The sequence below is a fragment of the Mycolicibacterium sp. CBM1 genome (assembly GCF_054073305.1).
Genome location: NZ_JBSXPP010000001.1, coordinates 1 through 56,278 on the forward strand (window position 1 = coordinate 1; position 56,278 = coordinate 56,278).

51 protein-coding genes, 1 tRNA gene, 1 other RNA gene and 1 pseudogene (1 of these 54 cut by a window edge) are annotated in these 56,278 nt (G+C 67.8%); 27 read left to right on the forward strand and 27 right to left on the reverse strand.

The features are described from left to right. Window positions 1–18: 18 nt before the first annotated feature. On the reverse strand, window positions 19–522 hold the full coding sequence (locus ACXDF8_RS00005; RefSeq protein ID WP_457221202.1) for a hypothetical protein: 504 nt from the start codon (window positions 520–522) through the stop codon (window positions 19–21). A 167-nt stretch (window positions 523–689) separates the two neighbouring features. On the opposite strand from ACXDF8_RS00005, the gene ACXDF8_RS00010 reads away from it, so the two are divergent. Further along, entirely contained in the window at window positions 690–929 is a 240-nt protein-coding gene (locus tag ACXDF8_RS00010) for a hypothetical protein (RefSeq protein WP_457221203.1), read from the forward strand. Here the strand turns inward: ACXDF8_RS00010 and ACXDF8_RS00015 are convergent. From ACXDF8_RS00015 to ACXDF8_RS00025, 3 genes are all read right to left on the reverse strand, one after another. Beyond that, a complete protein-coding gene (locus ACXDF8_RS00015) occupies window positions 893–1,981 on the reverse strand; it encodes a DUF4185 domain-containing protein (RefSeq protein ID WP_457221680.1) in 1,089 nt (362 codons plus the stop codon). The genes ACXDF8_RS00010 and ACXDF8_RS00015 overlap by 37 nt on opposite strands. Window positions 1,982–2,056: 75 nt before the next feature. Next, complete coding sequence (locus ACXDF8_RS00020) at window positions 2,057–3,103, reverse strand: aspartate-semialdehyde dehydrogenase (protein WP_457221204.1); 1,047 nt, start codon at window positions 3,101–3,103, stop codon at window positions 2,057–2,059. A gap of 2 nt (window positions 3,104–3,105) precedes the next feature. Then, complete coding sequence (locus ACXDF8_RS00025; protein ID WP_457221205.1) at window positions 3,106–4,371, reverse strand: aspartate kinase; 1,266 nt, start codon at window positions 4,369–4,371, stop codon at window positions 3,106–3,108. Between the two features lie 94 nt (window positions 4,372–4,465). Here ACXDF8_RS00025 and ACXDF8_RS00030 point away from each other — a divergent pair, with 94 nt between their 5' ends. After that, entirely contained in the window at window positions 4,466–5,101 is a 636-nt protein-coding gene (locus ACXDF8_RS00030; protein WP_457221206.1) for a nitroreductase family protein, read from the forward strand. Here ACXDF8_RS00030 and ACXDF8_RS00035 read toward each other — a convergent pair. Beyond that, window positions 5,042–5,485, reverse strand: coding sequence for a hypothetical protein (locus tag ACXDF8_RS00035; RefSeq protein WP_457221207.1), 444 nt, complete (start codon window positions 5,483–5,485; stop codon window positions 5,042–5,044). The genes ACXDF8_RS00030 and ACXDF8_RS00035 overlap by 60 nt on opposite strands. 131 nt (window positions 5,486–5,616) lie before the next feature. Between ACXDF8_RS00035 and ACXDF8_RS00040 the strand changes: the two genes are divergently transcribed. From ACXDF8_RS00040 to ACXDF8_RS00070, 7 genes are all read left to right on the forward strand, one after another. Next, the gene (locus ACXDF8_RS00040) at window positions 5,617–6,870 is read left to right on the forward strand and encodes an ammonium transporter (RefSeq protein WP_457221208.1); all 1,254 of its coding nucleotides are present in this window, start codon (window positions 5,617–5,619) and stop codon (window positions 6,868–6,870) included. A 99-nt stretch (window positions 6,871–6,969) separates the two neighbouring features. Further along, window positions 6,970–8,286, forward strand: coding sequence for a type III glutamate--ammonia ligase (glnT, locus tag ACXDF8_RS00045; RefSeq protein WP_457221209.1), 1,317 nt, complete (start codon window positions 6,970–6,972; stop codon window positions 8,284–8,286). 23 nt (window positions 8,287–8,309) lie between these two features. Further along, the gene (locus ACXDF8_RS00050) at window positions 8,310–9,206 is read left to right on the forward strand and encodes a class II glutamine amidotransferase domain-containing protein (RefSeq protein WP_457221210.1); all 897 of its coding nucleotides are present in this window, start codon (window positions 8,310–8,312) and stop codon (window positions 9,204–9,206) included. Further along, window positions 9,194–9,883 (forward strand): protein glxC, encoded by a 690-nt coding sequence (locus ACXDF8_RS00055; RefSeq protein ID WP_457221211.1) that lies wholly within the window; start codon window positions 9,194–9,196, stop codon window positions 9,881–9,883. The genes ACXDF8_RS00050 and ACXDF8_RS00055 overlap by 13 nt, the downstream gene beginning before the upstream one ends. Next, the gene (locus ACXDF8_RS00060; protein ID WP_457221212.1) at window positions 9,883–11,220 is read left to right on the forward strand and encodes an FMN-binding glutamate synthase family protein; all 1,338 of its coding nucleotides are present in this window, start codon (window positions 9,883–9,885) and stop codon (window positions 11,218–11,220) included. Before ACXDF8_RS00055 ends, ACXDF8_RS00060 begins: the two co-directional genes overlap by 1 nt. Then, entirely contained in the window at window positions 11,217–12,413 is a 1,197-nt protein-coding gene (locus tag ACXDF8_RS00065; protein ID WP_457221213.1) for an NAD(P)/FAD-dependent oxidoreductase, read from the forward strand. Before ACXDF8_RS00060 ends, ACXDF8_RS00065 begins: the two co-directional genes overlap by 4 nt. Continuing rightward, window positions 12,388–13,062 carry a type II toxin-antitoxin system RelB family anti-toxin gene (locus ACXDF8_RS00070; protein ID WP_457221214.1) on the forward strand — a complete coding sequence of 225 codons (675 nt, stop codon included), beginning with the start codon at window positions 12,388–12,390 and terminating at the stop codon, window positions 13,060–13,062. Before ACXDF8_RS00065 ends, ACXDF8_RS00070 begins: the two co-directional genes overlap by 26 nt. On the opposite strand, the gene ACXDF8_RS00075 is transcribed toward ACXDF8_RS00070, so the two are convergent. Then, a complete protein-coding gene (locus tag ACXDF8_RS00075; protein ID WP_457221215.1) occupies window positions 13,034–13,933 on the reverse strand; it encodes a hypothetical protein in 900 nt (299 codons plus the stop codon). The genes ACXDF8_RS00070 and ACXDF8_RS00075 overlap by 29 nt on opposite strands. A 229-nt stretch (window positions 13,934–14,162) precedes the next feature. On the opposite strand from ACXDF8_RS00075, the gene leuA reads away from it, so the two are divergent. Both leuA and ACXDF8_RS00085 read left to right on the forward strand, forming a co-directional pair. Next, window positions 14,163–16,037, forward strand: coding sequence for a 2-isopropylmalate synthase (gene leuA, locus ACXDF8_RS00080; protein WP_457221216.1), 1,875 nt, complete (start codon window positions 14,163–14,165; stop codon window positions 16,035–16,037). Between the two features lie 44 nt (window positions 16,038–16,081). Continuing rightward, window positions 16,082–16,468, forward strand: a complete 387-nt coding sequence (locus ACXDF8_RS00085) for an SHOCT domain-containing protein (protein WP_457221217.1) — start codon at window positions 16,082–16,084, stop codon at window positions 16,466–16,468. A gap of 13 nt (window positions 16,469–16,481) precedes the next feature. On the opposite strand, the gene ACXDF8_RS00090 is transcribed toward ACXDF8_RS00085, so the two are convergent. The 3 genes from ACXDF8_RS00090 to ACXDF8_RS00100 all read right to left on the reverse strand — a co-directional run bounded on the left by ACXDF8_RS00090 (window position 16,482) and on the right by ACXDF8_RS00100 (window position 20,287). Then, window positions 16,482–16,685, reverse strand: a complete 204-nt coding sequence (locus ACXDF8_RS00090; RefSeq protein ID WP_457221218.1) for a hypothetical protein — start codon at window positions 16,683–16,685, stop codon at window positions 16,482–16,484. A 124-nt stretch (window positions 16,686–16,809) separates the two neighbouring features. Further along, the gene (locus ACXDF8_RS00095) at window positions 16,810–19,128 is read right to left on the reverse strand and encodes a putative bifunctional diguanylate cyclase/phosphodiesterase (RefSeq protein WP_457221219.1); all 2,319 of its coding nucleotides are present in this window, start codon (window positions 19,126–19,128) and stop codon (window positions 16,810–16,812) included. A 169-nt stretch (window positions 19,129–19,297) separates the two neighbouring features. Beyond that, window positions 19,298–20,287: a DEDDh family exonuclease gene (locus ACXDF8_RS00100; RefSeq protein WP_457221220.1), complete on the reverse strand. Its 990-nt coding sequence runs from the start codon at window positions 20,285–20,287 to the stop codon at window positions 19,298–19,300. Between the two features lie 90 nt (window positions 20,288–20,377). Between ACXDF8_RS00100 and ACXDF8_RS00105 the strand changes: the two genes are divergently transcribed. Further along, window positions 20,378–21,619: a MurT ligase domain-containing protein gene (locus tag ACXDF8_RS00105; RefSeq protein ID WP_457221221.1), complete on the forward strand. Its 1,242-nt coding sequence runs from the start codon at window positions 20,378–20,380 to the stop codon at window positions 21,617–21,619. Continuing rightward, window positions 21,612–22,325 (forward strand): type 1 glutamine amidotransferase, encoded by a 714-nt coding sequence (locus ACXDF8_RS00110; RefSeq protein WP_457221222.1) that lies wholly within the window; start codon window positions 21,612–21,614, stop codon window positions 22,323–22,325. Before ACXDF8_RS00105 ends, ACXDF8_RS00110 begins: the two co-directional genes overlap by 8 nt. Window positions 22,326–22,355: 30 nt before the next feature. Here the strand turns inward: ACXDF8_RS00110 and ACXDF8_RS00115 are convergent, their stop codons facing one another. The 3 genes from ACXDF8_RS00115 to ACXDF8_RS00125 form a co-directional block, all read right to left on the reverse strand. Next, on the reverse strand, window positions 22,356–23,237 hold the full coding sequence (locus tag ACXDF8_RS00115; RefSeq protein WP_457221223.1) for a type IV toxin-antitoxin system AbiEi family antitoxin: 882 nt from the start codon (window positions 23,235–23,237) through the stop codon (window positions 22,356–22,358). A 116-nt stretch (window positions 23,238–23,353) separates the two neighbouring features. Then, on the reverse strand, window positions 23,354–23,965 hold the full coding sequence (gene recR, locus ACXDF8_RS00120) for a recombination mediator RecR (protein WP_457221224.1): 612 nt from the start codon (window positions 23,963–23,965) through the stop codon (window positions 23,354–23,356). Between the two features lie 12 nt (window positions 23,966–23,977). After that, window positions 23,978–24,319, reverse strand: a complete 342-nt coding sequence (locus ACXDF8_RS00125; protein WP_457221681.1) for a YbaB/EbfC family nucleoid-associated protein — start codon at window positions 24,317–24,319, stop codon at window positions 23,978–23,980. A 200-nt stretch (window positions 24,320–24,519) separates the two neighbouring features. Here ACXDF8_RS00125 and ACXDF8_RS00130 point away from each other — a divergent pair, with 200 nt between their 5' ends. Further along, window positions 24,520–25,239, forward strand: a complete 720-nt coding sequence (locus ACXDF8_RS00130) for an Rv3717 family N-acetylmuramoyl-L-alanine amidase (RefSeq protein WP_457221682.1) — start codon at window positions 24,520–24,522, stop codon at window positions 25,237–25,239. A gap of 11 nt (window positions 25,240–25,250) precedes the next feature. Here the strand turns inward: ACXDF8_RS00130 and ACXDF8_RS00135 are convergent, their stop codons facing one another. Beyond that, window positions 25,251–25,688, reverse strand: coding sequence for an SRPBCC family protein (locus tag ACXDF8_RS00135; protein ID WP_457221225.1), 438 nt, complete (start codon window positions 25,686–25,688; stop codon window positions 25,251–25,253). Window positions 25,689–25,778: 90 nt separating this feature from the next. Here ACXDF8_RS00135 and ACXDF8_RS00140 point away from each other — a divergent pair, with 90 nt between their 5' ends. Continuing rightward, window positions 25,779–27,197 (forward strand): FAD-binding oxidoreductase, encoded by a 1,419-nt coding sequence (locus ACXDF8_RS00140; protein WP_457221226.1) that lies wholly within the window; start codon window positions 25,779–25,781, stop codon window positions 27,195–27,197. Next, window positions 27,194–28,510 carry a class I SAM-dependent methyltransferase gene (locus ACXDF8_RS00145; RefSeq protein WP_457221227.1) on the forward strand — a complete coding sequence of 439 codons (1,317 nt, stop codon included), beginning with the start codon at window positions 27,194–27,196 and terminating at the stop codon, window positions 28,508–28,510. The genes ACXDF8_RS00140 and ACXDF8_RS00145 overlap by 4 nt, the downstream gene beginning before the upstream one ends. 3 nt (window positions 28,511–28,513) lie before the next feature. Here ACXDF8_RS00145 and ACXDF8_RS00150 read toward each other — a convergent pair whose 3' ends face one another. The 5 genes from ACXDF8_RS00150 to ffs form a co-directional block, all read right to left on the reverse strand. Then, on the reverse strand, window positions 28,514–28,879 hold the full coding sequence (locus ACXDF8_RS00150; RefSeq protein WP_457221228.1) for a heme-binding protein: 366 nt from the start codon (window positions 28,877–28,879) through the stop codon (window positions 28,514–28,516). Window positions 28,880–29,056: 177 nt separating this feature from the next. After that, window positions 29,057–31,012 (reverse strand): DNA polymerase III subunits gamma/tau, encoded by a 1,956-nt coding sequence (locus ACXDF8_RS00155; protein ID WP_457221683.1) that lies wholly within the window; start codon window positions 31,010–31,012, stop codon window positions 29,057–29,059. Window positions 31,013–31,070: 58 nt separating this feature from the next. Continuing rightward, complete coding sequence (locus ACXDF8_RS00160) at window positions 31,071–32,522, reverse strand: aminotransferase class I/II-fold pyridoxal phosphate-dependent enzyme (RefSeq protein WP_457221229.1); 1,452 nt, start codon at window positions 32,520–32,522, stop codon at window positions 31,071–31,073. A gap of 11 nt (window positions 32,523–32,533) precedes the next feature. Next, window positions 32,534–33,805, reverse strand: coding sequence for an aspartate aminotransferase type Ic (locus ACXDF8_RS00165; RefSeq protein WP_457221230.1), 1,272 nt, complete (start codon window positions 33,803–33,805; stop codon window positions 32,534–32,536). Window positions 33,806–33,817: 12 nt separating this feature from the next. Next, window positions 33,818–33,914: signal recognition particle sRNA small type (ffs, locus tag ACXDF8_RS00170), an RNA gene on the reverse strand. 93 nt (window positions 33,915–34,007) lie between these two features. Between ffs and ACXDF8_RS00175 the strand changes: the two genes are divergently transcribed. Together ACXDF8_RS00175 and ACXDF8_RS00180 are read left to right on the forward strand one after the other, a co-directional pair. Beyond that, a tRNA-Ser gene (locus ACXDF8_RS00175) sits at window positions 34,008–34,093 on the forward strand. A 70-nt stretch (window positions 34,094–34,163) separates the two neighbouring features. Further along, the gene (locus ACXDF8_RS00180; RefSeq protein WP_457221231.1) at window positions 34,164–34,961 is read left to right on the forward strand and encodes a lipid uptake coordinator LucA; all 798 of its coding nucleotides are present in this window, start codon (window positions 34,164–34,166) and stop codon (window positions 34,959–34,961) included. 260 nt (window positions 34,962–35,221) lie between these two features. On the opposite strand, the gene ACXDF8_RS00185 is transcribed toward ACXDF8_RS00180, so the two are convergent. Then, window positions 35,222–37,327 (reverse strand): CocE/NonD family hydrolase, encoded by a 2,106-nt coding sequence (locus tag ACXDF8_RS00185; RefSeq protein WP_457221232.1) that lies wholly within the window; start codon window positions 37,325–37,327, stop codon window positions 35,222–35,224. 19 nt (window positions 37,328–37,346) lie between these two features. On the opposite strand from ACXDF8_RS00185, the gene ACXDF8_RS00190 reads away from it, so the two are divergent. Together ACXDF8_RS00190 and ACXDF8_RS00195 are read left to right on the forward strand one after the other, a co-directional pair. After that, complete coding sequence (locus ACXDF8_RS00190; RefSeq protein ID WP_457221233.1) at window positions 37,347–37,568, forward strand: hypothetical protein; 222 nt, start codon at window positions 37,347–37,349, stop codon at window positions 37,566–37,568. Window positions 37,569–37,604: 36 nt separating this feature from the next. Continuing rightward, window positions 37,605–37,871 (forward strand): hypothetical protein, encoded by a 267-nt coding sequence (locus ACXDF8_RS00195; protein WP_457221234.1) that lies wholly within the window; start codon window positions 37,605–37,607, stop codon window positions 37,869–37,871. Window positions 37,872–37,969: 98 nt separating this feature from the next. Here the strand turns inward: ACXDF8_RS00195 and ACXDF8_RS00200 are convergent, their stop codons facing one another. Next, complete coding sequence (locus ACXDF8_RS00200; RefSeq protein ID WP_457221235.1) at window positions 37,970–39,169, reverse strand: PecA family PE domain-processing aspartic protease; 1,200 nt, start codon at window positions 39,167–39,169, stop codon at window positions 37,970–37,972. Window position 39,170: 1 nt separating this feature from the next. Here ACXDF8_RS00200 and ACXDF8_RS00205 point away from each other — a divergent pair, with 1 nt between their 5' ends. Then, window positions 39,171–39,653, forward strand: a complete 483-nt coding sequence (locus ACXDF8_RS00205) for a hypothetical protein (protein WP_457221236.1) — start codon at window positions 39,171–39,173, stop codon at window positions 39,651–39,653. Between the two features lie 289 nt (window positions 39,654–39,942). Here the strand turns inward: ACXDF8_RS00205 and ACXDF8_RS00210 are convergent, their stop codons facing one another. Next, the gene (locus ACXDF8_RS00210) at window positions 39,943–41,046 is read right to left on the reverse strand and encodes a DNA polymerase domain-containing protein (protein ID WP_457221237.1); all 1,104 of its coding nucleotides are present in this window, start codon (window positions 41,044–41,046) and stop codon (window positions 39,943–39,945) included. A gap of 82 nt (window positions 41,047–41,128) precedes the next feature. On the opposite strand from ACXDF8_RS00210, the gene ACXDF8_RS00215 reads away from it, so the two are divergent. The 4 genes and pseudogenes from ACXDF8_RS00215 (at window position 41,129) to ACXDF8_RS00230 (ending at window position 45,009) form a co-directional block, all read left to right on the forward strand. Then, on the forward strand, window positions 41,129–42,196 hold the full coding sequence (locus tag ACXDF8_RS00215; protein WP_457221238.1) for an ATP-dependent DNA ligase: 1,068 nt from the start codon (window positions 41,129–41,131) through the stop codon (window positions 42,194–42,196). Window positions 42,197–42,251: 55 nt separating this feature from the next. Then, a pseudogene (locus ACXDF8_RS00220) lies at window positions 42,252–42,606 on the forward strand (hypothetical protein); the annotation flags it as partial. A 29-nt stretch (window positions 42,607–42,635) separates the two neighbouring features. Next, window positions 42,636–43,517: a tRNA glutamyl-Q(34) synthetase GluQRS gene (gluQRS, locus tag ACXDF8_RS00225; RefSeq protein WP_457221239.1), complete on the forward strand. Its 882-nt coding sequence runs from the start codon at window positions 42,636–42,638 to the stop codon at window positions 43,515–43,517. Window positions 43,518–43,635: 118 nt separating this feature from the next. Further along, on the forward strand, window positions 43,636–45,009 hold the full coding sequence (locus ACXDF8_RS00230; RefSeq protein ID WP_457221240.1) for a flavin monoamine oxidase family protein: 1,374 nt from the start codon (window positions 43,636–43,638) through the stop codon (window positions 45,007–45,009). Window positions 45,010–45,779: 770 nt separating this feature from the next. Here the strand turns inward: ACXDF8_RS00230 and ACXDF8_RS00235 are convergent. From ACXDF8_RS00235 to ACXDF8_RS00255, 5 genes are all read right to left on the reverse strand, one after another. Further along, the gene (locus tag ACXDF8_RS00235) at window positions 45,780–48,482 is read right to left on the reverse strand and encodes a YncE family protein (protein WP_457221241.1); all 2,703 of its coding nucleotides are present in this window, start codon (window positions 48,480–48,482) and stop codon (window positions 45,780–45,782) included. A 20-nt stretch (window positions 48,483–48,502) separates the two neighbouring features. Next, window positions 48,503–50,302, reverse strand: a complete 1,800-nt coding sequence (locus tag ACXDF8_RS00240; RefSeq protein ID WP_457221242.1) for a hypothetical protein — start codon at window positions 50,300–50,302, stop codon at window positions 48,503–48,505. Window positions 50,303–50,435: 133 nt separating this feature from the next. Beyond that, a complete protein-coding gene (locus tag ACXDF8_RS00245; protein WP_457221243.1) occupies window positions 50,436–51,656 on the reverse strand; it encodes a cytochrome P450 in 1,221 nt (406 codons plus the stop codon). 4 nt (window positions 51,657–51,660) lie between these two features. After that, a complete protein-coding gene (tgt, locus tag ACXDF8_RS00250; RefSeq protein WP_457221244.1) occupies window positions 51,661–52,896 on the reverse strand; it encodes a tRNA guanosine(34) transglycosylase Tgt in 1,236 nt (411 codons plus the stop codon). Between the two features lie 31 nt (window positions 52,897–52,927). Then, entirely contained in the window at window positions 52,928–53,830 is a 903-nt protein-coding gene (locus tag ACXDF8_RS00255; RefSeq protein WP_457221245.1) for a haloalkane dehalogenase, read from the reverse strand. Between the two features lie 184 nt (window positions 53,831–54,014). Between ACXDF8_RS00255 and ACXDF8_RS00260 the strand changes: the two genes are divergently transcribed. Beyond that, window positions 54,015–54,530, forward strand: coding sequence for a lipoprotein LpqH (locus tag ACXDF8_RS00260; RefSeq protein ID WP_457221246.1), 516 nt, complete (start codon window positions 54,015–54,017; stop codon window positions 54,528–54,530). A 57-nt stretch (window positions 54,531–54,587) separates the two neighbouring features. Here the strand turns inward: ACXDF8_RS00260 and ACXDF8_RS00265 are convergent, their stop codons facing one another. After that, window positions 54,588–55,949, reverse strand: coding sequence for a WS/DGAT/MGAT family O-acyltransferase (locus ACXDF8_RS00265; RefSeq protein WP_457221247.1), 1,362 nt, complete (start codon window positions 55,947–55,949; stop codon window positions 54,588–54,590). 117 nt (window positions 55,950–56,066) lie between these two features. Between ACXDF8_RS00265 and ACXDF8_RS00270 the strand changes: the two genes are divergently transcribed. Beyond that, window positions 56,067–56,278 carry the beginning of a hypothetical protein gene (locus tag ACXDF8_RS00270; protein WP_457221248.1) on the forward strand. Its footprint extends 346 nt past the window's final position, so the window shows 212 of its 558 coding nt (coding positions 1–212); it begins with the start codon at window positions 56,067–56,069; the stop codon falls past the right edge of the window.

The window sequence follows — 56,278 nt, forward strand, 5'->3', positions numbered from 1 at the left end:
GCTGGGCATTCGGGGTCTTTAGGAGGGGCGCGGTGCCGGGGTTGCCGTGGCGCCCGGTCCCTGACCGCCGGGGCCGCCGGGGCTCATCGGCCCGACGCCTGGCCCCTGTCCGCCGGGGCCGCCGGGGCCGCCCGGGCCACCGGGGCCCAGCGGAATCATCGGACCGAGCTGGCCCCAGGGCCCGTTACCCGGCATCATCGGCGGCATCATCGGCGGGCCGCCCCGGTCGTGAAACTGCCCGGCCCCGGGCCGCCAGCCGCCGTCGTGACCGCTGTGGCGGCCCATGGCAAAGCCGGTGAAGAACACCGCACCAACAATGAAGACGATGCCCGCGACGATCGCCACCCAGGCGGCGACTTGGTAGAGCCGGTTCGGCCGGTCAGCGCGCGGGCCGGGCCCGTAATAGGCAGGGGGCGGAGGCGGCGGCACGGGGGGCACGGGGGCGTCGACACCGTGCGTCGTGGTGACGGGACTGACGGGGCCGGTCGCGGGCTCTTCGGCCCGCTCGGGTGTTTCGGTCATGACTCGATCATGCGAGCCCGCTGCCCAGTGGCGCTTAGGTAGACCCTTTGAAACCGCTGTGAATGCCGGGGGGGTCACCGTCCACATCCGGAGCAGGAAAACGTCGCTGTACACTTACGGCAAACTTTGACCCGATGGCCCAGATATAGCCATCAAGGGAGGGCGCCGTGCTGTTCTACCTCTATGCCACTGGCGTACCTCTGTTCACTTTTGTCGCATGGGCTTTCTCAGATGCCCTGCAAGCTGGCAAAAATGACGAACCTCGAGGCCGTGTTGCACTGAGTCTGCTCTCGGGCGCCCTGTGGCCGGTACTCCTGCTGGGCATTGCCCAGATAGCCATGTTGCGCACCAGAGCTAAGCTGATCGATGCTCAGGGCCACGGCTTGAACGGGTTCACCGCGAACTGAAGCACGCGGTACGGTGCGCGGTCGCGCGGCCCGGTATTCCACTGGCTGATGAACACCCGTACCTCGTCGAGGGTCGACCCCGGCGAGATGTAGCCGCCGTAGGGCTGGGCCAGGCGGTTGTCCTCCGGAGGCGGTAGGGCATCGGCCGGGTCGGGCCAGTCACCCGCACGTACCACGGTGGTCACCGGCGCGACGCCCAGCCCGGTCGGGTCGTAAGCCACCCGCATCTCCATGTTTCCGGTGCTGGCGTTGAAGTAGGACAGCACCGGCTTACCGTCGACCTGCCGCAGGCTCATCTCGCCCACCCGGTCCCCCCACAGCGGCGACGGCACCTTGCCCCAGCCGCCGTCGCTACCAGCCGCCCAGCCCTGCCAGCGGGAGCGGTCGGTGAACGACTGCGGGGTGGCGCGGTAGAGCACCACCGGTCCGGACCGGTCGAAATTGTTGGCGACGATATAGACCCAGCCGGTCTGAGAGTCCGGCGTCGGGATGGGGTCGTAGTAACCGCTGATCTGGGTCTGCCGGCCGCCCGCGAAGCCGGCCGCGCGGACTGATCCCGGTACGGTCGCCCAATTGCCCTGCTGTGCTTGGGCTTTCACCAGACGTGACGCCTGGGGAACCAGGTCCTTGGTCGTGGTCACCAGCAGATAGTTCTGCCGATTGATCTGCACCACACCCGCCGGCAGTTGCGAGGCCCCGGGTGGCGCCGGATCGGCCAGCAGGGGCTTGTCGATGCCGGTCACCCCGGTGTAGCGCACCCCCTGCGGATCGTCGACCGAATCACCGGCCACGTGCAGGGCGACGGGTGAATACCAGCCGCCGAACCCCACGCCCTGGCCGGCGAAGCTGTCGCCGCAGATCTGTAGGAGTTCGGTTGGGAACTCCATGAATTCACACAGATCGGTCGCTCCGACGCCGTAGTCCCGGGTGGGTGTACCCGTGCCCGCTGTGGGGCCGATGAGCACCACTTGGCCCAGCGCCAGCGGCGGCAGGATCGGATCCGGCGCCGGGCTTGGCGGGTCCGCGGCCGCAACGGTAGGTGCCGCCAGCATCGAGATCGACGAAATGACGCAGATTACTCGCAGTTTCACGCCCAAACGTCGGTTTCGGCGCAAGGGGGATCAACCTCAGAGCTCGGCGGCCAGCAGCTCGGCGATCTGAATGGTGTTGAGGGCAGCACCTTTTCGTAGATTGTCACCGGAGAGGAACAGCGCAAGCCCGCGGCCGTCCGGCACACCGGGATCCTGGCGGATCCGCCCGACGAGGGTGTCGTCCACCCCGGCGGCAGCCAACGGAGTGGGCACGTCGACCAGGGTCACACCGGGCGCACCGGCGAGCAGCTCCTGGGCTCGTGCCGGTGAGATTGGCTGGGCGAATTCGGCATTGATCGACAACGAGTGGCCGGTGAACACCGGAACCCGCACACAGGTGCCGCTCACTGCCAGCTCCGGAATGCCGAGGATCTTGCGGCTCTCGTTGCGCAGTTTCTGATCCTCGTCGGTCTCCCCGGAGCCGTCGTCGACCAGCGAACCGGCCAGTGGCACCACGTTGAACGCAATGGGGGCGACGTACTTGTTCGGCGCCGGGAAATCCAGCGCGGAGCCGTCGTGCACGAGTTCCTCGACACCGGCGATGACCGCTCGGGCCTGTCCGGCCAACTCCTCGACGCCGGCCAGTCCGCTGCCCGAAACCGCCTGGTAGGTCGAGGCAATCATCCGCACCAGCTGCGCCTCGTCGTGCAGCACCTTGAGCACCGGCATCGCGGCCATGGTGGTGCAGTTCGGGTTGGCGATAATGCCTTTGGGAAGAGATCGAGCCCGGTTCCCGACGTCTCTTACGAAGTTGACCTCCGACACCACCAGGGGCACCTCGGGGTCCTTGCGCCACGCCGAGGAGTTGTCTATGACGATCGCACCGGCGGCGGCGAATCGCGGCGCCTGCACCCGCGACATCGTCGCGCCGGCCGAAAACAGGGCGATGTCAAGGCCGCTGGGGTCGGCGGTCTCGGCGTCTTCGACCTCGATCTCCTGGCCGCGGAACGGCAGTTTCTTGCCGGCCGAGCGGGCCGAGGCGAAGAACCGCACGCTGGTGACCGGGAAGTCACGCTCTTCGAGCAGGGTGCGCATGACCTGGCCGACCTGTCCGGTCGCCCCCACAACTCCGATATTGACCATGACTAACGCCCCGTCCCGCCGTAGACCACGGCCTCTTCCTCGCCGCCGAGGGCGAACGCCTCGTGCAAAGCGGCGACGGCCTTGTCCAGCTCAGTGTCCTTGACCAGCACCGAGATTCGGATCTCCGAGGTGGAGATCAGCTCGATGTTCACCCCGACGCGGGCCAGCGCCTCGCAGAAGGTGGCCGTCACACCGGGGTGGCTGCGCATCCCGGCGCCGACTAGCGACACCTTGCCGATGTGGTCGTCGTAGAGCACCTTGCTGAAACCGATTTCGCCCTGCAGGGCCGTGAGCTTCTCCACCGCGGTCGGACCGAGGTCACGCGGGCAGGTGAAGGTGATGTCGGTCTTGCCGTCCTCGATCTTCGAGATGTTCTGCAGCACCATGTCGATGTTGACGTCGGCGTCGGCGACGGCGCGGAACACCTTGGCGGCGAAACCGGGTACGTCGGGCAGACCGACAACGGTGACCTTGGCCTCGCTGCGGTCGTGGGCAACTCCGGTCAGGATGGCGTCTTCCATGGGGATGTCCTCGATAGATCCGGTGACGATGGTGCCGGGCTTGTCGGAGTACGACGACCGGACGTGAATCGGAACGTTGTAGCGGCGGGCGTATTCCACGCAGCGGAGCATGAGCACCTTGGCCCCGCAGGCCGCCATCTCGAGCATCTCCTCGAAACTGACGGTGTCCAGGCGACGCGCGTTCGGCACGATGCGCGGGTCGGCGGTGAAGATGCCGTCGACGTCGGTGTAGATCTCGCACACGTCGGCGTGCAGGGCGGCGGCCAGCGCGACGGCGGTGGTGTCCGAGCCACCACGACCCAGGGTGGTGACATCCTTGCTGTCCTGGCTGACGCCCTGGAACCCGGCGACCAGCACAATCTGGCCCTCGTCGAGCGCGGCACGCAGCCGGCCCGGCGTGACGTCGATGATCTTGGCGTTGCCGTGGGTGCCGGTGGTGATCACCCCGGCCTGAGACCCGGTGAACGAGCGGGCCTGCGCGCCGAGGGACTCGATGGCCATCGCGACCAGCGCGTTGGAGATCCGCTCACCGGCGGTCAGCAGCATGTCGAGCTCACGCGGCGGCGGCGCGGGACAAACCTGGCGAGCCAGGTCGAGCAGCTCGTCGGTGGTGTCACCCATCGCCGACACCACGACGACGACGTCGTTGCCGGCCTTCTTGGTTTCGACGATGCGCTCGGCGACGCGCCGGATCCGGTCGGCGTCGGCCACCGAGGATCCGCCGTACTTCTGCACGACGAGCGCCACAATCTGCCCTTTCGGAAAATGCGGGGGTCGGCTCTAAGGATAAAGGGTCCCCGCACCTGCTTTTACCGCCCGGATCGGCGGTAACGTCCCAGCGGTGCCCGACCGACCCGTCGACCGTCTCGCCAAGACCCGGGTACCCGTACACCCGCCCATCGCCGCGCGATGGAGCCCGCGGGCGTTCGCCCCCGGTGCGCTCGTCACCGCCGAACAGCTGATTGCTCTGCTCGAAGCCGCCCGCTGGGCCCCGACCTGGGGAAACCGCCAGCCGGTGCGGTTCGTGGTCGGGCGAAACGGGGACCTGGCGTTCACCGCCCTGGCCGGACTGCTGCGGCGCGGCAACAGCTACGCCCAGAGCGCCGGCGCACTGATCCTGGTGTGCGCCGACGAGGGCGAGGACGAGCGGAGCGCGCTGTACGCCACGTTCGACGCCGGTGCGGCCGTGGCCAACCTATCGATCGAGGCGGTGAGCCGGGGGCTGATCGTGCATCCGATGGCCGGCTTCGACGTCGACGGTGCGCAGTCGGCGTTCAGTCTGGGAGCCGCGGTGCGTCCGCTGGCGATGGTCGCGGTGGGATCGCTGGGCGACTACGCCGCCGTGGCGCCGGAGATCGTCGAGCGTGACGCCCGCCCGCGGAGGCGGCTGCCCCTCGAAGAGATGGTGCTCAACTGGTCAGGAGCAGGTCTTGCGCAGATCGGCGAGCTTGGCGACGATGCGGTCGTTGAGCAGTGACATCTCGTAGACCTGGGGTGGGGCCGGGGCGCCGGGTGCCCGGGATTGCGTCTGGGCCCGCAGTGCCGGCAGACCACCGACGAACTGGTTGGCCAGCTGGGCGACCTCGGTAGCCTGTGCGGCCAGCCCGGGGTCGGTAACTTTCTGCGCCCGCTCGGCCAGGCCGTCCGCCCATTGCTGGTAGGCGGCGTCCTCGGCGACGGTCGGCACCCCGTCGCCGCCCTTGGCGTCGATCTTCGCCGCCTGGGAACGACTGAAGTCGAGGAACTCGATCACCGGCTTGCACTTCTCGGGCGGACCGTCGAACCAGGTCGCGTACACCGCTACGCCGATGGCGATGACCACCATCGTGATGGTGAGAAGCCACCGCGGTCGTCGCTGCATGATCGACCAGCCTAGCGGGACCGGAACGTTTTACGTGCCGGCAACACCACAACGGCGTCTACGTAACAGAAACATCGTTCACTGCTGGTGAACGGCCCATCGTCGGGGGCCGCCCACCAGCAGGAGATGAGATGGATACAGGGACCACGGCATTCATGCTGTGTTGCATCATCGGGCTGACGATGATGATCCCGGGCCTGGCGCTGTTCTACGGCGGCATGGTTTCGGTCAAGAGCTCGACCAACATGATGATGATGACGTTCGGCGCCGTGGCCGTCGTCGGTGTGCTCTGGGTGCTGTTCGGCTTCTCCATGACGTTCGGTAACTCCTACGGCGGGTTCGTGGGCAGCTTCACCGAATTCGCCGGGATGAAGAACCTGATGGAGTCGCAGACCACCATCTCCGGCCTACCGGTCAGTCTGTTCGCCTTGTTCCAGGCATTGTTCGCCGCCATCACCGTCGCGCTGATCTCCGGCGCGGCGGCCGACCGGATGAAATTCGCCGCCTGGATGGTGTTCGCGACGGTGTGGGCGGTCCTGGTCTACTTCCCGGTGGCGCACTGGGTGTTCGCCTTCAACGGGGTCGTCACCCCCGACTCGGTCGGCGGCTGGATTGCCAACAACCTCAAGGCAATTGACTTCGCCGGCGGTACCGCGGTGCACATCAACGCCGGCGCGGCCGCCCTCGCGGTGGCCATCGTCCTCGGCAAGGGCGCGAGCTGGGGCAAGCTGCGTAAGCCGCACAACGTGCCGCTGACGCTGCTCGGTGCGGGTCTGCTGTGGGCCGGCTGGTATGCCTTCAACGGCGGCTCGGCACTGGCGGCCGGCAACTCGGCGGCGATCGTCATGGTCACCACATTCGTCGCGACCTGTGCGGCCACCCTGGCCTGGCTCGCCGTGGAGAAGATCAAGGACGGTCACGTCACCGGTGTGGGCGCCGCTGCGGGTGCCATCACCGGCCTCGTCGCCATCACCCCGGCCTGCGGTTCGGTGACGCCGGTCGGCGCGATCATCCTCGGCCTGATCGCCGGGGCGATCTGCCCTTACGCCGTGGGACTCAAGGAGAAGTTCGGCTACGACGATTCACTCGACGTCGTCGGCGTGCACCTCGTCGGCGGTGTCATCGGCACCCTGCTGATCGGCTTCCTGGCCAGCGACAGCATGCCGAACAAGATCAACGGCCTGTTCTACGGTGGCGGTCTCGACCAGCTGTGGCGCCAAGGGGTCGCCGCCGGCGCGGTGATGATCTATTCGTTCGCCATCGCCTTCGTCATCGCATGGGCCATCAAGAAGACGATGGGCATCCGCATCTCCCCCGAGGACGAGGAGAAGGGAATCGACACCCACGTCCATCGCGACCCGGCGTACGAGCTCGAGTACGCCTGAGGACCCGAGCCGGGCGCGCACCTTCACCCAGCGCGCCCGGCTCGACCCTCCGTCCTTCCACCGTCATCCCGGTCATCCCGAAAGAACTTGCTGGAGAACATGTCCACCACCACTCTCGCCGATCTGGCTGAAGCATCGGCGACGAAATTCATCCTTGCCCTGTTCGTCGATCTGCGCGGAAAGCCCTGCGCCAAGCTGGTTCCCGTCGAGGCCGTTGACCTGCTGGCCACCGAGGGCGTGGGCTTCGCCGGCTACGCCGTGGGCGCCATGGGTCAGGAACCCAAAGACCCGGACATGATGGCGATCCCCGATGTCGAGTCGTTCACCCCGATCCCGTTCGTCAAAGAGGGACTGGCGATCGTGCACTGCGACCCGCACGTCGAGGGCAAGCCGTGGCCGTACGCGCCGCGGGTCATCCTCAAGTCGCTCATCCAGCGCGCCGCCGACGCCGGCTTCGAGCCATGGGTCGGTGCGGAGGTCGAGTACTTCTTGCTGACCCGGGATGCGGACGGCTCGCTGGCGACTGCCGACGTTGCCGACTGCGCGGCCCAACCCTGTTACGACGCTCGCGGTGTCACCCGGATGTATGACCATCTCACCGCCATCTCGACGGCGATGAACACCCTCGGATGGTCGAACTATGCCAATGACCACGAAGACGGCAACGGGCAGTTCGAGCAGAACTTCGAGTTCTCCGACGCGCTGACCACCGCCGACCGTGTCGTCACCCTGCGCTACCTGTTGTCGATGATCGCCGCGGAACGCGGCATGGTGGCCACCTTCATGCCCAAGCCGTTCGCCGACCGCACCGGCACCGGGCTGCACCTGCACCTGTCGCTGACCAGCGCTGGGACACCGGTATTCCCCGTCGCCGGTGACGACGACCCCCGCGGCCTGGGCCTGTCACCGACTGCCTACGCCTTCATCGGGGGCATCCTCGACCATGCCTGCGCACTGCAGGCGGTGGTCGGTCCGACGGTCAACTCCTACAAGCGCACCGGCGCGCTCACCACCGCCTCGGGCGCGTCGTGGGCACCCAGGCTGCCGACCTACGGCGGCAACGACCGCACCCACTACATCCGGGTGCCCGACGCCCAGCGCGTCGAACTGCGCGGCGGGGACGGATCGGCAAACCCCTACCTGGCCATCGCCGCCGCGCTCGGCGCCGGAATCGACGGCATCAAACGCAGCCTCGACCCCGGGCCGATCGGCGGGACCGACGGCCGCACTGCTTTGCCGCCCACGCTGCTGCACGCCGTCGAGGAAATGACCGGCGACCCGGTGATCACCGGGGTGCTCGACACCGCCGGCGAGGGCGTGGCCGGCTACTTCGCGAATCTCAAACGCGACGAGTTCTTCGCCTACCACAGCGCGGTCAGCCCGTGGGAAGTCGACCAGTACCTGACCGCTTTCTGAAAAGCCCCGAGGAAGGACACCCCATGTGTGGGATCGTGGGTCTGCACCTGCGCAACCCCCAGCTCTACCCCCGGCTCGGCGAACTGCTGACCGGAATGCTCGGCGAAATGTCTGGCCGCGGAAGCGATTCGGCCGGAGTAGCCGTCTACGGCGATCCCCGCTGGTCGCCGCCGGGGCAGGGAACCGTCTCGGTTCTCGACATCGACGACAGCCCAGAGGAGGTAGCGGCCGCGCTGCGCGCCGGCCTCGGCGGCGAGGTGTCGGTACACCGGGTGGACAAGACGTACCTGGTGTCGGCGCAGGCGTCACCGGAGACCGTGCACGCCGCGGTCACCGCCCACTACCCGCAGGCGCTGATCGCCGGATTCGGCCGGGACTTGGCTGTGCTCAAGGGAATTGGGCATCCAAGGGCGCTCGCCGAAGCCTGGGGACTTGCCGACGCGCAGGGCTGGCAGGGCGTTGGGCACACCCGGATGGCCACCGAGTCTGCGGTGATTCCGGCCGGTGCCCACCCGTACGCGGTGGGGCCCGAGCAGTGCCTGGTGCACAACGGCTCGTTCGCGAACCATGCCACCATCCGGCGCACCCTGGTGGCCGCGGGCGTGCACTTCGACAGCGAGAACGACACCGAGGTCGGCGCCCGCTTCGTCGCCGAGCAGTTGGCTCACGGCCGCGACATCGAGACGGCACTGAAGGAGCTGTGCGCGACCTTCGACGGCTTCTACACCCTGCTGGTGTCCAACCACGATTCGTTCGCCATCGTGCGGGACGCCATCGCCTGCAAGCCGGCAGTGATCGCCGAGACCGCCGATTGGGTCGCGATGGCCAGCGAATACCGGGCACTGGCCGACCTTCCCGGTGTCGAGAACGCCGCCATCTGGGAGCCGGAGCCGGAGATGGTGTACGCATGGACCCGCTGACCAGTACCTTCGATCTCGCGTCCGTGTCGTTGCGGGAGGTCAATGCGGCGCTGCACGCACCAGGCCTCTCCGGTGAGGTCGTGATCACCAATCCCGCCGGCGCACACAATGTCGCCGTCGGGCTCGACACGCCGGTGCGGGTTACCGTCGACGGCCACGTCGGCTACTACGCCGCCGGGATGAACCAGCAGGCCGAGGTCGTCGTGAACGGCAACGCGGGAACCGCTGTCGCCGAGAACATGATGAGCGGAACGGTGTGGGTCAAGGGCAGCGTCTCGCAGTCGGCCGGCGCCACCGCACACGGTGGCCTGCTGGTCATCGAGGGCAACGCCGCTGCGCGGTGCGGCATCTCGATGAAGGGTGTCGACATCGTCGTGGGCGGCAACGTCGGACACATGAGCGCCTTCATGGCACAGGCCGGCCGGATGGTGATTCGCGGTGACGCCGGTGAGGCGCTCGGCGACTCGATCTACGAAGCTCGCCTGTACGTGCGCGGCGAGGTCGCCTCACTCGGGGCGGACTGTATCGCCAAGGAGATGCGGGCCGAGCACCACGAGGAACTCGGCCGGCTGCTCAAGGCCGCCGGGTTCGAGGACGACGACACCGCCGCCTACACCCGATACGGCTCGGCACGCACGCTATACCACTTCCACGTCGACAACAGTTCGGTGTACTGATGACCTACACACAAGACGAGCGGGCCCGCCGCGGTCTGCGCGAATCGGCCACCTTCGACCGCACCACCATCGCCGCAATCCAGCGCGCGGCCCAGACGGGTATCTACGACATTCGCGGCTGGGGCGCCAAGCGCCGACTGCCGCATTTCGACGACCTGCTGTTCCTGGGGGCGTCGATGTCGCGCTACCCACTGGAGGGTTACCGCGAACGCTGCGACACCGACGTCATCCTCGGCAGCCGGAACGCAAAACATCCTCTGCACCTTGATATTCCGGTCACCATCGCCGGCATGTCGTTCGGAGCGTTGTCAGGACCGGCCAAGGAGGCACTGGGGCGCGGCGCCAGCGAGGTAGGGACCTCCACCACGACCGGCGATGGCGGGATGACACCCGAGGAGCGCGGTCAGTCGAAATATTTGGTCTATCAATACCTTCCGTCGCGATATGGGATGAATCCGGACGACCTGCGCAAGGCCGACGCCATCGAGGTGGTGCTGGGCCAGGGCGCCAAGCCCGGCGGTGGCGGAATGCTGCTGGGGCAGAAGATCTCCGAGCGGGTCGCCGCAATGCGCACGCTGCCCGAGGGCATCGACCAGCGCTCGGCCTGCCGGCATCCGGACTGGACGGGGCCTGACGACCTGACCATCAAGATCAACGAGCTGCGGGAGATCACCGACTGGGAGAAGCCGATCTATGTCAAGGTCGGCGCCACCCGCACCTACTACGACGTGAAGCTGGCCGTCGCCGCCGGCGCCGACGTGGTCGTCGTCGACGGCATGCAGGGCGGCACCGCCGCCACCCAGGACGTGTTCATCGAACATGTCGGCATCCCGACGCTGGCCGCACTGCCACAGGCCGTGCAAGCGCTCTCCGAGCTCGGCGTACACCGCAACGGCGTCCAGCTGATCATCTCGGGCGGCATCCGGACCGGTGCCGACGTCGCCAAGGCGATGGCGCTGGGGGCCGACGCGGTGGCGATCGGTACCGCCGCGCTGATCGCGCTGGGCGACAACGATCCCAAGTATGCCGCCGACTACGAAAAGCTCGGCAGCGCAGCCGGTTTCTACGACGACTTCCAGGACGGTCGCGACCCGGCCGGTATCAGTACCCAGGATCCCGAGCTGGCCGCACGGCTGGATCCGGTCGAAGGTGGCCGGCGGTTGGCCAACTATCTGCGAGTTCTGACGATGGAGGCACAGACCATCGCGCGCGCGTGCGGCAAGGCGCATCTGCTGCACCTGGAGCCCGAAGACCTCGTCGCGATCAGCATCGAGGCGGCGGCGATGGCACGGGTGCCGTTGGCCGGCACCTCCTGGATTCCGGGAGCGGGGTTGTGAACGAGACCGCTGACGTCGTGATCGTCGGCGGCGGCATCGAAGGGTGTGCCGCCGCCTGGGCGCTGAGTCAACGCGGTGTCACCGATGTCGTAGTGGCCGAACGCAACACGGTGGCCTCCGGAATGACCGGTAAGTCCAGTGGGATCGTGCGCTGCCACTACGGAGTCAGCTCGCTGGCGGCGATGGCCACCGTCGGGCTGGAGGTGTTCGAGAAGCCTGAGCAGTTCCTCGGCGACCACGCGACCGACATCGGTTTCCGCCAAACCGGTTACGTGGTCGGCGTCGGTGCGGCCGACGTCGACTCGTTGCGCAAAAGCCTTGCCGCCCAGCGCGCCGTCGGCGTGCAGACCGAGGAGATCGACGCCGACGAGGTGGCCCGGCTCTGGCCCTTCGCCGACCTCTCGCCGTTCGCCGCGTTCGCCTGGGAGCCCCGCGGCGGCTACGGCGACGCCTACCAGACCGCGCAGGCGTTCGCGGTGGCTGCCCGTGCCGCGGGCGTACGGATTCGGCAGGGCGCTACGGTAACCGACCTGCTGACCGATGGCGACACGGTAACCGGGGTGCGGCTGGCGGACCGCACCGAGATCAGCGCCGGAACCGTCGTCGTCGCGACGGGGGTGTGGACGCAGCCCTTCCTGGCGCCTTACGGCATCGAGGTGCCGATCCGGGTGGTCCGCGAGCAGATCGTCATGATCTCCCCCGGCGTCGATCTCGGGCCGGTGCCGGTGTTCTCCGATCTCGTGTCGCTGCAATATGTCCGAGCCGAGGTCGGCGGTGACGTGCTGTTCGGCAACAGCGACCTGTCCGATGTCACGACCGCCGACCCCGACGACTATCTCAACCGGGCAACCGAGGATTTCGTGGATATGACCGTCGAGAAGGTCGGCACCCGCTTCCCCGGCTTCCCCGACGCTGCGATCACCAGCAGCTACGCGGGTTGCTACGACGTCACCCCGGACTGGAATCCGGTGATCTCGGCCAGCGGCCGCGACGGGCTGTTCATCGCGGCGGGGTTCAGCGGGCACGGGTTCAAGATCGCACCCGCCGTCGGTCGGCTGGTCGCCGATCTGGTTGTCGACGGGCGCAGCAGTGATCCGCGCATCCCCGAGACAGACTTCCGGTTGGCCCGCTTCGCCGAGGGCGCGCTGCTCAGGAGCCCTTATCCGTATGTGGGTGCCGGGCAGATGCGATAGTGCGTTTGTGACGGATCTGCTCCGCAACCAGTCGGGCACGGCCCGCGACCGCGAGCCCGACGAGCCGGTCGTCGAGCTGGAGTTCGAGGCCGCGATCGCCCGCAATGTGCGCCAGTTGCGCCAGCAGCTGGGGCTTTCAGTCGCCGACATGGCTACCCGGGTGGGCATCTCCAAGGCAATGATGTCGAAGATCGAGAACGCGCAGACCTCCCCGAGCCTGTCCACGCTTGCGCTGCTGGCGAGGGGATTCGACGTGCCGGTGACCACCCTGTTCCGCGGTGCCGATGTCGAGCGGCCGGCGGCGTTCGTCAAGGCCGGCACCGGTGCGCGCATCGTGCGCAACGGGACCCGCGAAGGCCACGAGTACGAATTGCTCGGCTCATTGCGCGGCGAGCACAAGCGGTTGGAATGCCTGTTGGTCACCCTGTCGGAGAAGAGCAAGACCTATCCGTTGTTCCAGCATCCCGGCACGGAGTTCATCTACGTGTTATCCGGAGTGATGGATTACGCGCACAGCCGCTCGGTCTACCGGTTGCACCCGGGTGACTCGCTGCAGATCGACGGGGAGGGGGCGCACGGCCCGGTGGACCTGGTGGAGGTGCCGATCCGGTTCCTGTCGGTTATCGCGTTCCCGGATTCCCAGGTCTGACACCGCGCGCCGAGCGCCCCTTGCCCTGAGCCGGTGCCTGCTGATCGTGCCCGGCCGCCTGGGCCGCGGCGGACCGCTTGGCACTGCGGGTGGCGGCAACCTGCCGGGCGGTGGTGTCGAGGTGTGGCCGGCGTGACTGTCCTACCCCCGAAGCCACCGCGGAGCCGGACTCGACCCGCTGTGTGGCGGGCGCGGCCGGGGAAGAGCCGGCCTCGTTGGTTCCGGCCGTCTGACCGACCGCCTGTCCGGCGGGCGAAGAGGTCGCCGACGAGGTCGCCGGCGTTATCGTGAGCGCCTGGGCGATCGATATCGGCAACGACAGCAGCAAGCCGATCGGACCGGGATTCAGCAGGCCGAACGCCGCATTGAACAGCGGTGTCGAGCAGCAGTTGAAGGTGGTGTCCAGGTACACCGCCGGCGCGTCGATCAGCGCCTGCAGCCACGTTTGCGGGGTGGACGGGTATTTGGCGGTGGCCTGCACCAGAAAGATGGCCGCCGCCGCCGGACTGACGAATGCGCCGACCAGGCTCAGCGGCATAAACACCGCGATATTGGCCACGACGGTGCCGACCGCCAGGAGATGGTCGGCCATCGTGCGAACGACCAGCGCGGGGCTACCGCCGTCCTGGCCGGCGAGCCACCGCGCATAGGTCACCTGGTTCTCTGCGATCTGGGTCAGGATCGGCGCCGGTGGATAGTGGCTGATCAGGTACGCCAGGTCGGCCAGGTTGGCCTCGGTGTGGTCGGCCAGATCCTGCCAGGCGCCGGTGAGGACGACGGGAGCGGTGCGGAAGGAGGGCGATGCCTCTGCCGAGGAGGGGGCCAATACGATGCCTGCGGCAATCGTCAGCGAGACACCGGTCGCAACCACCGAGCGGATGCTGCCCTGCACGGATTGACCCCCGATCGGACTTTGCAGAATCGTCAATTTACCGCGGCGGCGGCGTCGCCGAGGCCGATTCCGGCGGGGTGACGAGCTTGGCCGACTTTTGGTTAGCCCGCACTGCGGGAGTACAGTACGAAACTGTGCAGCGGGTGCTCCTTCTCGGACGCCGCGACGGGGTCTGATCCAGACTGGCCTCCCGTCGCGGGTATTCGCGATGCGCCGGTCTGAAGTCCAATCCCAAGACACCGGAGCCCCCATCGTGACCACCCAGAACCCGTCCTTCGACTCTGTGGACGCCTACGTCTCTGCTCGCACCATCACCACTCCTGCCGGCGCCCGCCGCGCCGGCCAGCCGTCCTGGAACACCCAGCGAAACTCGTCGATGCCGGTCGATCGGTACCGGCCTTTCGCGGTCGAGGTGCCGGGCGGAGTCCCCTCGGCCCCCTTCCAACGCACCTGGCCGGACAAGGTCATCGACCACGCGCCGCTGTGGTGCGCGGTCGACCTGCGTGACGGCAACCAGGCCCTGATCGACCCGATGAGTCCGGCCCGCAAACGCCGGATGTTCGAGCTGCTGGTCAAGATGGGTTACAAGGAGATCGAGGTCGGCTTCCCGTCGGCCAGCCAGACCGACTACGACTTCGTCCGCGAGATCATCGAGCAGGGCGCTGTCCCCGACGATGTGACGATTCAGGTGCTGACCCAGTGCCGTCCGGAGCTGATCGAGCGGACCTTCGAGGCCTGCGACGGCGCCCCGAACGTCATCGTGCACTTCTACAACTCGACGTCGATCCTGCAGCGCCGGGTGGTGTTCCGCGCCGACCGCGACGAGATCAAGAAGATCGCCACCGACGGCGCACGCAAGTGCCTGGAGGAGGCGGCCAAGCACCCGGGTACGCGGTGGCGCTACGAGTACTCCCCAGAGTCCTACACCGGTACCGAGCTGTCCTACGCCAAGGAGGTGTGCGACGCGGTCTCCGACATAATCGAGCCCACCCCGGACTGGCCGCTGATCGTCAACCTGCCCGCCACCGTCGAGATGGCCACCCCGAACGTCTACGCCGACTCGATCGAGTGGATGAGCGCCAACCTGGCCCGCCGGGACTCGATCATCTTGAGCCTGCACCCGCACAACGACCGCGGAACTGCCGTTGCCGCAGCGGAATTGGGATACCAGGCCGGTGCTGACCGGATCGAGGGCTGCCTGTTCGGCAACGGCGAGCGCACCGGCAACGTGTGCCTGGTGACGCTGGGGCTGAACCTGTTCTCCCGCGGCATCGACCCGCAGATCGACTTCTCGAACATCGACGAGATCCGGCGCACCGTGGAGTACTGCAACCAGTTGCCCGTCCACGAACGTCACCCGTACGGCGGCGACCTGGTCTACACCGCCTTCTCCGGCAGCCACCAGGACGCCATCAACAAGGGCCTGGATGCCATGAAAGTTGCAGCGGACGAAGCGGATTCGGATGTCGATGACATCTTGTGGCAGGTTCCGTACCTGCCGATCGACCCGAAGGACGTCGGACGCACCTACGAGGCCGTGATCCGGGTCAACTCGCAATCCGGCAAGGGCGGCGTGGCCTACATCATGAAGGCCGACCACGGCCTGGTACTGCCCCGGCGACTGCAGATCGAATTCAGCAAGGCGATCCAGCAGATCACCGACGGCGAGGGCGGCGAGGTGTCGCCCAAGGAGATGTGGGATGCCTTTGCCGACGAGTACCTGTCACCGATCCAGCCGCTGGAGCGCATCCGCCAGAAGGTGGTCGGCGCCGAGGTCGACGGGGGCACCGATGTCATCGAGGCCACGATCAAGATCGACGGAGTGGAGGCCGACATCCGCGGCGAGGGCAACGGGCCGCTGGCGGCCTTCGTCGATGCCCTGGGCACCGTCGGATTCGACGTCAGCGTGCTGGACTACTCCGAGCACGCGATGTCGGCCGGCGAGGAGGCCGCCGCCGCGGCCTATGTCGAGGCCTCGATCGGCGGGCACACGGTGTGGGGTGTCGGTATCGCGACATCGATCACGACCGCGTCACTGCGGGCGGTTGTCTCCGCGGTGAACCGGGCCGCGCGACTAGGCTGATGCCCGCGCACACCTGAGTACCGAACTTAGCTGAGGAGTAGGCCATGGACTGGGGCTCGACGTGGGATTTCTTCTGGCATTTCCTGATCATCTTCGCCTGGATCGCCTATCTGCTGGTGCTGTTCCAGATCTTGACTGACCTGTTCTGGCGCGACCACAGGACCTCCGGATGGATCAAGGCCGTCTGGGTGGTCTTTCTGATCGTGTTCCCCTGGGTGACCGCGCTGGTTTACCTGATCGCCCGGGGCAAGGGGATGACCGAACGAGCCCAGGCGGCCGCATTGGCCGCCAAGAAGCAGACGGACGACTACATCCGCCAGGCTGCTGGACGCTCGCCCGCCGAGGAGATCGCCCACGCCAAGGAGCTCCTCGACGCAGGCACCATCACCGCACCGGAGTACGAGGCGTTGAAGGCCAAGGCACTGAGCTAGCTAGTTGTAGGCGTCATTGAGCCGCCGCGGTTGTCGTTGTCGTCACCGCCATCGACACCTCGGCCGGCGGTGGCGGCGTCGGTGTGGGGAACTTCGTCTCGTGACCGGAGTCGGCCGAGATGCGACTCGGCAATGTGGCGCCGTCGGTGACGCCGAGCATGCCGAGCACGGCTAGTGCCGCCGCTCCCGAGAGGGCGGCCAGTATTTTGGTGTTCATCGCAGGTTGCCTTCCGCCAACATTGTGATTGTCGGTGGGCCCAACTTCACGCTACGCCAACACAATTCAGCGGTCAGCTGTCCGCAGGGCTTTGGCCACAGACCCACAGTATGCTGCGAGGCGCTCACCGCCCGGCGTGTACCGCCAGCAATGGTGGGATATCGACGGCCGCGACCGGCCTGCCGAAGAAGTAACCCTGCCCGATATCGCAGCCGTGCTCGCGTAGCCACGCGGCGGTCTCCGCGTCCTCGACACCCTCGGCCACCACGGTGATCCCCAGGTCGTGTGTCAGGTCGATGACAGCGCTGACCACCGCGGCCGCCCTGCGGTCGGTGGCCACCGATGCGATGAAGCGCCGATCGAGTTTCACTTCGTCGATCGGTAGGTCGCGCAGATAGCTCAGGGCCGAATAGCCACTACCGAAGTCGTCGATCGCGACGAGGATCCCGTCGCGACGCAGTTCCTGTAGTACGCCGGTGACGCGCTCGACCTCGTCCAACACGAGATCCTCGGTGATCTCGACGGTGAGCAATTCGGGCGGCAGTTGCCGCTGCGCCAGCTCCCCGCACAGCCAGCCGGGCAGCTGCACATCGGTGAGCAGCGGGGCGAAGAGATTGACCGCCACCGGCACGGGTGTGCCTGCCGCCAGCCATCGTGCGGAGTCGTCGAGAACCCTGGCCACGACCAGATCGGTCACCGGACGCATCAAGCCGTGCCGCAGGATGAGCGGCAGGAAGGCCGACGGTCGCAACGTCTCCAACCGCGGATGCGGCCAGCGCAACAGCGCCTCCACACCGACGATCCGACCGCTGGTCAGTTCGAGCTTCGGCTGGTAGACGACATCGAGACCACCGTGGTCGACGGCGTAGCGCAACTCGCCCAACAGCCGAACCTGCGCTGCGCCGTCGCCGACCAGACGGTCCCTACGGCCGCTGAGGCGCTCGAGCGGTCCGGTCTCCAGCCGCGGGGTGTCGGCATTGAAGGTGAGCATGGCCGACGTCCGCGACCGCTTGGCCAGGTACATCGCGATATCGGCACGCTTGACCAACTCCTTCGCGCCCAGGTCGGGCTCGGCGGTCGACGCGACGGCGAGCCCGGCACTGGGGTGGAGTCGGACCTCGTGGCCGTCAATGCCGAATGGTTCGTCGAACGCGTCGACGACGCGTTCGCACACCAGGTGGGCCTCATCGGCGTCGCCCTGCAGCACCACCGCGAACTCGTCGCCGCCGGGCCGGGCGACAGTGCCACTGGGCCGAACCCGGCTCGCGATGCGTTCGCCGACACCGATCAGCAGGCTGTCCGCGGCCGGATGACCCATGCTGTCGTTGATCAGTTTGAAGTCGTCCAGGTCCAGCGACAGCACCGCCACCGTACGGCCGTCGCGGCGTCGCGCCGCCATGGCCTCGGCCAGCCTCTCGTGAAACAGAATGCGATTTGCCAAGCCCGTCAACGGATCTCGCGTGGCCTGTTCCGCGGCAGCGGCCAAGAGTCTGCGGTTCTCCCAGCCGGACAGCACCTGCCTCATACAGATCAGCGCCATCAGCGCGGGGATCCCAATCCGCGGGAGCCCGGTCAGGACGATCGCCGGACCGACAGTGCCGGCGATCAACAGCGGCAGGTAGGGCAACCACACCGATATCGACAGCGGGGTGGGGCCCGGCGACTGTGTCGGCGGCCGCGGCCGCATGCTCAGCAGTGCCGCGGCGGCAAAACAGGACATGGCAAGCGCCCAGCCCACGCTGGTCGGGTGCCCCGGGCGGTATTGGTGGGTGCCCTGTAGCACCGCGAACGCAACGCCGGAGAACGCCATGAGCATGACCGCGGCGACGAGAAACCCCGTGACCTGGCCGTTGCCGGGATTGGAACGCGCGATGAACACCACGGCGATGACGAACACGATCAGGTCGAGCAGCGGATAGAGCAGTGCCGGGCCCTGCACGACGATGCTGCCGCGGTTGGACTCCCAGACACTGCCCAGGACGGTCACCCACAGGACGAGGAACAACGCGAGTGCACCGATCGCCGCGTCGAACACGACTCGGATGCGCGAGCCTGCCATCGGGGTGTTGGGAAACAGCACGAAGGCGACCGAGACCAGGGTGACGAATACCAGGTAGAGAAAATCCGCCGGCGACGGGAACAAGGTGCGGTGCAGGACAAGGCTGAGCAACGCCCTGAGTAGCTCGCCCACAGTGAACGACGCGAGCGCGAGCGCCATGGTCGTCCAGGCGATCCGGTTGCGGCGGCGGGCGGCGCGGGCCGCGAGAACCGCGCAGAACGTTGCGTAGGCACCGAACCCGGCGAAGGCCAGTCCGTCGACCACACGGATCGTCTCGGCACCGCCCCACCCGAACGCCAGCCACAGTCCGAGGCCCAGGCACGCGATCGCGGCCATCAAAATCGGCGCGTCGGCGCCCGACATCCCCCTGCGATCGCCCAACACATCACCCGGCCTCGGTCGCAACCACAAGCAATGCTAGCGACGTGGCTCCGGGATGGACTGGCATTTCCCGCAGGACAGGCAAACACTCACCGAAAGCGACCGAAGGTCCGGTCACGGGAATCGGCACCGACCGCACGATTCGGCAAACCGCTGCCAGCGCGGCTACTGCTCAGAACAACGCGAACTGCTGACCCTGGTCGACCGAGGGAACGAAGTCGTCGATCCCGGTTCCGGAGACCACCGACCCGACCGAATCCATGAACTGCCGGTCGGACACCACCGGCACGCCGAGTTCACGGGCCAGATAGCCCTTGCCCTGTTCGGGTGTGGGCTCGTTGCAGATCACTAGCGACGTCTGCGGGTCCACCGCGTCGGTGTAGGCCAGACCGGCGTGAATGATCCGCTCGACGAGCTCCTCGTGGGTGCGGTCCACCTCGGCCGACAGCGCCACCCGCATGCCCTGGACCAGTGGGCCGCCCCGACGGAACGGTCCGGGGTTGAGGTACGGGCAGGGCATCCGGGAGGCCAGCATCTTCAACGGCCGCAGCTCGTCGTGAGTGATTCGGCCGTTGGGCCAGCGGCGCCGGGTCGCCGGGCGGACCGGCAGCCACACCTCACGGTCACGGGCCCGGGCCAATGCCGGCGTGAGGACACGGGACAGCACCAGCGCGTCGTCGAAAGCGTCGTGGGCGCGAGTCTGGGCGATTCCCCAGTGCCGGGCCAGGGTCTCCAGCCGAAGATTCTCCAGACCGAGGTCCAGCCGGCGGGCCAGTTCGACGGTGCACATGACGGTGTCGATCGGCAGCACGGTCTCGCTGATCTCGGCCTCACTGGCCAGGAAGGCATAGTCGAAGGCCACGTTGTGCGCGACCAGCGTGCGCCCGTGCAGCAGCTCGACGACGTCGGCCGCGATCTCACCGAAGGTCGGCTGATCCTCCAGCATCTCGGCGGTCAGTCCGTGGATGTGCGTCGGGCCGGGGTCGACACCGGGGTTGAGCAGGCTGACCACCGAATGCTCGATGCGGCCGTCCGGGTCCAGCGCCAGCGCGGCCAGGCTGATGACACGAGCGTGACCAGGCCGGAAGCCCGAGGTCTCGACATCCACGACGACCCAGCCGTTGCTCGGCTCGTCGGCGGGTCGGCCCCAGGTGTGGCTCACACAGTCAGGATGGCACGCACCCCTGACAGCACCCGGTACATCAGATCCGTGTCGGGCCGGGGCGACAGGGTCGGCATAAACTGCTCTGCGATGCCCAGGCCGACGATGACTCCCCGGGGGCGTGCCGCGCTGGCCGCCGGCTCCGCCGCGCGCTGGGCCTCTCGGGTCACCGGCCGCGGAGCGGGTGCCATGATCGGCGGCCTGGTTGCGATGACGCTGGACAGCTCGGTGCTGGGCCAGCTCGGAGCGGGCCGGCGCACCGTCGTCGTGACCGGGACCAACGGCAAATCCACCACCACTCGGATGACCGCGGCGGCGCTGGGCACTCTCGGTCGTGTCGCGACCAACGCCGAGGGCGCCAACATGGACGCCGGGCTGGTTGCGGCGCTGGCCGGCGCCCGCGACGCGAAGCTGGCCGCGCTCGAGGTCGACGAGATGCACGTACCGCACGTCTGCGACGCGGTGCACCCGGCGGTAATCGTGCTGCTGAACCTGTCGCGCGATCAGCTCGACCGGGTCGGCGAGATCAACCACATCGAACGGACGCTGCGGGCCGGGCTGGCCCGCCATCCCGAGGCGATCGTCGTGGCCAACTGCGACGACGTACTGATGACGTCGGCCGCCTACGACTGCCCGCGCGTGGTGTGGGTGGCCGCCGGTGGCGGCTGGGCCAACGACTCGGTGAGCTGTCCGCGCAGCGGCGAGGTGATCGTCCGCGACGGGGGGCACTGGTACTCCACCGGCAGCGATTTCAAGCGGCCCACACCGCAATGGTGGTTCGACGAGTCCACGCTCTACGGCCCCGGCGGGCTGGAGCTGCCGATGCGATTGTCGTTGCCCGGCAACGTCAATCGCGGCAACGCCGCGCAGGCGGTCGCCGCGGCCGTCGCGCTCGGCGCCGATCCGGCCGCGGCGGTGGCCGCCGTCTCACAGGTCGACGAGGTGGCCGGGCGCTACCGCACGGTGCCGATGGGCGAGCACACCGCGCGAATCCTGTTGGCCAAGAACCCGGCCGGCTGGCAGGAGGCACTGTCGATGGTCGACACCAGCGCCGAGGGCGTGGTGATCGCCGTCAACGGCCAGGTGCCCGACGGCGAGGACCTGTCCTGGTTGTGGGACGTCAACTTCGAGCACTTCGAAGGCGTGCCGGTGGTCGCCGCCGGCGAACGCGGCACCGACCTGGCGGTCCGGCTGGGCTACGCCGGCGTGCCACACACATTGGTGCACAACACGATCGACGCGATCAACTCCTGCCCCAAGGGGCACGTCGAGGTCGTCGCCAACTACACCGCCTTCTTGCAGTTGAACCGAACGCTGGGGCGCAATGGCTGAGACCGTACGGATCGGGCTGGTCCTGCCCGACGTCATGGGCACCTACGGCGACAGCGGCAATGCCGTGGTGCTGCGACAGCGGTTGCGGCTGCGCGGAATCCCGGCCGAGATCGTCGAGATCACTCTTGCCGACGCGGTGCCCGACTCGCTGGATCTCTACACCCTCGGCGGTGCGGAGGACTACGCCCAACGCCTGGCCACCAAACATCTTCTGAATCATCAGGGTTTACAGCGTGCAGCCGCGCGGGGTGCGCCGGTGCTGGCCATCTGCGCGGCGATCCAGGTACTCGGCCATTGGTATGAGACGTCGGCCGGTGAGCGGGTCGAAGGTGTGGGAATGCTCGACGTGACCACCTCGCCGCAGCCCGAGCGCACGATCGGCGAGGTGGTGTCCACACCGTTGGTCGAGGGCTTGTCGCAGCAGTTGACCGGTTTCGAGAATCACCGCGGCGGAACGGTTCTGGGCCCGGATGCCCGCCCGCTGGCCGCCGTCGTCAAAGGTGCGGGCAACCGCGACGGCGACGGGTACGACGGTGCGGTGCAGGGCAGCGTGGTCGCCACGTATCTGCACGGGCCGTGCCTGGCCCGCAATCCCGAGCTGGCCGACCTGCTGCTGTCGCGGGTGGTCGGGCCGTTGGAGCCGTTGGAGGTGGCCGAGGTCGACCGGCTGCGCCGGGAACGGCTGGCCGCACCCCGTCGCGCCTGAGCTCTGTTCCTCCTTGCGCCCAAACCGACATTACGCAGCGAAAGTGCGAGCAGATCGCGGCATTTCGTCGATTTCGGCACCACCCAGACGAAGAAAAGCCTCCTTCACCCGCAATAGCACCTCAGCCTGTCTGTCTTCGGCGATGACGCGAATGACTTCCCACCCGCGCCGTTCGACCATAGCCAGCCGCCGAATGTCTCGGACGTACTGCCGACGGTCGCTGCGGTGTTGGTCGCCGTCGTACTCGACAGCAAGCTTGATGTCGCGATATCCCATGTCGAGAAACGCGACCGGAACTCCGCCGTCGCAGATCGGAATCTGAGTCTCGGGTGCCGGTAGTCCGCCGTCGATCAGCAGTAGGCGAAGCCAGCTTTCCTTCGGAGACTCCGCACCCGCGTCGACCAGTGGCAGCAAGTCGCGGAGCTGCCGAATACCTCGAACCGGCCCATATCGCCGCATGATCATCTCCACGTCTTCGACAGCGAACGGCGCCGCTCGCATCAACGCGTCAAGGCGAGCCAGCGCCATCGTGCGCTTGTTGTATCGACCCAGATCGAAGGCCGTCCGCGACGGCGTCGTCACCGGGAGGCCGTCAACCGTTACGACCTCATCGTCGGCGATCCGGTCCATTCGGACAGCCAACCCGGGTTGCCGCCGTCGTTCATTGACAAAGACTTCGATCGGTTCATCGTCGTCGACCCATTGCGCCCCATGCAGCGCAGACGCTGCCACTCCGCCGATGATGCCCGTGCGGTCGGTGGTCAGCCACGCACCAACGGTGCGCTCGCTCAGTGCGGGCGTGACGAACTTCGGGATGTAGACGCCCCGGTATATCCGTCGGTACCAGCGCTGTAGATCGTGGCGCGACAGGCCGTCGGCCAGCGCCTCTCTGCCGAGAAATACTCCAGTCATGTCGGCATCGTCGCCTCGAGGTCCGACAACTGACCCAGATCGACGAAATGTCGCGATCTACTCGCACTTCTGCTGCGAAGTGTCGGTTTGGGCGAGGAGCGGGCTCGAGGGGGGAGCTACACCATCTGCCGGCGGCCGGACAGCGCCCGGCCCAGGGTCAGCTCGTCGGCGAACTCCAGGTCACCGCCCATCGGTAGCCCGGAGGCGATCCGGGAGACGGTCAGCCCGGGAATATCGCGCAGGATCCGCACCAGATAGGTGGCGGTCGCCTCACCCTCGGTGTTCGGGTCGGTGGCGATGATGACCTCGGTGATGTCCACGCCGTCAACGCGCTCACCAATTCTGTTGAGCAGCTGGCGAATTCGCAACTGGTCCGGTCCGATCCCGGACAGCGGGTCCAGTGCGCCGCCCAGCACGTGGTAGCGGCCACGGAATTCACGGGTGCGTTCGACGGCCTGCACGTCCTTGGGCTCCTCGACCACACACACCTGGGTGCCGTCGCGGCGGGCATCGCTGCAGATACGGCAGCGCTCCGCATCGGAGACGTTGCCGCACATGTCGCAGAACTGCACACCGTCGCGCACCCGGCCCAGCACCGCGGTCAGCCGGTCGATGTCCGGCGGCTCCACCGACAGCAGGTGGAAGGCGATGCGCTGCGCACTCTTGGGACCGATGCCCGGCAACTTGCCGAGCTCGTCGATCAAATCCTGGACGGGACCCTCAAACATGGCGGTACAACGTCAGGACTCCGCAAGCCCCGGTGCGCCGGCCTGTCCGGCCTGGCCGGCCAGCGGTCCGAGGTGGGTCTGCGCCAGGATGGCGAACTGCCGCGCGGCGTCGGCGAGGGCACCGACGATGAGGTCCTGCAGGGTCTCCACGTCGTCGGGGTTGACCACCTTCGGGTCGATCCGCACGCCGGCGATCTCGCCGCTGCCCTTCATGGTCACCTGCACCAGTCCGCCGCCGGCCTGTCCGTGCACCTCGGAGGCGGCCAGCGCCGCCTGCGCCTCCATCAGCTTCTGCTGCATCTCCTGCGCCTGGGCAAGCGCGGCCTGCAGGCCCGGCATGAGCTGGTCGCGCATCTGCTCCGCCCGCTCGCGGAAGCCCTCCAGGTTCGGCACCTCACCGGGTTGCATGACAGTCTCCTTGCGGGTTGGTCTCGACTTGGTTGCGCCTGCGGTTCCGGGCGGTCAGCGACTTCAAGCCTAGACGCCGAAGAGTTACGGTGACGCGCGTGCTTATGTCCACCCGCATGCGTGTCGTGGCCGCAGCATGTACCGCAATGATGCTCGCCGCCTCCTCCACCGTGACGACGCCGCTGGGCCATGCCGCCCCCGGCAACATCGCCGGGATGATCGTCTTCCTCGATCCCGGCCACAACGGCGCCAACGACGCCTCGATGACCAAGCAGGTACCGACCGGTCGCGGTGGCACCAAGGACTGCCAGACCTCGGGCACCGCCACCAACGACGGCTTCCCCGAGCACACCTTCAACTGGGACACCGTGCTGCTTATCCGGCAGGCACTGACCCAGCTCGGGGTGCGCACGGCGATGTCGCGCGGCAACGACAACCAGGTGGCGGCCTGCATCGACGAACGCGCGGCGATGGCCAACGCGCTGCAACCCAACGCGATCATCTCCATCCATGCCGACGGCGGCCCGGCGACCGGCCGCGGCTTCCACGTCAACTACTCCAACCCGCCACTGAACCAGGCCCAGGCCGGCCCGTCGGTTCAGCTAGCCCGCACCATGCGCGATCAGCTCCTGGCGTCCGGCTTGCCAGCCGCCAACTACATCGGCTCCGACGGGCTCTACGGCCGCGCGGACCTCGCCGGGCTCAACCTGGCGCAGTACCCGGCGGTCCTCGTCGAACTGGGGAACATGAAGAACCCGGCCGACTCCGCACTGATGGAAAGCGCCGAAGGACGGCAGAAGTACGCCGCCGCCGTCGTGCAGGGCATCGCGGCGTTCCTCGCCACCCAGCCGCCGCGAACCAGCTGAGCGACCCAGAACTATTTTTCGAGTTCCTTCTTGAGGTTGGCCAGTACCTCACCCTGGATCCGGCGCAGGCCCAGCGGCGCGAACGTCTTCTCGAAGAAGCCCTTCACCCCGCCCGCCCCGGTCCAGGTGGTCTTGACGGTGACGCTGGAGCCCGGTCCGGCCGGCGCGACGGTCCAGTTGGTCACCATCGAGGAGTTGGCGTCCTTCTCGATGACGGTGTGGCCGGCCACGTCGACGGTCGCCTGCACCTCACGCACCCGCGACTTGGTGGCCTGCAGCTTCCACTTGGCAACGGTGCCCTGGCCCTGCCCACCCTGGAGCACCTGATACTCGCTGTACTGCGGGGACAGGATCTTCGGTCGTAGGCCCTGGTAGTCGGCGACCGCTGTGAGCACGGCCGCAGGTTCGGCGTCGATCAGGATCGTGCTGGCCGCGCTGACCTGTCCCATCAGGTGATACTCCTCGGGTAGCGGTGATGTCCGGCGTGCCGCACCAACCGTGCGGTCGCATCGACTGTGACTGCGGACTAGCGTAGTCGTGTGTCTGTTTCCGCAGCACCGACAGCTCATACGCAGGGCGTGGAGCGGCTTCTGGCCAGCTATCACGCCATCCCGCCGAGCGCTTCCGTGCGCCTGGCCAAGCCGACCTCCAACCTGTTCCGCGCCCGCGCCAAACGCGACGCACCGGGACTGGACACCTCCGGGCTGACCGGGGTGATCTCCGTCGACGCCGACGCCAGGACCGCCGACGTGGCGGGGATGTGCACCTACGAGGACCTCGTCGCCGCGACTCTGCCCTACGGGCTGGCCCCGCTGGTGGTGCCGCAACTGAAGACCATCACCCTCGGCGGAGCGGTGACCGGGCTCGGCATCGAGTCGACGTCGTTCCGCAACGGGCTGCCGCACGAGTCGGTGCTCGAGATGGACATCCTGACCGGCTCGGGCGAGATAGTGACGGCCAGCCGCGACGAGCACTCCGACCTGTTTCGAAGCTTTCCGAATTCCTATGGCACACTCGGCTATTCGGTTCGATTGCGGATCGAGCTCGAACCCGTGAAGCCGTTCGTCGCGCTCAAGCACCTGCGGTTCCACTCGCTGGCCGACCTGATCGCCGCGATGGACCGCATCATCGAGACCGGCGGGTACGACGGGACGCGCGTCGACTACCTCGACGGCGTGGTGTTCAGCGCCGACGAGAGCTACCTGTGCGTGGGCGTGCAGACCGCCTCCGCCGGCGCGGTCAGCGACTACACCGGTCAGGACATCTACTACCGGTCCATCCAGCACCCCGGAAAAGACGGGGCCGTCAAGGACGACCGCCTGACGATCCACGACTACCTGTGGCGCTGGGACACCGACTGGTTCTGGTGCTCCCGCGCCTTCGGCGCGCAAAACCCCAAGCTGCGCCGGTTGTGGCCGCGACGCTACCGCCGCAGCAGCGTCTATTGGAAGCTGATCGCCTTCGACCAGCGGTTCAACATCGCCGACCGGATCGAAGCCCGGCACGGCCGTCCGCCCCGGGAACGGGTCGTGCAGGACGTGGAGGTGCCGATCGAGCGCTGCCAGGAGTTCCTGACCTGGTTCCTAGACGAAATCCCCATCGAACCGCTGTGGCTGTGCCCGCTGCGTCTGCACGACGCCGGCGGGTGGCCGCTCTATCCGCTGCGGGGCGGCCATACCTACGTCAACGTGGGGTTCTGGTCGTCGGTGCCGGTCGGCACCGGCGGGCAGGAGCGCAGCGACCCGGGAATCGAACCGGGTCCGGGGTATACCAATCGCCTGATCGAGACCAAGATCAGCGAGCTCGACGGTCACAAATCGCTGTACTCGGACGCGTTTTACACCCGCGAGGAGTTTGACGAGCTCTACGGCGGCGAGACGTACCAGACCGTCAAGAAGACCTACGACCCCGATTCCCGGTTGCTTGACCTCTACGCAAAGGCGGTGCAGAGACGATGACGACCTTCCGTGACAACCTGTCCCCCACGTCCTCCGGAAAGCTGAGCCTGGCCGAGATCTTGGAGCTCTTCGCCGCCGGCGGCGAACTGCCGTTGAAGTTCTCCGCCTACGACGGCAGCAGCGCCGGCCCGGCCGAGGCCGAGCTGGGCCTGGAGCTGCTCACCCCGCGGGGCACCACCTACCTGGCGACAGCGCCGGGTGACCTGGGATTGGCCCGCGCCTATGTGGCCGGTGACCTACAGACCCAGGGTGTGCACCCGGGCGACCCGTACGAGCTGCTCAAGGCACTGGCCCAGAAGCTGGACTTCAAGCGGCCGCCGGCGCGGGTGCTAGTCGACATCATCCGCTCGATCGGCATCGAGCACCTCAAGCCCATCGCCCCGCCGCCGCAGGAGGCGCTGCCCCGGTGGCGCCGGATGGCGGAGGGCCTGCGGCACAGCAAGAAGCGCGACGCCGAGGCCATCCACCACCACTACGACGTGTCCAACACGTTCTACGAGTGGGTGCTGGGCCCGTCGATGACCTACACCTGCGCCTGCTACCCGACCGCGGAAGCGACGCTGGAAGAGGCGCAGGAGAACAAGTACCGCCTGGTGTTCGAGAAGCTGCGTCTGAAGCCGGGCGACCGGCTGCTCGACGTGGGCTGCGGCTGGGGTGGCATGGTCCGCTACGCGGCACGCCACGGTGTGAAAGCCATCGGTGTGACCCTTTCCCGCGAGCAGGCGACCTGGGCGCAGAAGGCGATCGCCGAACAGGGTCTGGCCGACCTGGCCGAGGTCCGGCACTGCGACTACCGCGACGTGCTGGAGAGCGGCTTCGACGCGGTGTCCTCGATCGGGCTGACCGAACACATCGGGGTGGCCAACTACCCCTCGTACTTCGGTTTCCTCAAGTCCAAGCTGCGTACCGGCGGCCTACTGCTCAACCACTGCATCACCCGTCCGAACAACCGGACCGGGCCCAGCGCAGGGGGTTTCATCGACCGCTACGTGTTCCCCGACGGGGAGCTGACGGGGTCGGGGCGCATCATCACCGAGATTCAGGACGCCGGACTCGAGGTGGTACACGAGGAGAACCTGCGCCACCACTACGCGATGACGCTGCGGGACTGGTGCCGCAATCTCGTCGAGCACTGGGACGAGGCCGTCGAAGAGGTCGGCCTGGCTACTGCCAAGGTGTGGGGCCTGTACATGGCCGGCTCCCGGCTGGGCTTCGAGACGAATGTGGTTCAGCTGCACCAGGTGCTGGCCGTCAAGCTCGACCAGAAGGGCAGTGACGGCGGGCTGCCGCTGCGTCCGTGGTGGACGGCCTAGCGATCACACCGGGTTGGGCGCCGTCCCCGCCCCGCAGCGATTCTTGATGTCCTGCAGCGGTTGCCGGATGCCCGTGATGTCGTCCTTCACTTGGGGATTGGCAGCCATGTATGCCTTCACCTTGGCCAGCACCTGATCGCGCGGCAGCCCAGCCAGGCTGGTGAAGAACGCGTTCACGTCGGGGTGGGTGAACAGATACGCCGAGGTGGCGAACTGAACGCCGGTGCGCACACCCTCCAGGTCGGCGACGGTGCAGTTGGGCGGCGCATCGGGGTTGGGGTCGGCGGCTGCCGAAGGTGCCGCGGCCAGCAAGGTGAACGCACCGCAAGCCAGTGCGGCTGTCACCAGCCGGCGCCAGATGAAGGTCATGAGCATCCTGCCTCGAGTCGCACCGTTGAACGGGATCGACGGTAGAGGGGTTCGTCCCGAGGCGCGCTGCGAAACCCACGAATTCAGTGAGGGCACAGCAAAGACACAGAGTCCGCCTGGCTGGTTCACAAGGCCAGGGTCGGGACCGGTCAAGCGATCTACCGGGCGCGGCCCGCGCTAGCTTTCGATCTTGCGCGCGCCCAGCTCGGTCTGCAGCAGCTCGAGGGCGACCTCTTCGGGATCGCGGCGCGGGCCCGCATCGTCGTCGCGGCCGACCTCGGCGATCATGCTGTCCTCTTCGGCGCGCTGCACCTGGACGGGGTCGGGGGCGGGCTCGGGCGGCAGCGGCTCGGCCTCGGGCGCCGGCTGGCCGACGCCGACCTCGCACACCACCTTCCAGTTCACCCCCAGCGCATCCTTGAGCGCATCCTTGATGACGTCGGCGTTGCGCTGCTCGCACAGTCGCTTGGCCAGCGGGGCCGACGGGTGCGCCAGCACCAGGGTGTCGCCCTCGACCGACCGGACGATCGCGGCATCCAACATCGCGTAGAGGGGCTTGCTGCGGTCGCGGACCTTGTCGCGCACCGTCGACCACATGCTGCGCACGGCGGCCGCATTGGGTTCGGCAGCGGGGGCAGAAGCAGCGGGCGGCTCGGACGCCGCGACGGGCTTCGGCGCAGCCACCGGCGCGGCCGACGGTTCGGCGACCGACATGGCGACCGGCTCGGGCCGGGCCACCGGCTCCGGGGTGGGGACCGGTTCCGGTTCGGCGACCGGTTCCGGCGCGGCCACCGGCTCGGGCTTGGCGACAGGCGGCGGGGTCGGGATCGGGGTCGGGGTCGGGGTCGGGGGGGTGGTTGGGGCCGACGCCGGCTGCGCAGCAGCAGCCGACGGCGCCTGGGTCTGCGTCTTGCGCACGTACTGCTTCGCCGGCGGGGCGGCCGATGTCCCCATGGCGGCTTCGGCAGCGGGAATCGAGATGTCGAGGCGGGTCTCGATGCGCTCGATGCGCTGCAACAGCGCGGCTTCGGTGTCGCTGGCCGAAGGCAGCAGCAGGCGGGCGCAGACCACCTCGAGCAGCAGCCGCGGCGCGGTCGCACCGCGCATCTCACCCAGCCCGGCGTGCACCACCTCGGCGTAGCGGGCCAGCGTCGCCGGGCCGATCCGGGCGGCCTGATCTCGCATCCGGTCCAGGACGTCGTCGGGAGCGTCCACCACACCGCGGCTGGCAGCATCGGGAACCGCTTGCAGCACAATGAGATCCCGGAAACGCTCCAGCAGGTCGGTGCCGAACCGGCGCGGGTCGTGCCCGGCGTCGATCACCGACTCGACCGCCCCGAACAGCGCCGCGGCATCGCCGGCGGCCAGGGCGTCGACAGCGTCGTCGATCAGGGCCACATCGGTGGCGCCGAGCAGGGCCAGCGCCCGCTGGTAGTGCACCCGGTTGTCTTGGGCGCCGGCAAGCAACTGGTCCAGCACGCTCAACGTGTCGCGGGGCGAGCCACCGCCGGCGCGGATCACCAGCGGGAACACCGCGTCGTCGACCTCCACGTCCTCGGAGGCCAAGATCCGCTCGATCAGCGACCGCATGGTCCGCGGGGCCAGCAGCCGGAACGGATAGTGGTGGGTGCGCGAGCGGATGGTGGGCAGCACCTTCTCCGGCTCGGTGGTGGCGAAGACGAAGATCAGGTGCTCGGGCGGTTCCTCGACGATCTTGAGCAGCGCGTTGAAACCGGCCGTGGTGACCATGTGCGCCTCGTCGACGATGAAGATCCGGTAGCGCGACTGGGCGGGCGCATAGAAGGCGCGGTCACGCAGTTCGCGGGTGTCGTCCACGCCGCCGTGGCTGGCGGCGTCGAGTTCGACGACGTCGACCGAGCCGGGACCGTTGGGGGCCAGTGCCACACAGGAGTCGCACACCCCGCACGGCGTTGGGGTGGGGCCCTGTTCGCAGTTCAGCGAGCGGGCCAGGATGCGTGCCGAGGACGTCTTGCCGCAGCCGCGGGGGCCGGAGAACAGATACGCGTGGTTGATCCGGTTGGCCGCCAGCGCGGTGCATAGCGGTTCGGTGACGTGCTCTTGGCCCACCACTTCGGCGAAGGTTGCCGGCCGGTACTTGCGGTAGAGCGCCACAGTCAGCAGGTTACTCAGCTGTACCGACGTGGTCGCCACGGAGGCTCCGCGCGGTGACTCAGCGCACGACTCGCAGCGTCTGCAGTGTCGGGTCGGCCGCATAGGCGACCCGCACACCGTCGGCTCGTGCTTTGGCGAGCGCGTCCAGTACCCCCTCGGTGATCTGATCACCGGGCGCCAGCACCGGTATGCCCGGCGGATAGGGCGCGACGAGTTCGACGCTGACCCGTCCCACCGCCTGACTCAGCTCGACGGTCTGCGCCCGCGCGAAGAACGCCTCCCGCGGTGCCATCGCCGTCACGGGGGTGATCTGGTAGGCGACGCCGGCCACGACGGGCCGGGGTTCACCGCGGTGCCGCCGCATCGATGCGACGACCGTCTCGACCAGCCGGCCGACGGTGGCGTGGGTGTCCGCCAGGGACACCTGCGCGACGATCATGTCCCGTTCGGCCGCCTCGACCGGAAGTCCTGCGGCCAACAGGTCGTTTTCGACCGCGATGCCATCGGCACCCGTACTGGAGAGCACCAGCGTCAGCTTGAGCGGATCGACGGCGGGTCCGTCGAGGACGACGAGTCCGTCGACGGCGCAGAATTCGTCGCGGGCGGCTCGCACCGCGGCGAGGGCTTTGCCCAGCAACTGGGGTCCGTCTCGTTCCAGCAGGGCGCGGGCGGCGTCGATGCTGGCGAGGATGGCGCCGGCCGGGCTGGTGGTGTGCGTCGCCTCCACCCCGGCGTCCAGGGCGGCCCGGTCGATCAGCCCGCCACCGACCAGCACCATGGCCGCCTGGCTCCACGCCGGCAGCGTCTTGTGTGCGCTGACGACCATGGCGTCGGCGCCCAGTTGGAGGGGGTGGCGCGGTAGGTCGGGATGGAACCCGAAGTGCGCCGCCCAGGCCGCGTCCACGATCAGCGGCACGCCACCGTTGTGGGCGGCATCGGCCAACCCTCGGATGTCGCCGACGGTGCCGACATAGGACGGGTCCCCCACGAACACCGCGCGCGCGTCGGGGTGCGACCGCAGGGCTTCGGCTACCGTGGCGGGCGGGACGCCGAGTGGCAGACCGGTGGCCGGGTCGATCTCGGGAAGTACCCAGACCGGCGTGAGGCCGGCCAGGACCAGCCCGAGCAGCATCGAGCGATGCAGGGTGCGGCTGATGACCACCGAGCCATTGCCGGATATCTCATCGGCGGTCGGCCGGCCCGCACCGGCAGCCACGGCCAGCGCCAGCGCCTGGTTGACGTGGGTGGCGCCACCGACGGAGAACCGGCAGACGTCAGCACCCCACAGGTGCGCAGCGCGCCCTTCTGCCTCGGCCAGGACGCCCCGACTCAGCTTCATCGTGTCCAGGCCGGCGTAGAGCGGCACGTCCCCGGCGATGACGTCACCGACGAGATCGGTCCGCTGCTTGTGACCCGGAATGGTGAACGGCGTCGGCGGATCTTCGTAGAACCGCAGCCACGCATCCAGAAGCGGTGCGCTCGAGCGCAATCCGCGTGGGTCCGACGGCATCCCCGGGGCGCTCAGTGCAGCAGCGACTCGGTGGCCGCCAGGAGCGCACAGGTCGCCAAACCGTCGATCGCGTCGGTGAGGTCCGACTCCGGCGGGAACGTCGGCGCGATGCGAATGTTCTTGTCCTCCGGGTCTTTCCGGTAGGGGAACGAAGCGCCCGCCTCGGTGAGGGCAATACCGGCGTCCTTGGCAAGCGCAACCGTGCGCTTGGCCGTTCCGGGCAGCACGTCCAGGCTGATGAAGTAGCCGCCCTTGGGCTCGGTCCAAGACGCGATCTTGGAGTCCGACAGCCGCTTATCCAGGATGTCCAGCGCCAGCGCGAACTTCGGTGCCAACAACTGCTGATGGCGCCGCATGTGCAACCGAACACCGTCGGCGTCCTTGAAGAACAGCAGGTGACGCAGGTGGTTGACCTTGTCCGGGCCGATCGACTTCTTGCCCGCGTACTGCAGGTACCACGCGATGTTGCCCAGCGAACCACCGAAGAAGCTCACCCCCGCCCCGGCGAAGGTGATCTTCGACGTCGAAGCGAACACGTAGGGCCGGTGCGGGTGACCGGCCTTGTCGGCGAGCCCGAGGATGTCGACCTGGCGCGGGAAGTCCATGGTCAGTGTGTGCACGGCGTATGCATTGTCCCAGAATAGCCGGAAATCTGGTGCGGCCGTTTGCATTTGGACCAGACGCCGGACAACTTCCCAGGAGTAGGTGGTGCCGGTGGGGTTGGAGAACACCGGCACACACCACATGCCCTTGATCGCCGGGTCGGCGGCGACCAGCTCCTCGATGAGGTCGATGTCCGGGCCGTCCTCGCGCATCGGGACGCTGATCATTTCGATGCCCATGGTCTCGGTGATCGCGAAGTGGCGGTCGTAACCCGGTGCGGGGCACAGGAACTTGACCGCCGACTCCGCGGCCCACGGCCGCGGTGAGTCCACCCCGCCGTGCAGCAACGAGAACACGACGATGTCGTGCATGAGTTCGAGGCTCGCGTTGTTGGCGGCGATCAGGTTGGGCACCGGGATGCCGAGCAGTTCACCGAAGATCGCCCGTAGTCCGGGCAGTCCGTTGAGTCCGCCGTAGTTACGGGTGTCGGTGCCGTCCTCATCCCGGTACATCTCGCCGGGCAGGCTCAGCAGACCGTTGGACAGGTCGAGTTGTTGCGCCGACGGCTTTCCCCGGGTGAGGTCGAGTGCAAGCTTCTTCGCCTGCAAATCGGCGTAGTTCTGGCGCTGCAATTCGTGCTGGGCTTGCAGCTCATCGGGGCCCAGGGACTGAAACGACACCGTGCGCCTTTCACGAGGGGGACCCCGCGCACCCGCCAGAGCCCATTGACCCTTGCTGCCTTCCGGCCCTGGGGGAGTTCACAGGATAGACGCCGCGCGGGGTCCATCGCGAGTGTAATACGCCCCGCCACGGACCCCGTCGCGCAGGCTCCCGTCCGGCGGGCGGGGCAGGCGGTCGCTGCGGTCGGCTACCATAGCCGACGGAGGATTCGCCTAGTGGCCTATGGCGCTCGCCTGGAACGCGGGTTGGGTTAACAGCCCTCAGGGGTTCAAATCCCCTATCCTCCGCACCTGTCCGAGGTGCGACCGGGGGTCATAGCACCTGGTCGCACCTCGGACGCCAGCATCTAGGAGGGGTATGGGCCGGGCCGCCGCGACCGCGGTACACCTCACGTTCTGGATGTTGGCCGGCGTCTTGTACTTCCTGTTCGTCCTCCCCCGGTGGTGGGAGCTGATGGGCGACACCTCACACACACTCGGCACGGTGTTGCGCGTCGTGACGGGGGTGCTGTTCGTGGTGGCCGCGCTGCCGGCGCTGGTGAGCCTGCTCCGGTCTCGTCGTCCCGAGTCCCCCATCCCGATGTTGGCGTCCCGGTTGCGGCTGTGGTCGGTGATCCTGCTCGTACTGGCCGGCGTCCTCGTCGTGGGTGCTGCCGTCGCGGAGATCTGGGTCAGCCTGCAGCCCGGCGGACCCTGGTTGTTCGGGGTCTACGGCGCCGCGGCCGCGGTCGCGGTTCTCGGCCTGCTGGCCTTCAACCTGGCCTACACCGCCGAGCTGCCCCCCAAGCCGCCGAAACCGAAGAAGGAAAAGAAGGCCAAGAACGCCGGGGAAGCCGAGGAAGCCGAGGAAGCCGAGGAAGCCGAGGAGAACGGCGGCACCGACGCAGCCGACGAAGCTGCCACCGAAGACGTCGCCCAAGACGTCACCGAAGACGTCACCGCCGAGTCGCCGGCACCTGAGCCGCCCGTCGAGACGGAATCCGAACCGGCTGAGGTGACGGCGGCGGCCGAAGCCACACCCGAACCCCACGAGGGCGAGCCCGAAGAGAGCGAGCCCGAGCCGGAATCCGGCGGATTGCGCAACAAGCGCCCGACGGGAAAGAACAGCCACCGGCTGCGGCGCCGCAGCCGCGGCCCCATCGCGCTCGAGGACTGAACACCCCGAACCACCGGTCTGAGGACCGACCTCCCGCCTTGCGCTGAGCGCAGTGCACAAACTGTGCCGTATCGGGTCGCCCAGTGGACGACCGGCAGTGTGGGAAAAGCTCCGTCCGGGCGATCGCCCCCGTGCGGCTTCGGCACCCGCATCGACCAGCTGGCAGGGCCGGGTCGGCGACTGGGCCGTGATCGACATCAATGCCAGGTGGAAGAAGGGGCAGACGCTCGACCCGGACTGGCAGCTCCGCGTCTGAGCTCTTACGGCTCGGGGGTGACCACCGCCGGTGTCGGCAAGGTCAGGTTGATATTGGAGATGTTGATGACGCCGTACGCGGTGAAATTCTCGTACGCCGTGGCCGAGCTGGTGATCTGCAGGGTCAGATTGTCGACGTCGGGATCGGAGACGGTGTAGACAATGTTCTCCATGTTGATCGAGGCCGTGTGGGTCCTGCCGTCCATGGTCACCGCGACCGGGGTGACCAAGTTGCCCACCACCAATCCGGTTTTGTTGTCCACCAACTGGGCATAGACGAACCGGTTGGTGCCGATGCCGGAGTAGTCGAAACTCACGGTCGGTGCGCCAACGTACTGCGCGCCGGCCTGGGTAGCGACCTCGACGTTGATGGCGTTGCGGGCCCTGGACGCCAAGCCAAGCGAATAGGGGATCGACGCCTGGGGCGCGGGCCCGGAGCCGCCCAGGATCGGGACGATGCCCAGCGTCCCGCCGGAGGCATTGGTCACCGCCTGGTAGGGCGTTCCATAGAAGGCTTCGGACGAAGGCAGGGTGTCCGCCTGGTACCAATCGCCGTTCTGGTCGGTGTACTGGAATGTGGGGATGTCCGGCGTCCCGGTTGTGTTGCCGTCCTTGACGTAATAGTCCAGCCAGGCGAACGTCGAGGCCAGGTTGGGGTTGACGTCGCCGTCGTTGGTCAGGCACACGCCGTGGCCGCCGCAGAACCAGATCATGTTCACCGGAGTGCCATAGGGATTGGCGGTGATGGTCTGCGCGTTGTCGATCGCCTGCTGCAGGGTGAACAGCACGTCGACGGTGCCCTGGATGAGCAGTGTCGGCGCCTGCAGCTGGTTCAGCAGCGAGGTGGGCCCGCTGCTGCTGAGCACCGCCTGGGCGGTCTGGCTGAGCACCCCGAACAGATCGCCGGTGGCGATGCCGAGGTAGATCTGGTTGTTGATCCGCGCCCCCGACAAGACCAGCGACAGCAGCAGCAGCGATGCGTACGACGTCTTGAAGGCACCATCGGGATACAGCGAGTTGTTCAGTGAGTTCCAGGCGATGCCCGGGACGATCGCGTCGATCTTGGGGTTGGTGGCGGCGCTGGTGAGTTGGATGCCGCCGCCGTAGGAACCGCCGACCATGCCAACTCGAGGATCGCCGGGGCTGTCGAGCTGGGAGTTGGTCAGTCCGGCCACCCAGTCGACGATCGCGGCGACGTCGCGGCCTTCATAGAAGGGATTGTCCAGCTGCAGAACGCCGCCGGAGGCGAACTCGCCGCGCGGGTCCCAGGTGACGACGTTGTAGCCGTTCTGGCGCAGTTGTTGGACGCCCGGCGTGAGCCCGTCGATGCCGTACTGCGTGTAGGGGTCGGTCTGACCGGGGCTGGCCAGACCCGGACCGTCCAGGATCGTCGGCTTGGTGTCCGAGCCGGTGAGTCCCGAGGCAGGGAACCAGTTGACGCTGATCAAGGTGCCGTCGAAGGACGTCATCTTGTACGTGTAGGCGACCGGGTCGGTGGCCGGCAGCACCGTATTGGAGTTGAACGTGGCGATCTGCGAATACCCGATCAGAGGCGCGAGCAGGTCACCGAGCACCGGGGTCTGGTGCAGCACCACGAGGATCTGCGGCACCACCCCGCCGACGATCGGGATGCCTTCGAGCAGCTTGTCGAATTGCGTCTTCTCGGCGACCAGGATCTTGAACTGTTCGTTGCCCGAGGTCAGCACCGACTGGTTGGGCAGATAGGTGAAGTTGCCCAGCACGTAGTTCGAGTCGTCGGTGCTGGAGAAGGTGATCTTGCCGCCCGCGCTCGGCCCGCTGATCACGGTGTAGGTCAACGTCGTTCCCGTTGGCGCTGTGGCCCCGGTGGTGCCGTTGATGATGCCGTCGACGACGGTTAGCACCGGCGCGACGGCGATCGGGTTGGTGCCGATCGTCAGCGACGAGGTGGATGTCAGAGCTGAGCCCACCGAATTGCTTGTGGTGCTAGATGTTTCGCGGCGGGTGAGGGCGGCGAAAGCCAGCGCCAAGGGGTTCTCGGCCGGCAAGGTGGGCAGATTCCCGGTGAGCGGGTCCAGCGCATCGTGCAGCGCGGTGGTCAGCACACCGGAGATGGTGGCCGGGCTCGGCACCGACGGGAGGGAGACTGGCGTGGTAACGGTGACCGCGCTGGCCGCGGACGCCACCGACGAAGCTGCCGAGGTGGCGGAGTTCGTGGTGTCGGCGGCCGCCGACGACGATCCGGAGTTGTTTGCCGAAGCAACAGAAGAAGTGGTGGTCTGCGCCGACACTGACGACGTGGTTCGGAGCTGCCCGACAGCGGAGGCAGCGCGCTTGGAGCCAGACTTCGCGCCACCGGTGCCGACCACCTGACCGGACCCGCCGGCCGACGCCCGCTTCGAGGTGCCGGTGGCGTGGGAGGATCGCGCCGACGCCGCGGAACCCGAACCGGACGTGCCCGAGGCGGCGCTGTTGCCCTCCGAGGAACTGGAATTCGTCCCCGCCGCCGATGCGCCCGTGCCCGTCTCCGCCCAGGCCACGCCGTATCCGGTGGAGAACACCGCCGCGCCGACCCCGAGGGCCACCGCCAATCCACCGACCCGGCCCACAAACCTCGAAGCGCCCATATCCCCTGCCCCTCCGTGCAAACAGCCACTGTGCCTGCAGGGAGGGTAACGCTCAGGTAACTTCGCTTTCGCGAATTACCGAAAACGTCAGCGGCGAGTTTGCTGATCTAACACTGACGCGCACGAGGCCCGCGGGGCGGCACGCCATCAGGCGTAGTCGAAATCCGTCGCCCCAACGCCATTCGGTGCGGTGTAGTCGATGTAGACCGGACCCTGTTGGAATGCGATGTAACCAGTGTTGATCAGACCCGACGAGATTACGGTCGGCCGGTTCGTCGATGTGATCGTGTAGGAGTACAACAAGGTGCCGTCGGAGGAGTACACCGAGACCTTGGTGCCTACCGCCAGATACGTGTACCAGGTCCCATACACGCCGCCGGAATCGATAATCGCGCTGACGTCCTGCGTCGTGGTGTTGTTGGTCTTGACGTCGACATAGGCGATAGAAGCGCCCGTCACCGACGCCCGAACCGGCAGTGGATTGGGCCCCAGCACCATCACACCGGCCAGCCCGAAGAACAGTCCCTGGTAGAGAAAGACGCCGTCGCTCATTTCCCCGGTCAGCGCCGCGGTCGGCACACTCGGGCCCGGCCCGTAGGAGTTGGCGCCGATGCCCAGAATGCCGACGAAGCCGCCGGTGCTCCAGAGGCTCAGCCACGCGTCACTTTCGGCTTCGTCGACGATGATGTCGACGGTGGTGGGGTTGGTGACGATGCCGTTCCCGAAATTGACCGTTGTCGTGTATTCGTTGTAGTCGAAGGTCTGGCTGACGTCACCGCTGTAGGTCACCGACCCCGAACCGGTGGCAACCAACCCGTCCATGTTGACCGAGGACGAGGTGAGCACCAGCCCGGACGACCCGGTGTCGACGAGCACGGGAACACTCGGCCCGCCGTTGACCGAGATGTAGACCACCGGCTCGGTGCCGGCTTTCATCGTCACCAGAACGACGCCGTAGACACGGCCGTTCTCGGCGGCCGTACTGACGAGGTTCTCGACCGTCGTGACCGTCCCGGACGATTCGAAGGCACCGACCAGCGGCAGCAAGAAATCCGTGCTGTTCAGCGCGGTGGTGGCCAGCGTCGGAAGCAGCAACGCCCCCAACAGGACGAGACCGCTCACTTGATGCACGATCGGTATACCGGCGGTGTCGGCATACCACGCCTGGGCCGTCGGGGTCGCCGTCTCCCAGGTGCTCAGCGACAGCGCCGCCTGGGCGAGCAGCACCTGCGGCACGATCGCAGCCAGTCCCGCCAACAGGTTGCCGCTCCCCCAGGTCTGCTCGGTCAGCAGCGACTGAGCTTCGGCGATCAGCTCCTGAGCCAGGTCCACTGCGACACCGGCCACGATGCCCGACGACGGCAGCCACGACTCGTCGTTGGGCGTGTCGCTCGTGGCCGCCTCGTCCGTCGTCGCCGATGCCGTCGCCGTGGTGTCGGCGGCAGTGCTGTCGGTCGCGGTGGTGTCGGCGGCAGTGCTGTCGGTCGCGGTGGTGCTGTCGGTCGCGGTGGTGTCGGTGGCAGTGCTGTCGGTGGCAGTCGTGTCGGTGGAGCTCTGCGTCGACGAGTCGGCGCTGGTGGATTCGGTCGCGGTTCGCGCGGAATGGGCCAGTCCCGACGTCGCGTTCGCAACCCGGACCGAAGTCGTCGCCGAGGTCGTCGAGGTCGTTGTCGAGGTCGTTGATGCCGCCGCCGAGGCCGTCGAGGCCGTCGATGTCGATGTCGATGTCGAGCTGCTTGTGCTCGTGGCAGACGACGCGACATGGCTGCTGCGGGCCGAGTGCGCGGTGGACTTCGACGACGAGTCCGTGCTGGAGCCGGTGTCGGCATAGGCCACCGCAGTGCCACCGATCAGCGCGGCACCCACTCCCAGCGTGACGGCGCCGGCGCCCAACCACGAGTAAGGCTGGAGGCGGCGGCGTTTCCGACGGTCGGTTTGCCTCATCGCTTCCCCCAAGGTGTGCAGGCGTCCGCGGCTGATCGTCACAGCCGCAATTTGCTGAGTGTCTATCACAGGTGAACGGGACGGCGATGGACAACCCGCACCCTAACAACCTATGAATCTCTTATAAGAGCTGAATGCGCGGCCGAACTTGCCCGGGTGGCACTAACTCCGACCGGCTATGACCTGCGGTCGGTGTCTCGGCTGGGCTGCACCCTTTTGGGTTCGCCCGGCATCTTCGGATAGTTCGGCGGGTAGGGCAGGTCGCCGAGACCGCGCTCCTCGTCGGCGGCCACCATCGCTAGCAGCGGATCGATCGACTGGGCCACCGAATCCAAACCCGCCATCGGGTCACCGCGCTCGCCGACCAGGGCGGGCACCGTCGCGATGGTGTAGTCGTCGGGATTGGCTCCGGCCAGTTCCTCCCATGTCAACGGCGTGGACACGGTGGCGATTGGGGTGGCGCGCACCGAGTAAGCGCTGGCGAAGGTCCGATCGCGGGCGTTCTGGTTGTAGTCGACGAACACCCGCGTTCCGCGTTCCTCCTTCCACCAGGAGGTGGTGACCAGGTCCGGTGCCCGACGCTCGAGTTCACGGGCCAGCGCAATGCCGGCGTGCCGCACGGCGATGAAGTCCCAATCGGGGCGAATCCGCAGGAATACGTGCACGCCGCGGCCGCCCGAGGTCTTCGGGTAGCCGACCAGCCCGAGTTCGTCGAGCAGCGGTTTGAGGATGTCGACGGCGATCGTGCGGGCATGGGAGAAGCCGGTGCCCGGTTGTGGGTCGAGGTCCACCCGCAACTCGTCGGGGTGGTCGGTGTCCGGACAGCGAACCGGCCAGGGGTGAAAGGTGACGGTGCCCATCTGTGCGGCCCACACGACCGCCGACGGATGGGTGACCTTCAAGGCGTCGGCGGTGCGCCCGGACGGGAACGTCACCCGACAGGTGTGCAGATAGTCCGGGTGCTTCTCGGGCACCCGCTTCTGGTAGATCTCCTCGCCCTCGATGCCGTCCGGGAACCGCTGAAGGTGCGTGGGCCGGTCCCGCAGCGCGCTCAGCAACGGCCCTCCGGTTCCTTTTCCCGGGTCGCTTCGCTCCTGCCCTCCGGTTCCTTTTCCCGGGTCGCTTCGCTCCTGCCCTCCGGTGGCCACCATCGTCCGGTAGTACTCGACCAGTGCACCCTTGGTGCCGCCCGCCCCAAGTCGGGGGAAGTACACCTTGTCGCGGTTGGTGAGCCGGACGGCGACACCGTCAACGTCAAGTTCCTCGGCCTTGGCCGCCATCACCGCGCCGGGTTGGATGGAAGTCCGTTCACCCCTCCGAAACTACCGTCGAAGCTACCGCGCACGAGACGAGAATGAACCGATGAATCTGCCCGTCATGCCGCCGGTTTCGCCGATGCTCGCTAAATCGGTGCCGACCATCCCCGCCGGGGCGTCCTACGAACCCAAGTGGGACGGCTTCCGTTCGGTGTGTTTCCGCGACGGCGACGAGGTCGTGTTCGGCAGCCGCAACGAGAAACCGATGACACGCTACTTCCCCGAACTGGTGCGCGCCGCGCTCGACGAGCTGCCGCCGCGGTGCGTGATCGACGGCGAGATCGTGATCGCCACCGAGCACGGACTGGATTTCGACGCCTTGCAGCAGCGCATCCATCCCGCCGAATCGCGGGTACGGATGCTCTCCGAACGCACGCCGGCCTCGTTCGTCGCCTTCGACCTGCTGGCCCTCGGCGACGACGACTACACCGGCCGCCCGTTCGAAGACCGCCGCGCCGCGCTGGTGGCGGCACTGGCGGATTGCGGCCCGTACTTCCATGTCACCCCGGCCACCACCGATCTGGACACCGCGCAGCGGTGGTTCGACGAGTTCGAAGGGGCCGGGCTCGACGGTGTGGTCGCCAAACCGCTGGCCGTCACCTACCAGCCCGACAAGCGGGTGATGTTCAAGATCAAGCACGAGCGGACCGCTGACTGCGTGGTGGCCGGTTACCGGGTGCACAAGTCGAGCGACGAGGCCGTCGGTTCGCTGTTGCTGGGCCTCTACAAAGACGACGGAACGCTGGCGTCGGTCGGTGTCATCGGCGCCTTCCCGATGGCCGAGCGGCGCCGACTGTTCACCGAATTACATTCCCTGATAACTGATTTCGAAGTTCACCCGTGGAACTGGGCCGCCCACGAAGCCGGTGAGCGCACACCGCAGAAGAATGCCGGGTCCCGATGGAACGCCGGCAAGGATCTCTCCTTCGTGCCGCTGCGCCCCGAACGGGTCGTCGAGGTGCGCTACGACCACATGGAAGGTGAGCGGTTCCGCCACACCGCCCAGTTCAACCGCTGGCGCCCAGACCGCGACCCGCGTTCGTGCACCTACGAGCAACTCGAGCGGCCGGTCACGTTCAGCCTCGGTGAAATCATTCCGGGTCTGGCCACCTGAGGCAGGAGCCACCCGTTTACATCACGGCGGCCGCGGGCACGCCTTGACCACGTCAGTGACCCCATTCCAGGATCTCCCGCTGGCCGACCGCGACCGCAAATGCAACGGCGCCGCCGAGAAACGCGTGGGCGCGTGGGCCGACGCTACCGACGAGCCCAACGAGAAGTACCGCGACGCGCACGTCTGGTACGACAACGGAGAACAAGGACAACTTCACCGCCTACAAGCTGCTGATCGCCGACGTCGTCGATGACACGCTGACTGCGGTGCCGCGCGGTGTGATGGCGGCCTGAGCGATCATGCAGGGCTCCCGCGGCGGGATAGACCTGCCGGCCAAGGACATCGACCGCGTCAAGAGCCACCTGGCGAAGTACTACGCGAAGATGGACGAGACCGCGCCGCGGGACCGCGACGACAGCGACTGCGCTAGATTGCGGGCGTGGCCAGCCATGCCGTGGGCGCAGGCCGGTTCGCGCCCAGCCCGTCCGCCGACCTGCACATCGGCAACCTGCGCACCGCCGTGCTGGCGTGGCTGTTCGCCCGCGCGACCGGCCGCCGCTTCCTGCTGCGCATCGAGGACCTCGACGACCGCACCCATGACGAGGTGGCGCACCGCCAGCTCGCCGACCTCGCCGCCATCGGCGTCACCTGGGACGACGAACCGCAATGGCAGTCGCGGCAGCGCCAGCGCTACGACACCGTCGTCGAGCTGTTGACCGAACGCGGCCTGACCTACGAATGCTATTGCAGCAGAAGAGAAATACTTAGCGCACCGCACGCACCACACGCTCCGGAAGGAGCCTACCCGGGCACCTGCCGGGACCTCGCCGAGGCCGAACGCGCCGCCCGGCGCGAACTACGGCCGCCGGCGCTGCGGCTGCGCACCGACATCAGCGAGTACACCGTGACCGACCTCTTGCACGGCAGCTACACCGGACTGGTCGACGATTTCGTCCTACGCCGCGGCGACGGCGTCCCGGCCTACAACCTCGCGGTGGTCGTCGACGACGCGGCCGCCGACATCGACCAAGTGGTGCGCGGCGACGACCTGTTGTCGTCCGCACCGCGGCAGGCCTACCTCGCCGCACTGCTGGGCCACCAGCCCCCGACGTACGCCCACGTGCCGCTGGCACTCAACACCGAGGGCAAACGACTGGCCAAGCGGGACGGGGCGGTGACTCTGGCCGAACTGGGCGTGCCGCGAGCGTTCGCGGTGATCACCGAGTCGCTGGGCTGGCCGTCCGCCGACATGGGCGAGCTGCTCGCGCAGTTCGATCCGGCCCGGCTGCCACGCGAGCCGTGGACGTACCAACCGGTTTGATCGCAACGCTTGGCGGTGATCGCCGACTCTAAGGAAACGCGCACCCGGCAGTTCCTCGAGCGGGTGCTCAACCCCCTTTAGCAGTTCGGCGGGGCCACCTTGTGTCAGAGTGTCTCCCATGCCGAACGCTACAGACATCGACGCCGATGTCATCATCGTCGGCGCGGGACTGTCCGGGATGATCGCCGCCAGGACGGTTCTCGCCGCGGGGCTGACTCCACTGGTACTGGAGGCCGACGAACGTGTCGGTGGGCGCATCCTGACCGAGGAGGCAATGCCGGGACTGCCGGTCGAGTTGGGCGCCCAGTGGATCGGGGACACCCACCACCGGATGTTCCGGCTGGCAGCCGAACTGGGGGTGGAGACGTTCCCGCAATACGAGGACGGTGAGACGTCCTACGAGTTGGGCGGGACCGGTGTCCTGCGGGAGAACGAATTCCATGCCCGGTTCGCCGGTGAGCTGGCCGAGCTGGAACGGGTGCTGCGCGATCTCGACGAGCTGGCGGCCCAGGTTCCGGTGGAAGCTCCGTGGCTGGCCGCGCGCGCCGCCGAGTGGGACGCCATCACCGCAGGCACTTGGTATGACGCCCAGCGGCTTTCGCCGGTGGCCCGTACCCTGCTGGAGATCTGTACGGTCGGCATCCTGGCGGTGCCCACCGCCGAAGTGTCGTTCCTGCACCTGTTGTTCACCATCCAGACCTGCGGTGTGACATCAGAACTGTTCGCCGAGTCCGAAGGCGGCGCACAGACCACTCGGTTCGTCGGAGGCACCAGCGAGATCCCGCGCCGGCTGGCCGCTCTGATCTCCGATCGCATCGTGCTCAACGTCCCCGTACAGCTGATCGAGCACACCGCCGACAGCGTCACCGTGCGCTGCCGCGGCGGACTGGCGGCACGCGGACGGCGGGTCATCGTCGCAATCTCCCCGACGCTCGCCGGCCGCATCATGTACGACCCGCCGCTGCCGGGGGTTCGCGATCAGCTCACCCAGCGGCTGCCGAACGGCTCGGCCATGAAGGCGTTCTTCGTCTACGACGAACCCTTCTGGCGCACAGACGGTTTGAATGGCCAGCTGATCTCCGAACTCGGTCCGGCCCGGATGTCCAACGACACCTGCATTCCCGGAAACGACCACGGCGTGATCCTGCTCTTCCTCGAGGGTGACCAGGCGCGGACCTTCGGCCGGCTGCCCGAAGACGAACGACAGGCCGCCCTGACCGCCGAGCTGGTGCGCCACTACGGCGGCAAGGCCGCCAAGCCGGAGTTCTACGTCGACGGCGAATGGTCCGACCGGCAGTGGACCCGCGGCTGCTACAACGCCAACCACGGCCCGCACGTGTGGACCAGCTACGGTCCGGCGCTGTCCGCGCCGATCGGTGTGATCCACTGGGCATCAACCGATACCGCGACCTACTGGAGCGCATACATGGAGGGTGCGGTCGACGCGGGTGAACGCGCGGCGCGGGCGGTGATCGACGAACTGACCGGGTGATCGGCGTCAGCTTCGCGAACTAGGTGGGCATTGACCGGGCTGCAAACCGATCGCGTTGCCCATAGCGCTCTGGTTCTGACAGGCCGACACCCCCGAATCCACCGCTGTACCACCCGCACTGGCCGGACACCGGCCCGGCTGCAAACCGATCGCGTTGCCCATAGCGGCCTGGTTCTGACAGGCCGACACCCCCGAATCCACGGCTGTACCACCCGCACTGGCCGGACACTGCCCCGGCTGCAAACCGATCGCGATTCCCATTGCCGCCTGGTTCTGACAGGCCGACACCCCCGAATCCACCGCTGTACCACCCGCACTGGCCGGACACCGACCCGGCTGCAAACCGATCGCGTTGCCCATGGCGGCCTGGTTCTGACACGCCGACACCCCCGAATCGGGTGGGCTACTGGACTCCGACGCCACACTCGACGAACTGTTCTGCGATGGGCTGGTCGTCGGGGAATCGCTCGCGGCTGAAGTGGTCGCGGTGGTGCTGCTGGTCGTGCTGCACGGCGCCGGGTTGTAGCCGCCCCGCTGAAAGCAATCGGCCACTGTCTCGGCCGGTTGGGCAGCCTGGTGGGCGACGGCTCCGCCCGCGCACACGACGACGGTCGCTACGACGCACTGAGACCACAACCGTTGTCTCGTAATATTTTTCATGAGGTTCGACAGAGTTCGGGCATCGTCAATACCCCTGCGGGTCAGTCGCATTCACCGTCGCCACCGTCTGGTCGTCGTCACCGGGACCTTCACCGTACCGCCACAACCCGCTAACCCGCAGCGCTCGGTTGGCCGCTGCTGCCGTGGTGGCCTTTGACGCCGTCAGGACCGGTCTTGCCCCCATCTCCGCCTGCACCGCCGTTGCCCAGCGCGCCGCCGTTCCCGCCGTCACCGCCGTCCCCACCGGTGCCAGAGAACCACAGAGAGTCACCACCGGTGCCACCGGCGCCGCCGTCGCCGAACTGCGAACGGGCGTCACCGCCGTTGCCGCCCATGCCGCCCTGACCGCCCGCGCTTCCGCCGGAACGCCCGATGACCGACACCGAATCGCCGGTGTTGTTGGTCGCGTAGACGGTGCCCTCCGAGGTGACAGTCACTGCAGCCGGCCCGTCGAGACCGGTAATGATGTCGGAGATCGTGTTGGTGGCCGTGTCGATGACCGTCAGTTGGCCTGCACTCAACGCGATGTTGGTGTTGGTGACATAGACCCGGCTGCCATCCGGACTGACCGCGATCCCGGTCGGACTGACGATGCCCTCGATCGTTGCGGCGATCGCGTAGTTGTTCGCGGCGTCGATCACCGTCACCGTGCCCGCCGCGGAGTCGGTGGCGTACACGTAGCGCCCTTGCGGGCCGACCGCGATGCTGTTGGGAACGCCGAGACCGTCGATGGTGGCGGCGATCTGGTTGGTGGTGGTGTCGATGACCCGTACCTTGCCGTTGCCGGAATCCGCCACGTAGGCATAGGGGCCGACCGGATTGACCGCGATGGCCACCGGGGTGTCGAAGCCGGTGATGGTCTGGGTGACCTGGTTTTTGGCGGTGTCGATCACCGACACCGAGTTCCCGCCCGAGTTGCTGACGTAAGCCGTTGCGCCATTGGGGGTTACGGCCACGCCGGCGGGTGAGTCGAAACCCCCATAGGTGGCCGCGACGTCGAGTGTGACGGCGACGACGGAGAGCTTCCCGTCAGTGCGGGTGACGTAGGCGTAGGCGCCGTTCGGTGTGACCGCGATCTGGAAAGGTCTGTCGATACCGGTGATCTCACCGGCGTTGCTGTTGGTCACCGTCCCGAGAACGAGCACCCGCTTGTTACCGGAATCGGCGACGAACACCAGGTTGCCATCCGGGCTGGCCGCGACCCCTTGCGGTGTCTTGACACCGGTGATGGTGGTGACGACCTGGAGTTCGCCGGCGCCGTTGGTGCCCACTCCGGCCAGCCCGCCGGCACCCCCGGCACCGCCGTCCCCGAGCGCCGTCCCGCCCTTACCGCCGTGACCACCGTCACCGCCGTCGCCACCGGGTCCGCCGTCACCACCGTTGCCACCGGCACCACCGTTGCCGACCGAGCCACCGTCACCGCCGTGACCGCCGCGGCCGCCCTTGGCAGCGGTCTGGCCGGTGCCGTAACCGTCGCCGCCTCGGCCGCCGTCCCCACCCGAGGTCAGCCAAATCCCACCCGCCCCGGCGCTGCCGGCGTGGGCGCCGGCACCGGCGCCGGGCTGGCCGGCGGCGCCGGCATCCCCTGCCAGGCCGGGGTCACCGCCCTTGCCACCGTCGCCGCCGTCGAGCGTGGTGGCGTCACCGTCGGCGCCGCGACCCCCCTTGCCGGCTTCACCGGCCTTGCCACCGCTGCCGCCGTTGCCACCGTCTCCGGCGATACCGGATAGCTTGACCACCAACAACACTCGGCTCGATCCGGCATTTCCGCCGGCACCACCCGCCCCGCCGTTGCCGCCGTTGCCGCCGTCTGAGCCGTCCTCGCCGTCCGCACCGGCGGCCGTACCGTCCTTGCCGTCTTTGCCGCGGCCGCCCTCGCGTCCGCTGCCCCCGTTGCCACCCTTGCCGCCGACGCCACCCACCCCGAAGATCCAGCTGCCGTTTCCGCCGGCGCCACCCTGACCGCCGTTTCCGCCCGACCCGCCGTCTCCGCCGTCCTTCTTCGAGCCGTCGAGATCGGTGCCGTCGGAACCCTTCTGGCCGTCCTTGCCGTTGCCACCCTGCCCACCGGCACCGCCATTGCCCCACAAGGCGAACGGTGAGGCGTTTCCGCCCTGCCCGCCAGCCGCACCGGCATCGCCCGCCGCCGCGCCGTGGCCGCCCTTACCGCCCGCGCCGCCGCTACCCCAGAGCCCGCCGCCCTGACCACCCGCTCCCCCGGCGCCACCATCACCGCCGTCACCACCGGCACCGCCGTCGCCGTACAGCAGACCACCGCGGCCACCCTGGCCGCCGGTTCCCGTGACCGATGCGGCGCCGCCGGCTCCGCCGGTTCCGAACAGTCCGGCGTTGCCGCCGTTGCCGCCGTTCCACCCGTTGCCGGCGGCGCCGAGCAGCAGGCCGGCCCGCCCGCCATTGCAGGTCGTGGTTCCCGGGCAGCGTCCCGCGTCGTAGCTGTAGCCGTTGCCGATCAGGATCCCGGCGTCGGGATGCTCGGCCGTGCCGTTGGAGACGAAGACCGAGAGCACACTTCCCGGAGTCCAGGAAGTTACCGCCGACGGCGTCGCCAGCCGCAGACTGGGAACTGCGGTGACGGCGGTGCGCTTCGGGGCCTTCGGCCCCGAAGCCGGCCGGGCCGACTTGGCGGAACGAGCGTGCGCACCACTGTGATCGACGGTTGACGAAGATCCGTTATCAGCCTGGGCGGCAGGGGAACTCGCGATCGCCACGCCGCCAGCCACAGCAAGGGCGCCGACGCCCAGCCAGGCGTACGGCGCGACGTGCCGGCGAATCCTGCGGTGCTGCGCGCTCATGTCGTCAGTCCTTCGCCGGCTCACTGGATCAACTGGGGAATCAGGCCCAGAGTGCCGCCGCCGGCAGCGGTGCCCATGTTGTAGACCACGTCGTAGGCGAAGAACAGCGAGATTCCCGCGTTGAAGTAGTACACGTCCTTGTCGGACACTCCGTTCTGCACGTCCACCCGCCCACCCGCCAAAGCGGTACCGGTGACGAACGGGAAATAGGTGACCGACGTTCCGCTGGTGGTGGTTCCCGTCAGCGAGAAGTCCAGGCCACTGGCCAGGCGCCCCACGTTGGCGTCGTCGGAGGACGTGATCGTGACGCCCGCATAGGCGATCGCGTCGGATTGCGAACTCCGATTGGTGTTGTGCAAGGTCGCATCCGCGCCGGTGTCGGGGGTGATGCCGACCGGTACAGCCGAGAGCAGGTTGGTTCCGAACGTGTCGACGATGTTGACCACCGCATCGAACAGCTGCGGGGAGTAGAAGCGGGTGTTGCTGTTGGGGGCCGTCGCCGAACCCGGGGCCGCGGGGTCGGGCACCATCGAGAAGAACAGACCCGACGGATCCCGCAAGTCGGCTTGCGTGAGGCCGATCTGCAACCATGCCTGGCCGGTGACGGGATCGACGTGCACCCGATAGCCGGGCTGCACTCCTCGGGCGAAGGTCAACTCGTTGAGCAGGCTGGTGATCCCGTTACCTTCGTAGCTCGGCGCTGCTCCGAAATCACCGTAGAACGTGCTGTCGATGGGCGCCGTGCCGTCGACGGCACCGTCGGGAGTCCACACCGTCGTCGATTTGCCACCCTCGACGGCGGTGATCTTGTCCATCTGACCGACCAGGACGTTGCCGGTGGACAGCAGCGGTGTGGTGCTCGTCTGCGACGCGTAGAACGCCACCGTGGTGGTGGCCGCGGTGCCCTCATAGGCCAGGCCGCTGTCGAACGATTTAGTGACGGGCTCACCGGTGGTGACGCCCGACGAGCCCCACCACGGTGAGGCCGTCGGGTCGTCGGAGGCATAGGCAGCGAGGAAACCCGCAGCACCAGTGTCGAATTCGAAGAACTGCGGAATCGGATTGCCGGACCCCAGCGTCACGTAGATGCCCAGCCGCTGCAGGGTCACGCCCGTGCAGTTTCCGTCGGAGCCTTGTCCGTCCAGGCACACGTCCACCAGTTGTAGCGGGATCTGGATGGGATTGGTCACCACACCGACGCTGGCCGGGAACAAGGTGCGCCGGACCAGCCAGACCGCGCCCTGCAGCAGGTCGGTGACGGGGTTGGCCGGGAAGCCGGCCAGCCAGTTGGCGGTGCTGGTCAGAAACTGCTGCAGCCCCAGGCCGATCGACGACATGGCGCAGGCGGTACACGCCGTTGCGGCCACCGGGGTGGGGATCGCGACGGTGGCTGCCGCCCGCACCGTCGATGCCGGGGCGGACTCAGCACGGCGGCTGTGCGCCTGTCCAACAACATCTTTCGCGCCTGCGGTAGACGCCTGCGATGTGGTGGCCGCGCTGTCCGTCCCGGCCACTGCCCGGCGCTGGGTCGACGGGACAGCGGCGAGGGTGACTCGCCGTGCGGTCGGCGCCTTCTTGGCCGAGCGTGCCGCCGCCGGCGCGGAGCGCCCCGTCGACCCGACAGCCGGCCCCTGGTGCGAGGTCGTCGTCGAGTGCGAAGCGGCCGCGCCCTCGTCGGCCAGCGCCGCCCCCGGCGCGGCGACCAGTGCCAGCCCTATCCCCGCCGCCGTAGCCCCTACTCGAAGCCAGATGACCACCGGCAGCGCGCGGCGGCGAACCCGCGGCCCGACGGAGCCCCCCCGATTGCTGATACGCGACATCCGTCCCCCGCTCCCCGTACATCGAGGCCCAGCGCATTTCCGCCCCAGTCATAGCACCTTTGCGCCGGGTCCGCGGCCGTCTCGGCGGGACGACCATCGATATTCAGCGAAGTACGGTCCGTCGGCCGGGAGGCTAGACGGCGACGTCGAGTCGGGCCATTCCCCGCAACGTGACATGCGGCTTGTACACCGGCTCAGCGGCCAGCTCGGCATTCGGGAAGCGCTTGGTGACCGCCGACAACGCCACTGCGGCCTCCATTCTGGCCAGTGGCGCCCCGAGGCAGAAGTGCGGGCCGTGGCCGAATGCGAGGTGGCGAATCGCATCGCGTCGCGGATCGAACTCGTCGGGCCGCTCGACCGCGGCCGGGTCCCGGTGGGCCGCAGCGAAGAGCAGCATCATGATGTCGCCCTTGGCGATTCGCGCCTGCCCGATCACCATGTCCGCGCCGGCGATCCGGCCGGCCAGCTGCACGGGCGGGTCGTAGCGCAACGTCTCTTCGACGATCCCGGCCGCCCGTCCGGGATCCTCGCTCAGCGCCGTCCAATGCTCGCGGTGGCGCAACATTGCCAGGACGGCGTTGGCGATCAGGTTCACCGTGGTCTCGTGGCCCGCGATCAGCAACAGGTTGCAGGTTGCGACGATCTCGTCCTCGGTCAGCTGGTCACCGGATTCCTCCACGGCGATCAGCGCCGACATCAGATCGTCCGCCGGTTGCGCTCGGCGCTGTTCGAGCAGTTCGCGCAAGTAGCCCCGCAACCACAGTCCCGCTTCAAGGCGCTCGGCAAAGTTCTGCGGAACTTCACCGGTGAAGCTGACGAAGGGATCCAGGCCCTGCGCCAAAAGGCTTGATGCCGAACTGAACTGCGGCTCGTCCTCGATCGGCACGCCGAGCAGCCGACAGATCACCGCGACCGGCAGCGGGTAGGCCAGCTCGGCGACGGCATCGAATTCACCGGATTCGGCCACCGCGTCAAGCAGCCCGTCGACCATCGCGCTGATGTCGGGTTCGAGGCTTTTGACCACCCGCGGCGAGAACGCCTTGCTGACCAGTCGGCGCAGCCGGGTGTGATCGGGCGGGTCGAGGAACAGGAATCCCGGCGTGCCGAACGGCCGGGGTTGTTCACCGGCGGCGATGGCGCGCTGCGCGGCGGTGGACTTGAGCCGGTCGCTGCAGGCGTCGGGGTGGCGCAACACCTCGTCACAGTCGGCGAATCCCGACAACACGTGCAGGTTGGCGTCGGGAAGCTGTAGGGGGCCACGCTGGAGGATCTCCCGGTAGACCGGGTACGGGTCGGCCCGGTTGGCCGGATCGAGCAGTTTCAGCAGCAGCGCTTGCGACTCGGCGACCGTCATCTATTTATTGTGCACGCGTTGAATGCCCGTAATAGTTGCCCAGCACATGGTCGCGCAGTTCGTCGAAGTCGCCGGCCCCGATGGCGGCGCGGATCTGGTCGACCAGACGGATGGTGAACCGCTCATTGTGGATGGTGCACAGCGTCGCGGACAGGATCTCCTTGGCCTTGAACAGGTGGTGCAGATAGGCCCGCGTGTAGTGCGCGCAGGTGTAGCAGTCGCACTCGGCGTCGATCGGGGTGAAGTCGCGCCGGTAGCGCGCCCCGGTGATGTTGAACCGGCCCGTCGGCGAATACACCGCGGCGTTGCGCGCCACCCGCGACGGCGAGACACAGTCGAACGTGTCGGCTCCGGCGGCAACCGCGGCGAACAGGTCGTCGGGTTCGCTGATACCGAGCAGGTGCCGCGGCTTGTCATCGGGTAGCTCATCGGTGCACCAGCCGACGATCGTGGCCAAGTTCTGCTTCTCGAGCGCTCCCCCGATGCCGTAGCCGTCAAACCCGCGACCGTCGGCGTCCGCGATGCTCGCCAGACCACGGCAGGCCTGCCGACGAAGGTCCTCGTACTGGGCTCCCTGGACCACGCCGAACAGCGCCTGGCTGGGACGCTCGGGGCGCTGCGCCGTCAGCCGCCGGTGTTCGGTCAGGCAGCGCACCGCCCAGTCGTGGGTGCGGACCACCGATTCCTCTTGGTAGCCACGGGTGTTCACCAACGTCGTCAGCTCGTCGAACGCGAAGATGATGTCGGCGCCGATCTTGTGCTGGATCTGCATCGACACCTCGGGGGTGAACCGGTGCGTCGAGCCGTCGAGATGGGAAATGAACGTCACGCCGTCGTCGTCCACATGAGCTAGGCGTTGTTTTCCCTCGGCGATCACGTCGTCGGCCTGCACTCGGTTGGCGTCCATCGACAGCACCTTGCGGAATCCGGCACCGAGCGAGAGCACCTGGAATCCGCCGCTGTCGGTGTACGTCGGCCCCGGCCAGTTCATGAACGCACCGAGGCCGCCCGCCTCGTCGACGATGTCGGGGCCCGGCTGCAGGTACAGGTGATAGGCGTTGGACAGCACGGCTTGCGCACCGAGCTCGCGCATCGTCTCGGGCAGTACGGCCTTGACCGATGCCTTGGTGCCGACGGCGATGAACGCCGGGGTGTGGATGTCGCCGTGCGGGGTGTGGATCACCCCGGTGCGTCCCCGGCGTCCGGTCAGTTCGGTGTCGACGGTGAAGAACGGAGGCACCCAGACATCTAACCAGCGCAGCTGACCAGCGCTATCCGAGGAACCTCACGATGTGTTCGGCGAGCTCCTGACCGGCGTCCTCCTGGATGAAGTGCCCGGCGCCGTGCACCGTGGGGTGCTCGATGCCCTGCGCGCCGGGCATCGTCTGGCGGAAGATCGGTCCCATCGCACCGGTGATCGGATCGCCGTCGCTGAACGCCACCAGCATCGGTGTCTGGCTGGCCGTCAGCACCGCCCACGCCCGTCGGTTCGCTTCGGCGGCGGGGTCGTCCGGCGCGGTGGGTACCAGGGCAGGCATGGCCCGCGGGCCGGCGCAGAATCTGTCGTCCGGGAACGGGGCGTCGTAGGCCGCTCGGACATCGTCACGCATCGGGCGTTGGCAACCCGATTCGACGAACCGGCCGACGTCGACCGTCGGGGCGCTCTGAATCGCGGTGCGGAACTGCCACCAGATCTCGGGCATGTCGACGTCGCCGGTCGGCAGCCCGGTGTTGGCCACGACGATGCGCGCGAAGCGCTCGGGATGCTCGGCGGCCAGCCGCAGACCGATGAGCCCACCCCAGTCCTGCCCGACCAGCGTCACCCGCTGCAGCCCCAGGACGTCGAAGGCCAGCGCCCGCATCCACTCGACATGGCGAGCATAGCTGTGGTCCTCGATGCGAGCCGGCTTGTCCGAGCGGCCGAAGCCGACCAGATCCGGACAGATCACCCGGTAGCCAGCGGCGGCGACGAGCGGCATCATCGTGCGGTACAGGAACGACCAGGTGGGTTCGCCGTGCAGCATCAGGACCGGGTCGGCGTGGGTGGGCCCGTCCTCGACCCACGCGACGCGCAGTCGGCCACCTTCGGAGTCGTCGATCTCGCAATAATTCGGCCGATACGGGAATTCGGGAATTTCGGCGAACCGGTCGTCGGGTGTGCGCAAAGTCTGCATGGCGTGAAGATACCGACTTTCATCGCCGGGAAGGGCATTTGTGCAGCACAGGGCACCGTAACGGCCGTTCACATTGAGCCGTGAATTTCGGTCGTTTCCGCCACCGGCCCAATACGGCGAACCATACTTCATTCGATGACCCGCCAGTGCCGACGGGTCGCATCAGGAGTTAAGGAGGAGTTTGGTGAAGCATGCATTGGTGGTGACCATTGCCGGCGCCGCGATCGTGGTGACCGGATTGGCCGGCTGTTCCAAGGACGAGAAGAAGACCGAGGCGTCGTCGTCGAGCAGCTCGGCATCCTCCTCCGCATCGAGCGCCAGCTCCAGCGCGTCGGAATCGCCCAACGCGACCTCCGGTGCGGGCAACGCCAAGGTGACCATTGACGGGCAGCCGCAGAACATCCAGGGCCAGGTTGTCTGCGCGACGGCGGGCGGCAACTTCAATATCGCCATCGGCGAGGCCGCCACCGGAATCGCGGCGGTGATTTCCCCCGACGCCTCGGTCGTCCACTCGGTCGGGCTGGGCAACGTCAACGGCGTGACCCTGGGTTACCAGGAAGGCGTGCCCGGCGGCGCGAACGCCACCGCGTCCAAGGACGGCAACAACTACAAGATCAGCGGGACAGCGACGGGCGTGGACATGGCCAACCCCATGCAGCCGGTCACCAAGCCTTTCGAGATCGAGGTCAGCTGCCCCTAGCGGCGCGACGAGACGAAGCGGCGGCGCCCCGAGGGGTCGCCGCCGCTTTCTTGCCGGTCAGACCCCGACCGCCCGTTCCAGCGTGGCCAGCGAGTCTTCGAGATGCCCGAGTAGCCGCTGCAGATGCGGAATGCTGCGGCGGCAGCCCACCAGGCCGAAGTCGAGATTGTCGGCGTTGTTCGACAGGGTGATATTGAGCGCTTGACCGTCCAGCGCGATCGACAGCGGATAGTTGCCGTCCAGCCGGGCCCCGCGCCAGTACAGCGGCTCCTGTGCACCGGGCACGTTGGAGATCACGATGTTGAACGGCGGCTGGGCCGCCGAGGCCAGGGCAGGCACCAGGCCGAGCGCCAACGGCGCCATGTTGAAGGCCGACAACGCCAGCTGCTGCAATCGCGGCAGCTGGGAGAAGACCTCCTTGTTGCCCAGCATGGAGGTGCGGATGGTCTCCAAGCGCAGCGCCGGATCCTCGATATCGGTGGCCAGGCTGCACAGGATCGCGCCGACCAGGTTGCCGCCGCTGGAGGCGTCCTCCTCGGAGCGGAGGTTGACCGGAACCATCGCGATCAGCGGTCGGTCGGGCAGCGCGTCCTGCTCGATGAGGTAGGCCCGCAGCGCGCCGGCACACATGGCGAGCACCACGTCGTTGACGGTGACCCCGGCGGCGTCCTTGACGGCGACGACGCGTTTGATCGGCCAGGACTGCGCGGCGCAGCGCCGCGCGCCGCCGATCGGCACGTTGAACATCGTCTTGGGCGCGGCGAAGGGCAGGGTCAGCTGCTGTTCGACGATGGCGGCGCGAGCCAGGCCGACGGCCGAGGGCCCCAGGCCCGCGACGGTGCCGGCCAGCCGCACCAGGTCACCGACCCTCGACGAACGAGCTATCGTCCTGGTGCGCTGTGAGGGCGCCATGCTCCACGGCGCGTCGATGTGTGTCTCGAGCGGGTCCGGTGACAGCGAGCGGCGCATCAGCTTCATCGCCGACACACCGTCGAGCAACGCGTGGTGGACCTTGGTGTACACCGCGAATCGTCCGTCGTTGAGGCCTTCGACCAGATGGGCTTCCCACAGTGGCCGATGGCGGTCGAGCAGGCTGCCGTGCAGCCGGGAGGTCAACTCCAGCAGCTCGCGCACCCGGCCGGGTGACGGCAGTGCCGAGCGCCTCAGGTGGTATTCGAGGTCGATGTCGCGGTCGAAAGACCAGGTGAGGTTGGCGATCCCGCCGAGCAGCTGACCGGGGTGCTTGCGGAAGGTCGGCTGGACGTCCTCGAAGGCCAGCATCGACGCGTAGATATCGCGCAGGAATTCCACATCGGCGCCCTCGGGCGGTTCGAACAACTGAAGACCGCCGACGTGCATGGGGTGCTCGCGGGTCTCGGCCAAGAGAAACATCGAGTCGGCCGGTGATATGAGCTCCATCGATGTCCTCCGCGTCGGTTCTCCCCCGAGTGCCCATTAGATCGGTTCGTCACACCGCCCGGGGGTTCGGGCCGAAATACCCTGTGCCGTGCGTTCGTCGGCGGCGCAGTCTGAGGCATGGCTCTCCAGCGGTCCTCCCGCCGGCACCCGCCGGTAGTGGTCGGGGTGGTGCTGGGCATCGCGTCGCTGGGGGCGCTGGGGATGCTGGTGGCTGCGATGGTGGTGCTGGCCCACACGCCCGCCGGCGTCGATGCGACGCCGACGCCGGCACCCGCTGCGACCACCACGACGACCACCACCTCGGCGCTCGCCGCGGCGATGTGGGACTG

Excerpts from the sequence above, each read along its gene's own strand:
- ACXDF8_RS00205 (WP_457221236.1), top strand. The coding sequence starts at position 39,171 with ATGCCCGACGACGGCAGCCACGACTCGTCGTTGGGCGTGTCGCTCGTG.
- ACXDF8_RS00150 (WP_457221228.1), bottom strand. The coding sequence starts at position 28,879 with ATGACCTTCATCTGGCGCCGGCTGGTGACAGCCGCACTGGCTTGCGGT.
- ACXDF8_RS00085 (WP_457221217.1), top strand. The coding sequence starts at position 16,082 with ATGGACTGGGGCTCGACGTGGGATTTCTTCTGGCATTTCCTGATCATC.
- ACXDF8_RS00160 (WP_457221229.1), bottom strand. The coding sequence starts at position 32,522 with ATGCCGTCGGACCCACGCGGATTGCGCTCGAGCGCACCGCTTCTGGAT.
- ACXDF8_RS00265 (WP_457221247.1), bottom strand. The coding sequence starts at position 55,949 with ATGGAGCTCATATCACCGGCCGACTCGATGTTTCTCTTGGCCGAGACC.
- ACXDF8_RS00050 (WP_457221210.1), top strand. The coding sequence starts at position 8,310 with ATGTGTGGGATCGTGGGTCTGCACCTGCGCAACCCCCAGCTCTACCCC.
- ACXDF8_RS00005 (WP_457221202.1), bottom strand. The coding sequence starts at position 522 with ATGACCGAAACACCCGAGCGGGCCGAAGAGCCCGCGACCGGCCCCGTC.
- ACXDF8_RS00235 (WP_457221241.1), bottom strand. The coding sequence starts at position 48,482 with ATGAGCGCGCAGCACCGCAGGATTCGCCGGCACGTCGCGCCGTACGCC.
- ACXDF8_RS00215 (WP_457221238.1), top strand. The coding sequence starts at position 41,129 with ATGAATCTGCCCGTCATGCCGCCGGTTTCGCCGATGCTCGCTAAATCG.
- leuA (WP_457221216.1), top strand. The coding sequence starts at position 14,163 with ATGCGCCGGTCTGAAGTCCAATCCCAAGACACCGGAGCCCCCATCGTG.
- ACXDF8_RS00060 (WP_457221212.1), top strand. The coding sequence starts at position 9,883 with ATGACCTACACACAAGACGAGCGGGCCCGCCGCGGTCTGCGCGAATCG.
- ACXDF8_RS00020 (WP_457221204.1), bottom strand. The coding sequence starts at position 3,103 with ATGGTCAATATCGGAGTTGTGGGGGCGACCGGACAGGTCGGCCAGGTC.
- ACXDF8_RS00135 (WP_457221225.1), bottom strand. The coding sequence starts at position 25,688 with ATGGGACAGGTCAGCGCGGCCAGCACGATCCTGATCGACGCCGAACCT.
- ACXDF8_RS00130 (WP_457221682.1), top strand. The coding sequence starts at position 24,520 with ATGATGCTCGCCGCCTCCTCCACCGTGACGACGCCGCTGGGCCATGCC.
- ACXDF8_RS00210 (WP_457221237.1), bottom strand. The coding sequence starts at position 41,046 with ATGGCGGCCAAGGCCGAGGAACTTGACGTTGACGGTGTCGCCGTCCGG.
- ACXDF8_RS00125 (WP_457221681.1), bottom strand. The coding sequence starts at position 24,319 with ATGCGCGACCAGCTCATGCCGGGCCTGCAGGCCGCGCTTGCCCAGGCG.
- ACXDF8_RS00230 (WP_457221240.1), top strand. The coding sequence starts at position 43,636 with ATGCCGAACGCTACAGACATCGACGCCGATGTCATCATCGTCGGCGCG.
- recR (WP_457221224.1), bottom strand. The coding sequence starts at position 23,965 with ATGTTTGAGGGTCCCGTCCAGGATTTGATCGACGAGCTCGGCAAGTTG.
- ACXDF8_RS00115 (WP_457221223.1), bottom strand. The coding sequence starts at position 23,237 with ATGACTGGAGTATTTCTCGGCAGAGAGGCGCTGGCCGACGGCCTGTCG.
- ACXDF8_RS00070 (WP_457221214.1), top strand. The coding sequence starts at position 12,388 with ATGTGGGTGCCGGGCAGATGCGATAGTGCGTTTGTGACGGATCTGCTC.
- ACXDF8_RS00035 (WP_457221207.1), bottom strand. The coding sequence starts at position 5,485 with ATGCAGCGACGACCGCGGTGGCTTCTCACCATCACGATGGTGGTCATC.
- ACXDF8_RS00245 (WP_457221243.1), bottom strand. The coding sequence starts at position 51,656 with ATGACGGTCGCCGAGTCGCAAGCGCTGCTGCTGAAACTGCTCGATCCG.
- ACXDF8_RS00105 (WP_457221221.1), top strand. The coding sequence starts at position 20,378 with ATGCCCAGGCCGACGATGACTCCCCGGGGGCGTGCCGCGCTGGCCGCC.
- ACXDF8_RS00180 (WP_457221231.1), top strand. The coding sequence starts at position 34,164 with ATGGGCCGGGCCGCCGCGACCGCGGTACACCTCACGTTCTGGATGTTG.
- ACXDF8_RS00040 (WP_457221208.1), top strand. The coding sequence starts at position 5,617 with ATGGATACAGGGACCACGGCATTCATGCTGTGTTGCATCATCGGGCTG.
- ACXDF8_RS00145 (WP_457221227.1), top strand. The coding sequence starts at position 27,194 with ATGACGACCTTCCGTGACAACCTGTCCCCCACGTCCTCCGGAAAGCTG.
- ACXDF8_RS00240 (WP_457221242.1), bottom strand. The coding sequence starts at position 50,302 with ATGTCGCGTATCAGCAATCGGGGGGGCTCCGTCGGGCCGCGGGTTCGC.
- glnT (WP_457221209.1), top strand. The coding sequence starts at position 6,970 with ATGTCCACCACCACTCTCGCCGATCTGGCTGAAGCATCGGCGACGAAA.
- ACXDF8_RS00255 (WP_457221245.1), bottom strand. The coding sequence starts at position 53,830 with ATGCAGACTTTGCGCACACCCGACGACCGGTTCGCCGAAATTCCCGAA.
- ACXDF8_RS00090 (WP_457221218.1), bottom strand. The coding sequence starts at position 16,685 with ATGAACACCAAAATACTGGCCGCCCTCTCGGGAGCGGCGGCACTAGCC.
- ACXDF8_RS00110 (WP_457221222.1), top strand. The coding sequence starts at position 21,612 with ATGGCTGAGACCGTACGGATCGGGCTGGTCCTGCCCGACGTCATGGGC.
- ACXDF8_RS00015 (WP_457221680.1), bottom strand. The coding sequence starts at position 1,981 with ATGCTGGCGGCACCTACCGTTGCGGCCGCGGACCCGCCAAGCCCGGCG.
- ACXDF8_RS00055 (WP_457221211.1), top strand. The coding sequence starts at position 9,194 with ATGGACCCGCTGACCAGTACCTTCGATCTCGCGTCCGTGTCGTTGCGG.